Origin of the sequence: uncultured Parabacteroides sp., assembly GCF_905196875.1 — a bacterium.
Taxonomy (GTDB): Bacteria; Bacteroidota; Bacteroidia; order Bacteroidales; family Tannerellaceae; genus Parabacteroides.
Genome location: NZ_CAJJWO010000024.1, coordinates 1 through 57,671, shown reverse-complemented (window position 1 = coordinate 57,671; position 57,671 = coordinate 1). Strand labels below are relative to the sequence as shown.

Annotated in this window: 33 protein-coding genes (1 of these 33 running past the window's edge); 11 read left to right on the top strand and 22 right to left on the bottom strand. The window is 41.8% G+C overall.

The window, feature by feature from the left end; all coding sequences use genetic code 11:
* The 13 genes from QZ076_RS10290 to QZ076_RS10230 form a co-directional block, all read right to left on the bottom strand.
* Nucleotides 1–859 carry the 5' portion of an arylsulfatase gene (locus tag QZ076_RS10290; RefSeq protein WP_293713104.1) on the bottom strand. 617 nt of this gene lie to the left of the window's left edge, so the window shows 859 of its 1,476 coding nt (coding positions 1–859); the start codon lies at nucleotides 857–859; its stop codon lies beyond the left edge, outside the window.
* 59 nt (nucleotides 860–918) lie between these two features.
* Nucleotides 919–3,054, bottom strand: a complete 2,136-nt coding sequence (locus tag QZ076_RS10285; protein WP_293713081.1) for an alpha-N-acetylglucosaminidase — start codon at nucleotides 3,052–3,054, stop codon at nucleotides 919–921.
* A gap of 5 nt (nucleotides 3,055–3,059) precedes the next feature.
* Entirely contained in the window at nucleotides 3,060–4,439 is a 1,380-nt protein-coding gene (locus tag QZ076_RS10280) for a glycoside hydrolase family 27 protein (protein WP_293713079.1), read from the bottom strand.
* A gap of 92 nt (nucleotides 4,440–4,531) precedes the next feature.
* Complete coding sequence (locus tag QZ076_RS10275) at nucleotides 4,532–6,070, bottom strand: RagB/SusD family nutrient uptake outer membrane protein (protein WP_293713077.1); 1,539 nt, start codon at nucleotides 6,068–6,070, stop codon at nucleotides 4,532–4,534.
* 20 nt (nucleotides 6,071–6,090) lie between these two features.
* Nucleotides 6,091–9,354 carry a TonB-dependent receptor gene (locus tag QZ076_RS10270; RefSeq protein WP_293713075.1) on the bottom strand — a complete coding sequence of 1,088 codons (3,264 nt, stop codon included), beginning with the start codon at nucleotides 9,352–9,354 and terminating at the stop codon, nucleotides 6,091–6,093.
* A 223-nt stretch (nucleotides 9,355–9,577) separates the two neighbouring features.
* On the bottom strand, nucleotides 9,578–10,597 hold the full coding sequence (locus QZ076_RS10265; protein WP_293713073.1) for a FecR domain-containing protein: 1,020 nt from the start codon (nucleotides 10,595–10,597) through the stop codon (nucleotides 9,578–9,580).
* Nucleotides 10,598–10,701: 104 nt separating this feature from the next.
* Complete coding sequence (locus tag QZ076_RS10260) at nucleotides 10,702–12,303, bottom strand: SusD/RagB family nutrient-binding outer membrane lipoprotein (RefSeq protein ID WP_293713102.1); 1,602 nt, start codon at nucleotides 12,301–12,303, stop codon at nucleotides 10,702–10,704.
* Nucleotides 12,304–12,318: 15 nt separating this feature from the next.
* Complete coding sequence (locus tag QZ076_RS10255) at nucleotides 12,319–15,423, bottom strand: TonB-dependent receptor (RefSeq protein ID WP_293713071.1); 3,105 nt, start codon at nucleotides 15,421–15,423, stop codon at nucleotides 12,319–12,321.
* A 93-nt stretch (nucleotides 15,424–15,516) separates the two neighbouring features.
* On the bottom strand, nucleotides 15,517–16,587 hold the full coding sequence (locus QZ076_RS10250; RefSeq protein WP_293713100.1) for a glycoside hydrolase family 43 protein: 1,071 nt from the start codon (nucleotides 16,585–16,587) through the stop codon (nucleotides 15,517–15,519).
* Nucleotides 16,588–16,751: 164 nt separating this feature from the next.
* Nucleotides 16,752–18,773 carry a RagB/SusD family nutrient uptake outer membrane protein gene (locus tag QZ076_RS10245; RefSeq protein WP_293713069.1) on the bottom strand — a complete coding sequence of 674 codons (2,022 nt, stop codon included), beginning with the start codon at nucleotides 18,771–18,773 and terminating at the stop codon, nucleotides 16,752–16,754.
* A 13-nt stretch (nucleotides 18,774–18,786) separates the two neighbouring features.
* Nucleotides 18,787–22,035, bottom strand: coding sequence for a TonB-dependent receptor (locus QZ076_RS10240; RefSeq protein WP_293713067.1), 3,249 nt, complete (start codon nucleotides 22,033–22,035; stop codon nucleotides 18,787–18,789).
* A gap of 138 nt (nucleotides 22,036–22,173) precedes the next feature.
* On the bottom strand, nucleotides 22,174–26,334 hold the full coding sequence (locus QZ076_RS10235; RefSeq protein ID WP_293713065.1) for a two-component regulator propeller domain-containing protein: 4,161 nt from the start codon (nucleotides 26,332–26,334) through the stop codon (nucleotides 22,174–22,176).
* 151 nt (nucleotides 26,335–26,485) lie between these two features.
* Nucleotides 26,486–27,769: a DcaP family trimeric outer membrane transporter gene (locus tag QZ076_RS10230; RefSeq protein WP_293713064.1), complete on the bottom strand. Its 1,284-nt coding sequence runs from the start codon at nucleotides 27,767–27,769 to the stop codon at nucleotides 26,486–26,488.
* 126 nt (nucleotides 27,770–27,895) lie between these two features.
* On the opposite strand from QZ076_RS10230, the gene QZ076_RS10225 reads away from it, so the two are divergent.
* The 4 genes from QZ076_RS10225 to rluF are packed head-to-tail and all read left to right on the top strand — an operon-like array spanning nucleotide 27,896 to nucleotide 31,633.
* Nucleotides 27,896–28,567 carry a peptidylprolyl isomerase gene (locus QZ076_RS10225; RefSeq protein WP_293713062.1) on the top strand — a complete coding sequence of 224 codons (672 nt, stop codon included), beginning with the start codon at nucleotides 27,896–27,898 and terminating at the stop codon, nucleotides 28,565–28,567.
* A gap of 18 nt (nucleotides 28,568–28,585) precedes the next feature.
* Nucleotides 28,586–29,353 (top strand): peptidylprolyl isomerase, encoded by a 768-nt coding sequence (locus tag QZ076_RS10220; RefSeq protein WP_293713060.1) that lies wholly within the window; start codon nucleotides 28,586–28,588, stop codon nucleotides 29,351–29,353.
* Entirely contained in the window at nucleotides 29,350–30,732 is a 1,383-nt protein-coding gene (locus QZ076_RS10215; protein WP_293713058.1) for an MATE family efflux transporter, read from the top strand. Before QZ076_RS10220 ends, QZ076_RS10215 begins: the two co-directional genes overlap by 4 nt.
* Nucleotides 30,716–31,633 carry a 23S rRNA pseudouridine(2604) synthase RluF gene (rluF, locus tag QZ076_RS10210; protein ID WP_293713056.1) on the top strand — a complete coding sequence of 306 codons (918 nt, stop codon included), beginning with the start codon at nucleotides 30,716–30,718 and terminating at the stop codon, nucleotides 31,631–31,633. Before QZ076_RS10215 ends, rluF begins: the two co-directional genes overlap by 17 nt.
* 403 nt (nucleotides 31,634–32,036) lie before the next feature.
* On the opposite strand, the gene QZ076_RS10205 is transcribed toward rluF, so the two are convergent.
* Complete coding sequence (locus tag QZ076_RS10205) at nucleotides 32,037–34,118, bottom strand: S9 family peptidase (protein WP_293713098.1); 2,082 nt, start codon at nucleotides 34,116–34,118, stop codon at nucleotides 32,037–32,039.
* Nucleotides 34,119–34,230: 112 nt separating this feature from the next.
* Here QZ076_RS10205 and QZ076_RS10200 point away from each other — a divergent pair, with 112 nt between their 5' ends.
* Entirely contained in the window at nucleotides 34,231–34,722 is a 492-nt protein-coding gene (locus tag QZ076_RS10200) for an SPOR domain-containing protein (protein ID WP_075556798.1), read from the top strand.
* Nucleotides 34,723–34,793: 71 nt separating this feature from the next.
* Here the strand turns inward: QZ076_RS10200 and QZ076_RS10195 are convergent, their stop codons facing one another.
* Complete coding sequence (locus QZ076_RS10195; RefSeq protein WP_293713054.1) at nucleotides 34,794–35,474, bottom strand: DUF4396 domain-containing protein; 681 nt, start codon at nucleotides 35,472–35,474, stop codon at nucleotides 34,794–34,796.
* A 268-nt stretch (nucleotides 35,475–35,742) separates the two neighbouring features.
* Here QZ076_RS10195 and QZ076_RS10190 point away from each other — a divergent pair, with 268 nt between their 5' ends.
* The 4 genes from QZ076_RS10190 (at nucleotide 35,743) to QZ076_RS10175 (ending at nucleotide 40,450) form a co-directional block, all read left to right on the top strand.
* Nucleotides 35,743–36,210 carry a WbuC family cupin fold metalloprotein gene (locus QZ076_RS10190; RefSeq protein ID WP_293713052.1) on the top strand — a complete coding sequence of 156 codons (468 nt, stop codon included), beginning with the start codon at nucleotides 35,743–35,745 and terminating at the stop codon, nucleotides 36,208–36,210.
* 3 nt (nucleotides 36,211–36,213) lie between these two features.
* Nucleotides 36,214–36,726 (top strand): DUF4833 domain-containing protein, encoded by a 513-nt coding sequence (locus QZ076_RS10185; protein ID WP_293713050.1) that lies wholly within the window; start codon nucleotides 36,214–36,216, stop codon nucleotides 36,724–36,726.
* Between the two features lie 236 nt (nucleotides 36,727–36,962).
* On the top strand, nucleotides 36,963–37,718 hold the full coding sequence (locus QZ076_RS10180; RefSeq protein WP_293713049.1) for a DNA-binding domain-containing protein: 756 nt from the start codon (nucleotides 36,963–36,965) through the stop codon (nucleotides 37,716–37,718).
* A gap of 137 nt (nucleotides 37,719–37,855) precedes the next feature.
* Nucleotides 37,856–40,450, top strand: coding sequence for a DUF6383 domain-containing protein (locus QZ076_RS10175; protein WP_293713047.1), 2,595 nt, complete (start codon nucleotides 37,856–37,858; stop codon nucleotides 40,448–40,450).
* A 70-nt stretch (nucleotides 40,451–40,520) separates the two neighbouring features.
* On the opposite strand, the gene QZ076_RS10170 is transcribed toward QZ076_RS10175, so the two are convergent.
* The 7 genes from QZ076_RS10170 to QZ076_RS10140 all read right to left on the bottom strand — a co-directional run bounded on the left by QZ076_RS10170 (nucleotide 40,521) and on the right by QZ076_RS10140 (nucleotide 51,815).
* On the bottom strand, nucleotides 40,521–41,768 hold the full coding sequence (locus QZ076_RS10170; RefSeq protein WP_293713045.1) for a DUF1015 domain-containing protein: 1,248 nt from the start codon (nucleotides 41,766–41,768) through the stop codon (nucleotides 40,521–40,523).
* 12 nt (nucleotides 41,769–41,780) lie between these two features.
* Entirely contained in the window at nucleotides 41,781–42,704 is a 924-nt protein-coding gene (locus QZ076_RS10165) for an NAD(P)-dependent oxidoreductase (protein ID WP_293713043.1), read from the bottom strand.
* A 2-nt stretch (nucleotides 42,705–42,706) separates the two neighbouring features.
* Nucleotides 42,707–43,774 carry a 3-phosphoserine/phosphohydroxythreonine transaminase gene (serC, locus tag QZ076_RS10160; RefSeq protein ID WP_075556807.1) on the bottom strand — a complete coding sequence of 356 codons (1,068 nt, stop codon included), beginning with the start codon at nucleotides 43,772–43,774 and terminating at the stop codon, nucleotides 42,707–42,709.
* A 188-nt stretch (nucleotides 43,775–43,962) separates the two neighbouring features.
* Nucleotides 43,963–45,234: a replication-associated recombination protein A gene (locus QZ076_RS10155; protein ID WP_075556808.1), complete on the bottom strand. Its 1,272-nt coding sequence runs from the start codon at nucleotides 45,232–45,234 to the stop codon at nucleotides 43,963–43,965.
* Nucleotides 45,235–45,459: 225 nt separating this feature from the next.
* Nucleotides 45,460–46,623, bottom strand: a complete 1,164-nt coding sequence (locus tag QZ076_RS10150) for a site-specific integrase (RefSeq protein ID WP_293713039.1) — start codon at nucleotides 46,621–46,623, stop codon at nucleotides 45,460–45,462.
* A 759-nt stretch (nucleotides 46,624–47,382) separates the two neighbouring features.
* On the bottom strand, nucleotides 47,383–48,750 hold the full coding sequence (locus QZ076_RS10145; protein ID WP_293713037.1) for a RagB/SusD family nutrient uptake outer membrane protein: 1,368 nt from the start codon (nucleotides 48,748–48,750) through the stop codon (nucleotides 47,383–47,385).
* Between the two features lie 23 nt (nucleotides 48,751–48,773).
* Nucleotides 48,774–51,815 (bottom strand): TonB-dependent receptor, encoded by a 3,042-nt coding sequence (locus tag QZ076_RS10140; protein ID WP_293713035.1) that lies wholly within the window; start codon nucleotides 51,813–51,815, stop codon nucleotides 48,774–48,776.
* A 700-nt stretch (nucleotides 51,816–52,515) separates the two neighbouring features.
* On the opposite strand from QZ076_RS10140, the gene QZ076_RS10135 reads away from it, so the two are divergent.
* Entirely contained in the window at nucleotides 52,516–55,713 is a 3,198-nt protein-coding gene (locus tag QZ076_RS10135) for a SusC/RagA family TonB-linked outer membrane protein (protein ID WP_293713033.1), read from the top strand.
* A 19-nt stretch (nucleotides 55,714–55,732) separates the two neighbouring features.
* Nucleotides 55,733–57,301, top strand: coding sequence for a SusD/RagB family nutrient-binding outer membrane lipoprotein (locus QZ076_RS10130; RefSeq protein WP_293713030.1), 1,569 nt, complete (start codon nucleotides 55,733–55,735; stop codon nucleotides 57,299–57,301).
* The last annotated feature ends 370 nt before the right edge of the window (nucleotides 57,302–57,671 follow it).

Sequence of the window (57,671 nt, the reverse complement as noted above, 5' to 3'; positions counted from 1 at the left end):
TCATTGCAGCATAAGTTGCATGAGGATATCTGCACGGGAAATATCCTTTATCCCCCGTATAAGGAACTTCATCACCAAATTTATCCACATAATGTTTCACCCAGCGTTCAGGAGCTTGAAGCGGAACATGAGGTAGAGGAGTTGTCCACATCATAAAGAAAGGAACATCCTTATTTTCATTGATAAATGAAGTAATTTCTTTGAACATCAAATCCGGTGCATATTCTTTCTGACTATATTTTGTATAACTTTCTAAAGCCATTATATCAACTCCTGTACTCAGTTTTGTACCAGGTTCCAATAAAACATTTGATAAATACTCCCGGTTTTCATTTCTGTACAAAAACGGCGGAAAATAGGTATGTGCCTGACGTTGGCAATTATATCCATAGAAAAAATCGAACCCGACTTTATTCGGAGTACTTTCAGACCCGGGATAACCCAATCCCCATTTTCCAATGCAGGCAGTGGTATATCCAGCGGACTTCATCATAGAGGCCAGTGTTTGCGTTCCTGCAAGTAGTGGGCGTTGTCCCTCTAATGTAGAGTCAGCCAACATAGCCTCATGACTCCATACATCCCCTCTTTCCGGCATCTCATCATTCCCACGGATATAAGAATGCCCTGTATGTTTTCCGGTTAGTAATACACAACGTGAAGGAGCAGATACAGCTGTCCCTGAATAATGCTGTGTAAAACGCATCCCATTTTCGGCTAGTTTATCGATATTAGGAGTTTCAATTTGCTTCTGACCATAACATCCAAGTTCAGCATATCCCAGGTCATCGGCTAAAATATATATAATATTCGGCTGTTTCTGTTTTGTTTCCGGTTTGGTCTGACAAGAGAATAAGGTCATTATACCCAAAACAGACAAACCAGTATTCTTTATTAATACAAAATCTTTCATATTTACGTCTAATTAAAGTTTATACAATCTTCCACCAACTTATATAAGTCCGGCTTTGAAGAAGCAGGAATAACATGCGATTTAGTCCATGCTTCCTCCAGGGAATAATAATCCGGTTCCGGAACCTGCTTTCCATGAACAGTCTGTATCAACCAGTCGAAAAACATTTCCCAACGGGGATAATAATATTCTTTCAGTACCCCACTCCACTCACGATGTGCATAATCGATCAACTGACTCTTTTCATCAGACCAAGTTGTAATCAATGCACGCGCATTATATTCGAATAAGTCTTTATCGGCTGGATCTGTCATGCAATTTCTAGCCTGATTAATCCAGCTTGAAACAGACAATTCAGATCGGCAAGACAGTAACTGATCCTGCAACAGAATCAGATCCAGAAACTTTCGTGAATAATAAGTCACCGAATCCGCATCCTTATTTTTATAACACCGAATTATCTGATGATACAGAATGCGTCCTTTATTAGCAACGAGTTGCCTGGTAAAATCCACCAGATCGTATTCATAAGCATCATGTCCTTTATATTTGTCCTTCACACTGGCAAATAATTTCACACCTTCTTCGAACTCACTTTCCTCGTAATAGATTCGTGCACTCCCCCAAGCCGATACTGTACGAACTTTTAAAGAAGGACGAGCACAAAAATAACTTTCTGAAGGACGACGATGTCCTTTATAAGTACCGTAAGCCGTTTTATGGAATATATCCCAAGCTTTATTCAACACTTCATCAGGATTCCCATATCTGTAAGTAGCATAATCACGTAGCCAGTTTGTTAGATCCGGAACTGAATCTCTCCAACGCATTTCACAAGCAAGATCGAAAACTACCGGGTTTGTACCGATACCTTCAGGAACATTTCCGACACCTTTGAGCCAAGGAAATGTCATGGTATTAGTACGAGCTCGCACTGGTTCCGAAGCAATTGCATCCAAACGTCCATGTAGTCCGATATTACCGCCCCAGTTAGTGATATTTGCCCATACCCATGGAAATCCACCAAAAGCATTCCGTTCGCTCCAACGATCCCAATATTCAGCACACAGATCTATTATAATCGTATTCTTTTTCGATAAACCAGCCAATAACTCTTCTGTCGGATTTCCACCCCATGACTGAATAACCCAGACACTACCGGGAACAGCATTTTGCATAGCCTCCTGAACACATTCAGCAGCTTCCGTCACGTCTATATTCTCTGTTTTTCCTCCTTCGTGAAACAGATCACCTGCATAATAATGGACTGTTCCATATAGTTTTTCATACTCTTCATACCACACAGATGCCATTTCTTCAAATAAAGGATCAATTGGATTTAGTACCGGCGGACGATCAAAATTAATCCATTTTCCTTGTCCGATAATATCTGCTTCCGGATATTTAGTAGAAAGATTTCCCGGAACCATACCAAAAAATGCCTGAAAAACAGGTTCCATTCCGTATGCCTTCATCCGTGCCACAATCTTTTTCTGCAACTCTTCCTGCCTGTTGAACCAGCTATCGGGTAATGGGCCTCCCATCCCTTCCAGGTTTCCCATCAGAAACCAGCCCTGATAAGCCGGCCCCGGAATAAACTCTTTTATCTCTTTCTCCGAATAATTGAACCTTTTCAGCATATTACGCCACACACATTCAACTCCCACCATCGCCATTGGAGTAGTAATACCATTCATTGCCATCCGGTCTATTTCGCGTTCCCATTCTTCCCAACCCCAGAAAGCCATAGAGTAGCTGAAAGTACAATAATTCAGATAAAATCCCGTATGAAGGGGAGTTTGCATTCTGACCTTCTTCTTTAAAATTGGTAGTTTTTCCGGTATTTGAGTTTGATTACCACACCAAGAAAAAGAACTGTTACAGTAATACTTTAGATACCAGTTCAAACCGGAAGCCAAACTGACAGGGGAATTCCCTTGTATCTGTATTTGCTGTCCAACAGAACTTAATTCAAAATAATCTTCCTCTGTCGGTAATACTTCCGTTTTAAATACAAACTGGTTTTCATATCCGGGAAGAACCCTTTTTAGCAGATCCTGTAAGACATCAGTTGCTTTTACATTGCATACTGTTGCTACACAAAAAAGGCCGATAAATAAAACTCTTATTTTCAAATTCTTCATATCAATCAAATATCATATCTAATGAAAACAACTCCCCGTCCGGGTATAGTTATTTCTATCTCTTTATTTTCTATCACAACTTGTTTATTATTCCATATATCATACAACCGAGCATTTTCTGTAAGAGTCAATACACTAATATCAAATTTCATATACTCTTTTCCAAAATCGGTTCTATTAAATATTCCTATCCACCCTTTATTCGATTCAATATCCTTTACCTTCCATATTTCCACTCCATCTTTCTCAAAAATGAGTTTTCCCATTTTTCCATTCTGATTACATGCCAAAACAGATGGATTTGTCAATAAACTATAAGAATACTCATCCATTGTCAACAAATCACCTCCTATCATCAAAGGAGAAGCAGACAAGGCACGCATCGTGATAAATGTTTTCATTTGCTCCTTACTTAACTCACTTTCCCTGGTAAATCCTTTCCCCGCATATAAAGCACTTTTGCTTATATCTTCTTTGTTTAATGTAGCCGGAGACATTAATTGAAGTTTACCAAACGGTATCATATCCATATCCAGCCAAAATCCGGGAATTTCATAACCACTCCATTTTTTCCATGCGGTGAAACATTTATCAATATCAGATTGTGTATCCCATACATCACCGGTTACACGCAACATATTGGCCTGTTTATAAACATCAATATATTCTACCGGAGCACGATCGCCTGGAGACAAACTGATTACCATATCCCTGCCACACTGCTTAACAGCATGAACCAAAGCCTCTATCTCTTTCGGATAAGGAACAATATCGTCTACCTTTATGAAATCGACACCCCACGCAGCCAATTGGTCAATTAAGCTGTTATAAAAAGCCTGTGCACCGGGTTTCGACATATCCACACCATAATTATAATGACACCAGTTACAGATATTTACTGTGTCTGCAATATCCCGTGCATGATAATCCGTTCCTTTAATAGGTAAATTCAACTCTACCGCTTTCCGAGGTATACCTCGCATCAGATGAAGGCCAAACTTCAACCCTTTTGCATGACATTTATTTATCAATTCAAGAAAGCCATTCGGAAAATAACAGGTAGAAGGTTGTAACAATCCAAATTCATTAATATTTACATCTGAAGCATGTCGTTCTATAGAATAAATTGTTCCCGGTCGCAGTTTATATTCCCCGAACCAACCATTATCTATCACAAAATATTCATAGCCGAAAGGCAGATATTTATCAGCCAATACCTCCAAATTATCAAATGCAGCCTTTTCGTGGAGATAGACTCCATAGCTATCGAAACTATTCCATCCCAAAGGAGGTTTTACAGCCAACGGACTTCCTTGAGCAAAACCGCCACATACGTATAAAGGAAGTAAGGCTATTATAATCAATTGTTTAAATCTATTTTTCACAATTTTATATATTAGATTGGAGAGAAATAATATGGCACACAGATAGAAGTCATTATAAAACAAATCTGTGTGCCATATCTATCCGAAGATATTTAATACCCCGGATTATTAACTCCTAAATTAGGATTCTTTATAAACTCTTCATCAGGAACTTTAAATAAGACATGATGCGGTTTTATGTTTGTTGCAGCTCTGGGATTTTCATCTTTCAAAGCCTGAACTGCATTATAAAGATAGTCATACCCCCAATGGATCAGGTACCAGCGACGGACACCTTCACCACATAATTCCCATCTGTTCTCGTTGACAATCGCCTTCTTTATCTCTTCTTTGGATAAAGACGAGGCATAATTATGACTACTATCTCCAAATGCCCGTTCACGTAAAACATTTAATAATGCAATAGCTTCCGCCGGTTTGTTCAGTTCATTTGCGGCCTCAGCCTGAATCAGATAAAGCTCTGCTAAACGAATATGATGAATATCACGACTTCCATTATTAGCTTTTTCATCAAAAGCAATCCACTTCAACATATAATGCCCGGATCCGCCGCCGTCACCACCATCAAAGGTTATTCTTGTTCCGTCTGTCATCGTCAGTCCACTCCAATCCATTATATCCTTACGGGTATCACCATCTTCAAAGCTTGCCAAAAGATTTTTTGTCGTATTAAACATCCCCCATCCCTGAAACAACTCTCCTGAAGAAGAGACAATAGCTCCGTCTGGACGAATAGCCTTTTTCCCTTCTTTGAACAAAGCATCTACTTTTCCACTTTCATCACGTCCACGAGGATTTGTGAAAGAATGGATCTGACTACCTTTAACATCTGTCAAACCGGGGATAACAAATATCAATTCATCATTAAACTTATTCTTGAAGTCAAATATCTGATTAAAATCATTCAATAATTTATGAGGAGACGATTGGATAACTTCTTTCGATAAATCGTAAGCCTTCTGCCACTGGTTATCCAATAAACAAACTCGTGCCATTATAGATTTTGCACTCCAGGATGTTACACGGCCTTGATCTTTCACCTCTCTTTTTCCAGGTAACGTAATAGCAGCATACTCCAGATCTGCAATAATTTGTTTCAATACTTCAGATTTCGGAGTACGTGCAACGGTAGAGACTTCTTCCACATTCAACTCATCCAACCACATTGGAACATCCCCCCACATTAACACCAGGTTGTTATAGAAAAATGCTCTCAGGAAACGAGCTTCTGCTATAATATTATTTTTAAACTCTTCTTTCAATGCAGACTTTTCTGTACGGGCAATCACCATATTGGCCGAACCGATGGCCGCGTAATGATTTTTCCAGAAAGTAGAATATTCAACTGTCGGAGCATCCATTTGGTAGTATTGATAAACATCTACACGCGGACTTTGTCTCGTAATCATATTATCTACACCGATATCTGCAATGAAAATCTTTTCATAATCACCTATATATATATCGTGTAAATAACCATATACGCCATATAAAGCAGATGTTACCTCATCTTCCGTATTAAAGAAACCTTGTGGTGAAACAAAATCTTTCGGATCCTCATTCAACAGATTACTGCATGAGTTGAATGATAAAACCATCAGTACCAGTAAATTTATTATTATTCGTTTCATTTCAAATACGTATTAAATTATTAAAACTGTGCTTTTAAACCAATCAGGAATGTTCTACTCTGAGGATAAGCATTTTGATCAAATCCCCGGCGTGTAGCTTCCGTTTCCAAATCTCCCACATTCACATCCGGTGAATAACCGAAATATTTAGTCAATGTAAACACATTGGAAACCGTTCCATAGACCTGTAATGACTTTAACACATTTTGCTTTGACAATGGAATATCATATTGCACATTTATATTCTTCAAACGCAGATAAGAACCATCGTGTAAATATAAACTACATCCGCCGTTAAATTCTCCACCAGCATACGTATCAAAGATATTGGTAAAAGCACTACCAGCTTTAGGATAATATCCATTAGGGTTACTTTCGCTCCAACGATCCCGGTTTCTGCCATAAACATTCCCATTAAATCCAGTATCCATACCTCTTCCCGATAAGTCGTACACATCATTGCCATAACTGAAGTCAAAGAACAAACCGAATGTAAAACGTTTGAAAGTAAAATCATTACCAAAACCTCCATAAAATTTAGGTTCAGCATTTCCTATGATCTGTCCATCATGTATATTAATAATATCATCATCATTCAGATCCTCCAGTTTAGGATCACCTGGCTTATGTTTGGAATCTTCGGCAATCTCATTCTCTTTCCATGTTCCCAAATACTTTACACCAAAGAAAGTTCCCATCGGTTCACCGACGATTAATCGAGATCCCCTTCCATTTTCAATGAAGTCCTTTCCTCCAAGATCCAGTATCTTATTTCTGTTTGCTGAAATTGAGAGATTTGTAGACCATTTAAAGTCCTTCTTATCGATATTAACAGAATTCACTGAAATCTCAAATCCCTGATTTCTTACAGCACCGACATTTTCAAGTATAGATTCAAAACCTGTTTGGTATGGTAACTCCCTCTTAAGAAGCAAGTCGGTTGTCTTTTTATAATAATAATCGATCTCCAAGCCTAAACGCCCTTCCAAAAAACCGGCATCCAAACCTACATCCACTTGTTTTGTTTTCTCCCAACCCAGATTCTTATTTGCAGAACTTTCTGGGGCAAACGAAATAACTTCTTGTCCGCCTATCACAGTAGAACCACTTTTCAATTTATCAATCACTGAATACGGATCGATAGCCTGGCTACCGGAAGTACCGTAAGAAGCTCTTAATTTCAGGTTTGAAAACAAACTAAGAGATTTAATGAACTCTTCTTCCGATGCTCTCCATGCGAATGCAACAGAAGGGAAAAAGGCCCATTTATTACCTTCCGAAAGTCGGGAAGAACCATCCTGACGACCAGACACAGTCAACATATATCTACTCTTATACGTGTAATTTGCTCTAAACAGATAAGAGACCAATCCCCATTCCTTTTCGCCTGTCTGAATATCACGTGTTACGGGATCACCGGTTTCCATTGCATGATATAAACTTACATCATTTTTAAAACCACTTGCTGAACCTTCCAAGAATTCGTATTGATACTTCTGCCAAGTGAAACCACCTAATGCAGAAATAAAATGATCACCTAATGTAATATTGTAACTGATCGTATTTTCATTCTGATAAGTAATAGGAAACTCAGTACGAACCTTTGCGTAACCACCAGTTTTGTTAAAAACACGAGTTGGCAGATTTACCGATTCATACCGATTCTGTTTGCTATGACTTATATCGAAACCGAAAGAAGACTTTAATACCAGATTCTTAAAGAGCGTCAATTGTGCATAGACATTCCCCAACCCTCTAAATTTTCTTGTTTTATCCTGAATGTATTCACGCTGGGCAACCGGACTATTATAAACATTACCACTGATTTGATTAACATCGAAATAAGATCCATCTTCATTGTATATCGGTGCAGTAGGTAGTAAATCGTGTCCACCGACAAACGGATTATCCCGATTCGTCATAGAAGCAGTTAATGTAGCTCCCAACTGGAATGCTTTTCCTATTTTCTGATCGACATTGAAGCGTATTTGGTAACGCTCAAAACCAGACTCATACATAATACCTTCCTGGTTGAAATAGTTCATTGACAAATAATAATTACCATCCTTCATTGACTTGGATAAACTCAAATTATGGTCGGTGATCGGAGCAGACGAACGAAACATCTGGTCCTGCCAATTGGTATTATTCACTTGAGAAGGATCTTTAAACGGATGTGGACGACCATAATATTCAGCATATTCATTCTGAAAAACTGCAGCTTCCTGCCCATTCAGAAGATCCAGCTTTTTAACTGGTGTCTGTAATCCATAATATCCACTATAAGTCAACTTCAACCCTTCTGCTCCATCTCCTCTCTTGGTAGTAATTAAAATTACACCGTTTGCACCACGAGATCCATATATAGCTGTAGATGACGCATCTTTCAGTACTTCAATAGAAGCAATATCCGCCGGATTTATCGTACTTAAATCGCCTCCTCCAATAATACCATCGATAACATATAAAGGCTCATTACCTGCATTAATAGAATTACCACCACGAATGCGAATTGTTGTACTAGCACCAGGAGAACCGTTTGCTGATGTTATTTGCATACCACTGACACGTCCCTGCAAAGCTTGATCGATACGAGATACCGGCATGCTCTCAATTGCTGCTCCTTTCACAGTACCAACCGATCCAGTCAAATCGCTTTTACGAACCACACCGTAACCCACTACTACAATTTCGTCCAGCTTTTGTGTATCCTCAGATAAAGTGATATCAATCCTGCTTTCTGTTCCGATCGCTATCTCTTTACTTAAGTAACCGATATAGGATATAAGTAATGTTCCAGTACCCGGCACATCCAGAGAAAAATCTCCGTCCACTCCCGTTATGGTACCATTAGTTGTTCCCTTCACAACTACATTTGCCCCGATAATAGGTTCTCCGTTATTATCACGGATAATACCTGTGAGTTTCTTATTTTGCTGAATTGTCTGTGGTTCAAAAGAAACAATACGGCTCCGGCTCACTGAAATCGTATTATTTATCTTCTTAAAATACAATCCGGTTTGTTGTGATAATTCATTTAAAATAGCATCTATAGAACCATTCTTAATCTGTACATTGACATTTTTCAAGTCTTTCAGTACTGATTCGTCATAAAAGAAATTAAAACCAGTGATTTTACTCAGTTGTTCAAATACATCGCTCACAGAAGTTTGCTTCACGACATAAGTGATATTGTTTTCTTTAAGACTCTGCCCCCAAACGCCCTCCGCACAAAGCAACTGGGAAGATAAAGCAATAGCGCATACGGTTAACGAAGTTCGCATAACAGTCTTGTTTAATATTAGATTATAATTCATACATTTGTAATGTTTTAATGAATGATGTTTGTTAAGACAGGCAGAAAATCCTTACAACCCAGTGGCTCAATACTGTTTTAAAGGTTTCTGCTGAAAATTAATGAAGGCAGCGGTGTGACAGCACTGCTGCTTTTTTTAATACGTTGTTTCCTGATATTCTACATAGGCATTCTCATTAAATAGGTTCGACTTAAAGTTTATCATATATAATTATATTATCTCCTTCCTGACGGCTGTGGAGACCGGTAGTAAAGCAAATGGCTTCGATAACCGCTTCTATACTTTTATTATCGTGTGTCCCGGTAATCTTATAATCGCGATTCTTACATTGCAGGATCACTTTGCGGTTGTATGTGCGGTTGATAGTTTTTATTACCTCCCGGATCGGTTCTTTGTTGAAGTACAAAGAACCCTGTATCCATTTGATATAGTTGTTTTCCTGAATGGTTTCCTTACTGACATTACCATCTATCTTATTGACGGAAAGATGTTCGTTGGGAGATACGGACAACTGAAGATCCTGATCGTCTACATTAACACGAACCTTACCGGTCGATACGGTCAGTTTTATAAAATCATCTTCTTTGTATGATTTAAAATCGAAGGAAGTTCCCAGCACCCTGACCCGGGTTTCTCCACTCTTTATGATGAAGGGTTTATCCGGATTAGGAGCCACATCAAAAAAGCCTTCTCCTTCCATTTCCAGAACACGTTCTTCCTTATTGAAGTCGGCAGGGATGCGTAACCTGGTATCGGAGTTAAGGATAATTTTTGTGCCATCAGACAACACTATATTTTTCTTTTCTCCTTTATTGGAAACCTTTTCCGTGTAAGTAAGCTGCGGAGACGGACGGTCGAGTACTTTCACTAATCCGAATGTTACACTGAATGCCAGGATCAATATAGCAGCAATACGATAAAAACCGTTTAAACGGTTTTTATCTCTAACTATGGGGTTAGAGATTTTCCTATCCTTTCTTTTTACTCCAGATAAAAGTAAAGAAACCTCTTCATGCAATTCTTTTTCCTTTTCACCTTCCGGTCGGGACATGTTTTTATCGATGGTCTCCCACAAAGGCTTAACCACCAGATCAAGCTCAGCATGATTATCCGGCGACTTCAACCAGTGAAGCAATGCGTGCAATTCCTGCTCCGAACATTGGTTCTTTATGTATTTCTGCAGGAGTAATATGATGATTGTGTCTTGCATATATATCTTTATTAGACGACCGTTTTCCAGTCCGTTTATAAAGGATACACACAATACTTTCTTATCTGGGGGTAAGTGTTATATATTTAACACATATTAATATCTTAAAAGTTATATCTCTTATCCCACCATAACCTTGTTCCGGCATTATCCGGTCCGTCCAAAGCCGTTACCAACGAATTATACAGTACAACATCCGTGTCAATGATATCAGCAGGGAAATTTAAACGCCGGATCATAGTCTCCGTATCGATACAACCGTCTTTACTATTATTTATTTTGACAGGGAAAAGCCTCGGGTAACCGGTACGCCTCTGTTCAGCCCAGGCCTCACAACCTTCGGGAAAAAGAGCCAGCCATTTCTGTGTAATGATCTTTTCAAGTTTTATTTCATTTGAAGCTGATTCGAGCCATTCAGGAGAAACCAGACAACGGGCTTTGATATTATTGGAGCTATCGAAAGCATCCACATAATCTGCTCCTATACGATCGGATTGAAGATAATCTTCCACGCCATTTGCCCCCCATTGGACAAACGAAGCAGTAACACCCTGACGATAATTATATTCAACGCTTTCCGTAGTCCATCCCCTTAATGCGGCTTCAGCACGTAAGAACCAAACTTCGGCAGCAGTCATCAATATAGGCTCAGTTGACTGCTCCACATATATTTTCGAATGGGAAGCATAAAGTAAATGAGAGAAACAGGTACCCTGGCGTATCCCTTTATAGATATTATGAGGTTCAAAATCATTAACACCACCAGTACAAGGCTCGAAAAAGAACTCCCTCCGAGGATCTTCATATCCATTCAGAATAGATTCCATAGAGGCATTCATATATACTTCATTCCATACCCGGTTAATTTCTCCCAAAGGATTTTGATATCCATTTTTCGTTGAAACAACCAGTCGGTCTTTCGCCGTTTCAAAAACACCATAAGGATCATTGAACGCTTTCAGGAACTCACTACGTGCCTTTTCAGGATCTGCCATCGCTATACGTATTGCCAAACGCATTCGTAACGAGTTGGCAAACTTCAGCCAGGAGGTATAATTGCCATCCAGTAATATATCGAAAGCAGAAATATCCGGTATTTGTTTTTTTGTCTGAAGAAAGACATTTATCAGATCAGAGGCGGTATCCAGATCCTGAAAAAAGGCATAATAGGCCTCCTTCTGCGTATCGGCTAAATAGAGACCCTCTTCATTTCCAAACATGGTATATATAATCGGTCCGTAAACGTCGGATATCCGATGCATGATCTCCACTTTTAATATCTTGGTTATTGCATAAACTCCGGGATAATTAATCTGCGTAGAGTCTTCCAGTTTATCTATTTGCGGAAGGATATAGGCATATGTATATCCCCAGTTCGTACCGTTCCAACCTTCCTGCAGGTTATAGTCGGAATTGCTACTTCCTCCGTTATGGGGTTTATAATCATGCATATAACCACTGAACATATCTGCATTTAGGTTCTGCATAAGCTGATAAGGCCAGTTCTTCCCTTTACCGAAATCATAATTGAAATAAATACCCTGCTGAATGATACCTAACGGAATCCCCAGGTTATTGAAGTCGACTGCCATATCTTCATCCGTTATTCCGGACTGGTCCGTATTTATATCCTGGAAATGTTTGGTACAAGATAATAAAAGCGGAAAAAGGATAAAAAGCAACACTGCTATCTTACGGTGTGTCATCTGCATACTCCGATATTAAATATCACATTTTATATTGAATCCAAAGCTCCTGGTCGTCGGCAGACCATACACTTCTATTCCCTGGTTATCATTTCCGGTAGAAAGGATCAGATCCGGATCGAAAGGGGCTTTCTTATAAATAAAAAAGAGATTGCGAGCTGTAAAGGACAAGTTTACTTGTTTGATCGCTTTTGTTGCTTTCAACCATTTTTCAGGTAAAGTATATCCGAGCGAACATTCGCGCAAACGGATATTGGTCGCATCATACATATAATACTCGGTCACTCCCGTACGTCCTCCCACTACATTTTTATAAAAACTTTTCACATCCTCGATCCGATGTCCTTCGAGCAAGACAAAGCCGGCATTACGGGCATTACCTGTAACTTCGGTAACTCCAAACATATCCATATCAGCCTGTGTCTGCGATAGTACATCACCACCGAAACGACTATCAATCAAAAAAGAAAGAGACAGGTTTTTATAAGTAAACGTATTGCTCCAGTTCATCGTAAAAACAGGATTCGCATTACCTACTTTAATCAGGTCGCCTTCACCATCCACCTGTGGTAATCCTTTTTTATCACCTTCTGTTTCATACAAGATCTGCCCGCTATTATCGCGGCGGAATGCCTTTCCGTAAATATCTCCAAACGAACCGCCTTCCATCAACTTCATTGCATAGCTGGATGAGAAACCTCTCGGCCCATAAATAAAAACAGGCAACTCCTCATGCAACCGGATCACTTTATTTTTGTTGGTCGCATAGTTCAATATCGATTTCCATTCAAAATCCTTATTGACTACGGGTAAGGCAGAAATACTGATCTCCCAGCCCGTATTCTGAATATCTCCGGCATTGACATAACGATAAGCATACTTATCTCCGGATTTAGCAGGAAGCTTAAAGAATTGGTTACGGGTATTCGTTTTATAATAAGTACCGCTAAAACTGATCCGGTCATGTAGAAAACGCCACTCTGTCCCCAATTCAACAGATGTGGTCATTTCCGGTTTCATATTCTCAAACGGAGCGGCATCGGCATATTCTATCTCGCCACCGGCTCCCACATGCGAAACGGGATTTGTTATATACAAGGGGATATCATTCCCGACTTTGCTCCATACAGCCCGCAACTTAGCAAAAGAGATAAACTCCGGTAACTGAAACATCTTACTCATCATCCAGGCTCCACCGGCGGAAGGATAGAAAAAGCCTTTCTTCTCATTCGGAGTAAACGCCAATGTACTCGACCAATCGTTCCTGGCTGTCAGATCTACAAAAAAGATATCTCCGTATCCTACCTGAGCCGTAGCAAATACCGATTGCAGTTGGCGGTGAGCGTCTATCTGCTGATCGATATAAGCCGAACCATCCATAATAATATTCGCCACATTAAACACATTGGCATATTTCAAGGAGGCTGTCTTTGAGTCATAACGCAAAGAGTTCACCATCTTATCGTTAATGCTGCCTCCCACTACTCCATTCACGGAAAATCGTCCAAATTTCTTTTCAAAAGAAACTATAATATCTCCATACAATAAAGTTTCCTGATAATCGGCCTCAATATATCTTCCGTTCTTTCCGGACAAGGCCGGAGCCGTAGAAGCATAAAACTTCTGCCGTACCTTATCCGACAAATAATCGACGCTTCCACGTGCCTGAACCTTTAACCAATCTGTAACTGTCAATTCTGCATTCAGTGACATGATCGTACGGGTACGTACATCTTTGCTCTGGATACGATTAATAACCCAATAAGGATTCTGTTCGAAATCCTGTGTATCGGAATGCCAGTTCTGCTCATAAAGATTCCGAGAAGAATTCCAGACTTCAAAGCGATCTTTGTATTCTGAAATATCCATCCCTCTGGGAAAACGATAAAGTCCTACCAACGAATTCATATAAAAACCACCACTGGGATTCCGGTTCTTTGTAACTTGTCTGAACAATGAAGCACTACCATCCAGTTTCAACCGATTATCAAACAAAAAAGCGGTTTCTCTGAATGAAATATTATGTTTCGATAGATGGTTATGTTCGATAATTCCTTTCCCCGTTGTATTTGCATACGAAAAATAGGTCTGATATTTCTTATTACCTGCACTAACAGAAAAGGAAGAGATGGAAGTAAGGCCTGTTTTAAAGAAATCATTCACGTTGTCATATACCGGTAGATCCGACTTTTCTCCCCAGCTTTCCACACCATCGGATGGCCCGTACTCATTCTGGAACTCCGGCAAACAAAAAGCTTTATCAAACATCAGACTGGTAGAAAATGAAATCTTACGGACATCCGGATTCCCTTTTTTGGTAGTTATAAGAATAACGCCATTAGCGGCCTGGCTACCATATAAAGCAGCAGCCGGAGAGCCTTTTAAAATACTGATACTTTCTACATCTTCGGGATTCAAATTGGAGATGCCGTCTCCTCCATCACGGTTTCCGGCATCGGCAGTACCACCGATGGCAGTATAAGCCTGTTCATTGGTCGAATTCAGGATAGGGACTCCGTCTATTACATATAGAGGTTGATTATTACCGGCCACCGAACGAATGCCACGCATCAGGACTTTCGATGAACCTCCCAATCCCGAAGAGGTCTTGTTTATCTGTACACCTGCGATTTTCCCGGCAAGGGTATTGATCATGTTCGGGTCTTTCACTCGGTTCAGTTCCTCTCCTTTTACCTGATCGACAGAATAAGTTAACGAAGCTTCTTTTCTCTTTATACCTAAAGCGGTTACAACGACATTTTCCAGATACATTATATCTTCTTCCAACACAACCTCTATATAGTGTTGCTGTCCAACAGGTATCGATCTTGTTTTATAGCCGATGAAAGAAAAAGACAACACAGACTCTTCTCCCCCAACAGACAGTGAGTAGTTTCCTTCCGCATCGGTTACGACACCGTTCGTCGTACCTTCCTCCACAACGTTCGTACCCGGTAATGGTTTACCTTCGGCATCTACAACCCGCCCTGTGATCTTTCTTTCCAAAGGAAATACTCCGACCGTACCGGTTATCGGTAATGTCGGAGTATTCTCTCCTCTTGCACATACTGATAATAACAATAGTAAGAGCACTACTATCCGTTTCCGTAGAAAATACATATTGCTTATTTAATTATCGCTCAACAACGACAAAGATATACAAAAAAGCAACACTACAAAGTAAAGCTTTGATTTTTAAACGTTCTAACTTATTCAATCTGCAAAATAATCCAGGTTCCATCTATCCATCCACTTCAACACCGGCAAGCCGTTCTCAAACTGGATCGGAAGCCAGATGTAACGGGCATCGGACGGATACTTCGGTGTCCAGCGATCGGCCATAAAGATGAAAGCGTCTTTTTTACCGGCTACGGGGAAGATAAAAGTGCTCTGCGAATGGAAAGTGAGGGCCGCATCGTCTCCACGGCAAGGGTTTGGATGTTGCGTCCACGGGCCCCAGATGGAAGAAGCGGAGAACATACGGGCTTCATTCGGATCCCAACCCGTGCAGCCGGAAGTGATCATAAAGTAGGTTCCATCTTTCTTCAAGATGGCCGGAGCCTCGTTATGGCCGCCGGGGAATATACGGACATATCGTCCGGTATGGCTCTGGTAATCATCGGTCAGTTCGGCGATCTGCAAGGTCAGGTTCTCTTCCGAAGAGTAAATATGATAGGCTTTTCCGTCGTCATCCACATAGATGGTCATGTCGCGCGACATCTGGCCGCCTTCCATGTCGCGGCGGACAAACAGACCTTCATCCACTGCCTTTTTCCATTCGGGTGTCCACCATTCGGAGAAATCATCAGCCTTGACATTCTGAGTACGATATTCTTCCGGCATATTCTCCGGCCAGAATCCGGCACAGGGACGATAGGAATGGACGAAACGGTAAGGACCTGTCACCTGATCGCTCACAGCCACACCGACGCGAGCGGCAGCATACCCTTTCCCTTTCAGTTCCAGATGAAACCACATTACATATTTATCAGTCTTTTTATTAAAGACGACCTTCGGACGTTCCAATATACAACCTCTTTCAATATCACTATAAGACTCTTCCGGCATAACAGGCATGGCAATCCCTTCATTCTTCCAGTGAACCAGGTCGCGGGAAGAATAGCAGGTTACACCATCCAGCGCCACACTGGTCGTATCGCTTTTAAACTCGCCGAACCAATAATAGGTTCCGTCGGCATACAACATACCGCCGCCGTGCGCATTTACATGAATGTTTTTATCATCCGGCCATCTTTCACCGGGTACAATCTCCTGAGACTTCATACCAGTATATGACACCAGAAGTAGAACCAAACTTAATATTCTTATCATTGCTATTCTTTTTTATTAGACTAACCGACTGACTACTGAAAGCTGCCGGACTTATTTTTGTTTCACCCTAGTGAAACACTTGCAACTTACCTAAGGAGATAAACCAAACCTCCCAACTATTCCGTAGCTCCCTGGTTAGCACTTGAAGGCCAACCCGGATTCTGATAGATAGGAGATACCGAGATATCGCCACCATTGGCAGAAATCATCAGGTGCTGGATACAGATGGGTTGCAAATAATGTGCCATCGCCCAACGGTATCCGTCTTTAGCAACCGAGCGTCCTGATATCTCGTAAGGGCGAAGGTATTCACTCAACGCCGGATCGGACACGTTAGCACTCGGATTATCCAAACCATATACCAAACGAGTAGAACCGTCTTCATTCTTATACCATTCGTTCATGCCGCCCCACAGACGGAAACCTTCAATATGGTATGGAGTCTTGATCATCTGATCCATGGCACGCCAGCGGCACAGATCCATGAAACGCAAGCCTTCAGCCATTAGTTCGCAACGACGTTCGCGACGAATATTATACAAAGTCGGATCGATCAAATTTCCGGCAGAATAAGCACCCCAATCATTTTTAGCCTCTTCACTCATGCGGGTTGCAGCAATCGTTTTATTATAATCGGTATCCATTTTGGCACGGGCACGAATGGCACGCCAGTAATTCTGGGCTGTTGCATCCAGCGATCCGTTCTTCTCATAGCAGGCCTCCATATAATTCAGATATGCTTCCACACCACGGAAAGTAATCGATCCGGTATAGCTGGCGCCGTTGGCACACTGGTTCTGGTAATATGAGTTACCTTTCCGCAAAGCATAACCTGTCGTATAAGTCTTTTCCAAAGAAGATTCCAGGATAGCAGGATTGGGTTCAACCAATACAGCATGCGTTCCTTCGGTCGATTCGAACAGTACATTCTTTTGTCCCGGTTCCTTCAGGAAGATATTCAGACGGGAGTCGCGTCCAATGCGTACATCGGAAATTGTTTTATCTCCTTTATAACCGGAAGAGGCGTAGATAGGCATACCGTCACTCATCAGGAAGCCATCCACCATACCACGCGTTATCCCTACTCCATAGTCACCATTCTGCGCACCTACCACCACACAGTGGGTTTGTCCCAGTCCTTTACTGTATGGACGCCACAAAAGCACCTCACTGTAACCGGACAGATCTACATCTCCGAACATATCCATATAAGGGTTTACAGGATCAGCAGCATCTTGTTGCACCAGACCGGTATTCTCCACCAGTGGAGTTGCATCGGCCACCTGCTTGGCTGCATCCATGGCTTGTGTAAGGAAATATTCTATTTCACCTTCGATACTACCGGAAGGGAACTGGTAATTTGCATTATACGCTTTATCCTTTCCCGGCCATCCCTGCCCGTTAGGCACAAAGGCGGTACCTTTAAAGTACTTCAACCAGGTCCCTTCGAACAAGGCTACACGCGACTTCAGGAGCAAAGCCGCTTCTTTTGAGATACGGGTCTTGTTCTTATCTGGAGTCGTCGCCATCAACATAATAGCCGAGTCGAGATCAGAGATAATGAAACGGGCCACTTCATTACGAGGGGAACGTTGGCTGGCTTCGATCAGCGGTTCCATCTGATCGGGTAATGTATGGCGGATGATAGGAAAATCGCCGAACATTTGATACCGCTTGAAGTATTCATGGGCACGAAGAAAATAGATCTCGCCAACATAATGGTTGATATTATCCGTACTTCCGGTGATCTTCCCTTCAGCCAGTTTAGGCAGTACGTTATCCAGAAAATAATTACAGCTGTAGATACGTTCGAAGAACCAGTTACGTTTTTTCTTATCGCTGTCTTCCGTCTGGGCTGTTTTCCATTGTCCGGGAACGAACTTATTATCATACGTTTTAGTCGCCTGATTGTCTGTATGCTGATCGGTACCGAAAGTTCCGTAACTCCAGTTATCATGCGAAGGCAGAATGTCGGTATATAAGCCGTTGGCATACGTTGCCAACTGAGATTCTTCGTTCAGGTATTTATCCGGCGTGATTTGAGACAAAGGAGACTGTTCCAGATAATCATTGCAGGAAACCAGCACGCCTAACAAAGCAATACCTGCAAACTGTTTGATTTTATTTATGTGTTTCATCGTAAATTAGCTATTAAAGAGTAACATTTATACCGAATGAGATTGTTTTAGAAAGCGGGTAAGCATTACCGTTACCTTTCTTTGTATTATCATCGATCTTACCACCGTTCACAGTTTCCGGATCGAACATATTGGCCATGCCCGTACCTGTCCAGAGGTTTTCACCGGAAACAAAGATACGCAGTTTGGATACATAGAACCTGTTGGTCAGATTAGCCGGTAACGTATAACCTAACTGAATATTTTTCAGACGGATATAAGAAGCATTCTGCAAATAACGGCTCTGCGTCTTCTGGTTCTTGTCGGTATTGAAGATAGGACGCGGATAATAGGCATTCAGATTGGCTGCCAGGTCGTTAGAGGCTTCCGCGCGGAAATAATCGGCATGTTCTTTAAAGCCGGCCGACCACCACATATTGCTCGTTACGCCCCAGAAGTATTCACTGCCTTGCCAGAAGTCGCGTTTCATCACGCCCTGGAAGAAGGCACGGAAGTCGAAACCTTTATAGTCTGCACCCAGGTCGATACCGAACTGGTAGCGCGGGGTGTTGTTTCCTAACAGCTTATAATCGCCATGATCGTCGATCGTATTGGCACCGTTGTCGATCTTACCGTCACCATTAAGGTCTTTGTACATGATGTCGCCGGCTTCCCAACTTGTACCCAGCGCATCCTGTCCGCCGTTCGGCAGGGAGGCCAGATGGCTGTCCATTTCATTCTGCGATTGAGCGATACCGATTGTTTCGTATCCCCATATCTCGCCCAGCTTCTGCCCCGTACGATATTTATCGAGTGTCCCGGTCGGGTTCGGATAACGGGTGATCTCCGTTTGCGAGTCGGACAGGATAAACTTGGCACTATATCCCAGGCCATTCTTCAGGCGGTCGTTCCAGCCGATTTCCAGATCGAAACCGTAAGTCTTCAAGTCGGTATTGTTTGTCTTCGGAACATCTGCGCCCAAAGAAGCAGGCAGTTCGGGAGCCGGGCCGATCATATCCAGAGTCAGACGATTATAATAATCGAACGATCCGGTCAGACGGTTATTCAATAAACCGAAGTCGACACCGACGTTCCAGTTACGAACGCGTTCCCATCCTAAAGTAGAACTGATCAGTCCCGGTACGTAAGCGGCATTCGGTTTGAGTCCGTTCTGCAACCATTTACCGTCGCTGGCTTTTACTTCCAGTATCTGATAAGAAGGATACCAACTGGTCGTATTCTGGTTACCCAGTTCACCATACGAACCACGAACTTTCAATGTCCCCACATACTCTGCCAACGGTTCCCAGAAAGCTTCACGGGCAATATTCCATCCCAACGAGAAAGAAGGAAACAGGTTCCAGCGCTGATCCTCGCGGAAACGGGAGGTACCGTCATAACGCAGATTTACTTCTGCAAGGTATTTTCCCTGGTAGTCGTAGTTGATACGGCCGAAGAAACCGGCTGTAGTCCAACGCTGACGAGCACCGTTTACGGAAGGGGTTACCACACCGCCATTATAATCGAGTCCCGAAGTAAGATCGACCTCCGGCAGACCGGAGATAATGATGCCGTCGCGTTGTAAACCAAACTTGGTTTGTCGCATCATTTCCGATTGAAAACCGACCATTGCCTTGAAGTTATGACCCGATTCGAGATTATAGCTGTATTCCGTATAGGCATTCAGGTTCATATAGTTTTCTTTGTAATAATCTTCATGCACATTCGATCCTGTGCCGTAGATTACCGGATTGCCATCCACATCGTGATTGAATGTCTGCTGCGAGTCCCAATGACGGTTGGCTGACATGATACGATAGTTGAAATCGATATGGGTAACCCAGTTCTTCACCGGTTCCAGTATCAAAGAAGCCTGTTGATAGATATTATCGGTCTGCGTATAATCGCGTCCGCCTGTTGCCAGTCCTAAAGCGGGAGAAGGAGAAGAATACAGGTAACCGTTCGGATCGTAAAGCGGCAATACCGGCCAGCCCTGACGTCCCAGATCAGAATATAAACCGTCCGTCATAGCAGAAGGACGTCCGTAATCTTCGCGGGTGAAACGGGTACTGTAATTCAATTTAGCCCAATCGGTCAGCGTGGCATTGATCTTTCCTGTGGCAGTATAGCGATCGTAGGTATCCTGGTTGAATACCATCAGACCATTCTGATCCAGATAGTTGAACGAAGCATAGTAACTCACCTTATCCGAACCTCCGTTGATACTGAAGTTATGTTCCTGCGAGAAAGCCCAGTCGCGAAACAAAGCATCGTACCAGTCCACATTATCATTTCCTTCGGCATACCCGTCGGCCCAATACTGGGGGTTATTCGGGTTCGCAATAACAGAATTAGTAATTTTACCTTGCTGGTAATCTTTGATACGTTGTAAACGTTCCGGGGTAAAAAATAGTCCGTTACCGGCATTCACATTCGCATCATTAAAATAAGTGGCGAAGGTATAAGAGTCCATCATATTAGGAGTCTTTACCGGATCGCTCCAACGAAAACTGTTGTTATAATTGATAACCGGTTTGCCGCTGCGGCCACTTTTGGTAGTAATAAGGATTACTCCGAAAGGAGCGCGTGATCCGTAGATAGAAGAAGCGGCGGCATCCTTCAGAATGGAGATATTTTCTATGTCCTGCGGATTAATGGAATTAATATCGCCTTCCATCCCGTCGATAAGAACCAGCGGACTACCGCTCGATCCTTCACCGATCGTAGCAGTACCACGTATATTAATATCGGCTTTTGTTTCCATACTACCGCCGGCCGATGAGATCTGCAAACCGGGAACCAACCCCTGTAATGCCTGAGTCGCACTCATTACCGGACGTGCTTCCAGCGCTTCACTATCTACTGTTCCAACAGAACCGGTCAGGTTCACTTTCTTCTGGGTACCAAAACCAACGACCACCACTTCATCCAACGCCTGGCTGTCTTCCACCAGTCTGATATTAAAAGCTGTTTGATTTCTTACAGGCATCTCCTGGGCAAGATATCCGATATAGGATATTTGCAGGATAGCATCCGACGGGACTTCCAGGTTGAACTGTCCGTCGATGTCTGTCATTGTTCCGACTGTAGTTCCTTTCACAATAACATTTGCTCCGATAACCGGTTCGCCGCTTGTATCCTTAACGACTCCGGAAATCTTTTTACTCTGCTGCGGACTGGCCGCATTACTAAGCCGGGGTGTTTCTATCCCGGCCGCATTTCCGTATAATACGGGGCATGCGCTTAGCAGCGCGGCTGCCAACACAAAACTGTGTGCTTTCATGCAATACTAATTTAATGGTTTAACATTACGGTTAATTTTCTTTCCGCAAATGTGACCATTAAAATAAAAAGTGTACTCCACACATGATTCCAAAAAGTCTATAAACAGAGTTAGTATCTATTTATAGACCTCTTTTATCTATAATTCTCCTTCTTCGGCTATGTCTGGATGATACCGCTCCATATATTCGGAAGGAAGCATCCCGAATTCTTTCCTAAAACAGGCGCTAAAGTACTTCGGATCGTTAAACCCGACAGCATATGCCAGCTCGGAAATGCGTACCCGCTTCTTTTCTTCGATAATCTGACAGGCTGCTTTCAGACGGATATTACGGATAAAAGCAGAAGTATTTAAACCTGTCAGCGATTTAAGTTTCTTATAAAGCGTAGACTTGCTGGTTGCCATTTCTTCCATAAACTGTTGCTGGTCGAACTCCGAGTTATCCAGGTGTTTCTGTACGCAACTGATCGCCCGCTGCAGGAAGTCCTCATCCAAGCTGGTGTAATTCAGTTCCTGCGCTTCGAAGACCAGCTGTTTCTTAAAGTCGCGGGCGGTTCGTTCCTTGCCACGCAGCAAATTCTTGATACGGGCATGGAGCAGCGAGAGGTTGAAAGGTTTGCTAAGGAAACCATCGGCACCCGATTCATAGGCTTCGATACGGTCTTCTTCTTTATTCTTGGCAGTCAGCAGGATGATCGGGATATGGCAGATATCAAAATTACTCTTTACATAACGGCATAATTCAACTCCGTTCATCTCGGGCATCATAACATCGGAGACGATCAGGTCGATGTCTTTCGATTCGATTATCAGAACCGCCTCTTTCCCATTACGTGCCGTATAAACCGGATACTCACGTCCCAAAAGTTTAACCATCAAAGCCAGCAAATCTTCATTATCTTCCACTAGCAATAACGAATAATCGCTTTTTTCTACAGGAGCGTCCGAAGTGTTCCCGTCTTCCGGCTGCAATGACAACTCTTCGGGAACAGTAGTCATTTCAGTCTCATCCACCTGCTCATCTTTATAGGCAGAACGGGATATGGGCAAGGTAATGATAAAAGTAGCCCCCTGCCCTTCTTCGCTTTCCACCCGAATAGTTCCTTCATGAAGAGTGACCAGGTCTTTCACCAGCGACAACCCGATACCGGTACCAATGGTATTAAACCTTCGGTAGTCGCCTTCGTAAAAACGTTTGAACAAATTCTTCATACCCTCTTTGGAAATCCCCTTACCGTTATCTTTCACAGAAAGCGTTACCAGGTTTTCTTCGGCATCCAACGACAGTTTTACTTCAATCGTCCCTCCTTCCGGATTATACTTGGAGGCATTTGAAAGCAGATTGTATACTATTTTATCCAGTTTATCCGGATCAAAATACCCGATAATCGTATCCGGCTGGCAAGTACAGCTGAAATGCATCTTCTTTTTCTTCATCAAAGGAAGGAAAGCTTCCACTTCTTTTCGTACAAAAGCCGACAGGTCGCCTTCCGATACTTTCAGTTTCAGATTACCGCTCTCGGCTTTCCTGAATTCAAGGATTTGCTGCAATAGACGTATCAGCCGGTTGATATTTTCGGACATTACCTTATAAAAATCATCCAACTGAGGAGCCTGCATTTTCATCTCGTCCAGTGAAGCGGACAAGATGGTAAGCGGTGTCAGGAATTCATGAGTTACATTTGTAAAAAACTGCAACTTGGCCTGATTGATTTCCTTCGTTTTCACCAGTTCCATTTTCTGCAATTCCTGTGCCTGTTTTTCGCGAATGCGTTGTCTGATGACACGATAAGTGAAATAAAGGAGCACTGAAAGCAATATAATATATAAGGTATAGGCCCAGGCTGTTTTCCAGGGTGGCGGCAATATACGAATCTGCAATACCCGCTCCTGCTCATTCCATAGTCCGTTTTCATTGGAGCCTTTCAGATGAAACGTATATGATCCGCTCTTCAGGTTATTATAATTGGCTACACGGCTGGAAGCGCCGGTATATTGCCAGTCAGTATCATATCCGTCGAGTTTATAGGCATATTTGTTTTGGGACGGATTTGCATAACTCAGGGAAGAGAATTCGATACTGAAATGATTCCGGTTGTAAGCCAGTACCAGTTCATCCGTAAAATCGGACGAGTTAGCCGTTATTTCCTTTCTCACTTCCGGAGGGAGTTTATCGATTGGCATATTAAACACCGAAATATCTGTAATGACCACCGAAGGAACCACCTCATTCTCTTTCACCTTTTGAGGATAGAAACTTACATACCCTTTATGTCCCCCGAAAAACAATTTACCATCAGACGCTTTAGCGACAGCATCACGTATAATTGAATTATCCGGCAATCCGTCCGTTACTGTGTAAGTCCGGGAAGAGGCCGTTGAAAGATCAGCCGAAACGGTCAGACGGACAAGTCCCGTCCGGGTTCCCATCCAAAGCGAACCATTCTCATCCTCCTGTATATTACTGATTACGTCGGTTTGCAAATTAAACCGTTTGTTGACTGACAGAAAAGAATCACTCTCTTTATCATACAGGTTCAAACCTCCACCATCGGAACCGGCCCATAGATTACCATGGGTATCTTCATACAAACACTGAATAGACTCATAGGACAACTTCTTATTCTGCATACTATACAACCTGAATATCAGACTATCCGGTCTTGTCACATCACCGGTAATACGGATAATGCCATGATTACTGCCGAACCAGATACTTCCATCCGACGTCTCTTCGATCGCATTATATGTATCCCGCAGCGAAGTATCATCCGGCTCAGTCCGGTAATCGCTTAGCGAAACACCCGTTCCATCCGCCCTGTAAACAGCCAACCCTCCTCGACAACCGATCCAGACATTCTTATGTCGGTCTTCACACAAGCTGAAAACAAAACCATCCGGCAGCCATGGAGCATTTCCTTCATTCAGAAACTTTATCTTTTGTCCGACAGCATCTTTATCGTAGATGGTAATGCCTCCGCTCCAGGTTCCAAACCAGATCTCCCGCTCTTCCTTCCGTTCGATAATATGGTTGATCGTATATAAATAAGGAGACGATTGTTTAAAATCCGGATGGTCCGTATAAAAGACAGGCTGTCCGGCATCTTTCTTCTGAATCACCAGGCCATAACTGCCGATACCCATCCATAGCGTCTGTTCACTATCCACGAACATACTACGGACAGAATTACTGAATAGCCGTTGTTTAACCGACTCCAGATCATTTTTCTTAAAAGGAGAGTGCCGCATGTTGACAGAATACACTCCACCACCCATCATCCCCAGCCACATAATGCCGGAACGATCGCGAATAATTGCATCCAGCTCGTTGTAAGGAAGTTGGTACGACTGACTTTCGGGCAAATAATTCACAAACGAATCTTCATCCGAATCCAGATCAAGGATACTTAACCCGCTACGGGTTCCTATCCAAAGCGTGTTGCTGTTGGTTTCTTCCTCTATACTGTAAATAATATTGTCCGATATACTTTGCTTATTGCCGGGGGTGGATACATAATGTTTCCAGGTTACAGTTTCGGGACTTTCGGGATTACTCAGCCGATACAATCCTCTGTCCCAGGTCCCTACCCATATTGTCCGGTAACTGTCTTCGAACAGTACATGAGCAGAATTACGATCGTCCATCTGCGGATATTTCACAAAAGTATCCTTATCCTTCTCATATCTATAAAGACCTACAGCCCAGGTTCCTACCCAAAGCCTTCCTATACTATCTTCCAATATAGACTTAATGCCAACAAGCGGGAGCCCGCTTGTTGCTTTATCGTATACGATAAAGCAATCTCTTTCAGGAATGTAGCGAAATAATCCTCCATCCATTCCAACCCATACATTATTATCTTTCGTAACATATAAAACCGAAACAACGCCATTCTGCAACCGGCTGTCCTCTATCCGGCGGATTTCTCCGGTCCTCATGTCCAGGACATTCAGGCCATTGTTCGTTCCTATCCAAAGATTATTATTATAGTCTTCTGCTATGCATTTGATCTGATTGTCAGTCAGTATACCCGGAGTAAACACATTATCCTTGTAAATATGAACACTATAACCATCGTAACGGCATAAACCCGAATTGGTTGCAATCCAGATATACCCTGTATGATCCTGTATAATTTGCGTAATCTCTTCCGATGGTAAATCTTCAAAAGACGACAATCTGTTGAAACGGAGATTCTTTACAGAACCATTGCCTGCCAGCAAATTATCCGGTATTCCCAATAATAACAACAGTATTTGCAATATGTTAAATACACAAAAAAGACAGGTGTTTTTCATGCTTGTTTCCTTAATTTGTTTATGCAAAAGTAAGAAAACCTTTCCAAATAACCATTAAGTATCAGTTTTACACAAAGAAAAAAAAGGGATCATTACAGAAAGTTGTAATGATCCCCGTGTCCTATCATTTTAATTCATTGAGTGAAATAGATCAGAAGCTATACTGAACCGCCACATTCAGCCGGTTCGCATGACGTGTCTCGTCGTTAAAGTCTGTGCGCCATCCTCTCAGGTATTCGGCTCCAACCTGTAAGTCGGGAGTTATATTCCAGAACAGGTTAGCCACCAGATACTGACCATAACGATATTGTTCCGACGGAGTTGCAGGGTAATCGTTATCGCTATACAAGCGGGATTGGCTGTAAGTACTTGAAACAAACACTTTCGGTGTGATATTATACTGCAAACCGGCATACCATCCCATCATCGGAAGTACCTGCATATGGCCGGCTTTGGTCGGATCGGGAACAATATCCACGTTCAGGTTACTCAAATCGTTCATGTACTGGCTGATACCTTTACCGTAGACACCTTGTCCGTACACCTGCACTTTACTACAAACATTGAATGTTGTAGAAAGTAGGACACCCCAGCCAGTTTCCGATTCGGCTTTATCGGCCACCAGGTTATCATACGTCATGCTTCTTACGATAGCAGCGGCACGCAGATGGCTTTTAGAGTTCCATCCATATTGCAGATAAGCAGGGAAGTTAGGCATACGCTGGGAACCGATACTTAAATTATCATTGGTAATTCCGTCTACTACCGGCATTTCCACACCGACACCGGCTTTCCATCCTTTTCCGAAAGCACGTTCATAACGAAACTGCGTAGCATGATAGATCGCCATCCCGTTCGGCCCGGCAAAGTCGATTGTGGGAGGAATAGCGGCGAGATCCATAAACGAACCGTAATCGTAACCGAGTGTAAAGCCCAGCAAGGAAGCATAGGCATTACGCAACTCGAAACCTTTACCGTCGCCACGGAAGTTACCGGCCGTATAAACGACGAAGTCGCCCAGATACTTGGTATGCCCGACTAACTTCAGGAATACCGTACTGGTAGTAGCATCCATCTGAAACTGGTTTCTGACATGTGAAGCGCCTTTGTTGGGAATCAGCGCCGGATAGAAATCAATATCTTTGGAGATACCGCCAAAGTCATATTCGGCAGTCGCCTTTACATATCCACCGATACCCAGAGCGAAACGGCCTTTCCGGTCGGTCAACAGAAAACGGGGAATGCCCGGTTCGTGGAAGCGCGGATTTTTTGTTTCATTCAAGATCCGGATGATCTCATCTCCCGCTTTGTCGCGCGAAACAAAGATGATAGAATTAGGCTCCTCATCCTGAATGATCACTTTCTGAGCCTGAGTATGGGTAGAGAATAATCCTAACCCGAGCAGGAGAGCTGCTCCTTTAACAAATGCTTTCATAAATGTGTTTTGTTTAGACGTTTTACCAGTAAGGAACAAGCACCGCATGAAAAGGTTGTGTTAAAAGGTTGCGTTAACGACTAAAAGTAACTATTTTTGTTGCCTTAATAACAAAATAAAACGAAGATGAAAAAGCTGTTTGCTATATGTTTATTAGTTGCCGGATTATTGACATCCGTTCATTCGCAAGCGCAGGATGTTGAGACACTCGTTCAGATCGATACCGATATGGGAAAGATCAAAGTGAAGTTATTTAACGATACCCCACAACACCGGGATAATTTTATTAAAAATGTGAAAGAAAAACGTTATGACGGCCTGTTGTTCCACCGTGTAATCAAACAGTTTATGATACAAGGCGGCGACATCAATTCGAAAGATGCACCTGTCGAACAGCATCTAGGCGACGGCGATCCGGGTTATACTATTCCGGCAGAGATCGTTTATCCGAAATATTTCCACAAACGCGGCATGCTATGTGCAGCCCGTACCAGCGACGACGAAAATCCGGAACGCGCCTCATCAGGTACACAGTTCTATATTGTAACCGGAAAGTTCTATACCGAAATGGAACTGGATAAGATGGAGAAAAGCGATAATAAAATCTTTACCCCCGAAGAACGCCAGGCCTATATGCTTGAAGGCGGGGCACCTCATCTGGACAACAAATATACCGTCTTCGGTGAAGTTGTTAAAGGAATGAAAGTTGTAGATAAAATCCAGTTTGTCGAAACAAATGAGGACGACAGGCCGTTAAAGAATATAAAGATCAAGACAATGACTATTGTCGATAAATAATCATTAAACAAAATAAGAATGGAAACGCAAGCAAAAGAGACACAGGTGCTGATGAAAACCAGCCTGGGTAACATTAAACTGAAACTATACAACGAAACACCGAAACATCGCGATAACTTTATCAAACTGGTTGAGGACGGAACTTACAACGGCCTGCTTTTCCACCGTGTGATCAAGGATTTCATGGTGCAAGGTGGTGATGTAACATCAAAAGATGCTCCTATGAATAAACAGCTAGGTGCCGGCGACCTGGGATATACCGTACCGGCCGAATTTGCTTATCCGAAATATTTCCATAAGAAGGGGGCTCTCTCCGCCGCCCGTACTAGTGACGAGGTTAATCCGGAGAAAGAATCTTCTGCCTCCCAGTTCTATATCGTCACCGGAAAGGTTTACAAAGACGCCGAACTGGACCAAATGGAGAAACAAAAAGAAGGCCGTCTGAAACAAGCGATCTTTGCACGCCTGCAAAAAGAAAACAGTGCCAAGATCAAAGCGGCTTACCAAAGTGGTGACAAAGCCGAACTGGCTGTTATCCGCGATACGCTGATCGGCAAGACAGAAATGGAAGCAGAAAAGCGTAAGGATGAAGCCAAACTGACTCCAGAACAGCGTGAAGCTTACAAAACAATCGGAGGTGTTCCTTTCCTTGATTCTGAATATACAGTTTATGGCGAAGTAGTAGAAGGATTGGAGATTGTGGACGCCATCCAAAATGTCAAGACTAACCGACAGGACCGTCCGTTAGAAAATGTGGTTATTGAATCGGTTGAGATACTTGAATGATACAATTCTCTGCTTATAAAGAACATTACAAAGATACAATCCGCCTGGGTGTCCCGATCATGTTGGGACAGCTGGGCATTATTATTGTCGGGTTTGCCGACAACATCATGGTGGGGCATCACAGCACCAATGAACTGGCTGCCGCCTCTTTCGTCAATAACTTCTTTAACCTGGCTTTTATCTTCGGAATGGGTTTCTCCTATGGCCTCACTCCTATTATCGGTGGACTTTTTGCCGGTAAAGAGCTCAAAAAAGCCGGCGAAACACTGAAGAACAGTTTATTTATCAACTTCATTGTCGGTATATTACTCAGCCTTTGCATGCTTCTATTGCTCTTCAATATTGAGATATTGGATCAGCCGGAAGAACTGATGCCTTATATCGTTCCTTACTATATTCTTCAGTTATTTTCCGTCGTATTTGCCATGCTGTTCAACTCCTTCAAACAATTCAGCGATGGAGCGACCGACACGGTTACTCCTATGTGGATCATGCTGGGAGCCAATGTATTGAATATTATCGGAAACTATTTTCTTATCTATGGTAAATGCGGTGTGCCGGAAATGGGACTGACCGGAGCCGGAATATCTACGCTCGCCAGCCGTATCCTGACATTCATCGTTTTCTTTATCCTTTTCCTGCGGCATAATAAATACAAAGAATACCTGAAAGGTTTTAAGGATGGTGTCATCAACCGGGTGAATCTAAGCAATCTGATCCGGATGGGATTTCCTGTCGGCCTGTTAATGGGGGTAGAAACAGGTTCATTCAGCTTAAGTGTAATCATGATGGGATGGATAGGCAGTACGGCATTGGCAGCCCATCAGGTGCTTGGAGTTATTACCACATTGGGATTCATGGTCTATTACGGTATAGCCGCCGCCGTTACTATACGGGTAAGTGCTTTCAAAGGCCGGGGAGACTGGTTGGATATACGCCGGGCTTCCTTCGCCGGACTGCACCTGATTATGGGAGTAGCCGTTATATTTGTCCTGTTTATCCTTGCTTTCCATAAGAATATGGGATATCTGTTCACACCTGAGCATGACGTGGTGGCAATGGTAGCTCTTTTATCCTGGTCGGTCATCCTGTATCAGTTCGGAGACGGGTTGCAAATACTATTCGCAAACGCTTTACGCGGCATAGCCGATGTAAAATATATGGCTTACATGGCGTTCTTCTGTCATTTCGGGCTGGCTTTACCTATCGGATACATTTGCGGATTTGTTTTCGATTGGGGAGCGATCGGTATCTGGTGCGGTTTTCCGGTCAGCCTGACGACGTTAGGTATATTGCTTTGGAGGAGATTCGATAAATTATATTATCTTTGCACCTTCACTAAATCAGATTCCAGTTTTCACAATGCAAATACGAATTAATAAATACATTAGCGAAAGCGGATTCTGTTCGCGACGGGAAGCCGACAAATATATTGAGCAAGGCGCTGTTACCCTTGACGGGAAAAGGGTAGAAATGGGAGCCCAGGTCTCTCCCGGACAGGTGGTGAGAGTATTCGGCGAGATCATCAGCGGTAAAGCTGAATCGATTATCATCGTTTACAACAAACCGGTAGGGATTGTCAGCACAACCGATCCGGCCGAACGCGACAACGTAATAAATGCTATCGGACATCCCGAACGCATCTTCCCTATCGGCCGCCTGGACAAAGACTCTCAGGGGTTGTTATTGCTTACCAATGAAGGGGATATAGTCAACAAGATACTCCGTGTCAACAACAATCATGATAAAGAATATTTCGTAACGGTAGATAAACCGGTTACGGTTGATTTTATCAAGCGTATGCAGGGAGGTATTCCCATTTTAGGAGTCGTCACCCGTAAATGCGAGATTACCCAGAAGGGAACAAACTCGTTTAATATCGTTTTACGTCAGGGACTCAACCGGCAGATTCGTCGTATGTGCGAGTATTTAGGCTACAATGTCACAAAACTACAACGTACCCGCATCATGCACATTCACCTGAACGACCTGAAAATCGGACAATACCGCAACCTCAACCCCGAAGAGACCGAAACATTGTACAAGAAGATTGCCAACTCAGTGAAAACAGAAGAGGCCTCAGCTAAAAAAGGTAAGCCTGCAAGAAAAAGCAGTACTACTCCTAAAAACAGTACGGTTACCAAAAGTCAACAGGCCAAGTCTTCCCCCGCTAAAAAGGAACGGCCAGCATCGGGTAGCAACTTCAAATCAGCTAAGCCAGCAGCCGGCAGAAAAACGTCTTACAACTCTAAAAGCAAGACGCAAAGACGCTCCTGGTAAGCATGTGAGATTGATTTCAGCAAAAAACATTCATCCGATACCGGCAATAAGTATCATTTAACCAACATCCTGTCACCCACTATCATCAAACCGGTTAGGAACTAAACCTTTAGTAAACAAAGACATAAGAACTAATAATAAGCAATCCAAAAAGGAGAAAGAAGAAAAAAAGGTGAATGGTTTATGCAAACCATTCACCTTTTCAAACAACTGTTCACCCATATCTCACACATTCAATATACTGTTTTACAACTAATAAATCCTTAAAGGATGAATGGTTTTTAATGCCATTTCACTATGTAAATAGGAACAAGTTGTAAAGTTAACTCTATTATTATTATCAGCTTTGAATGTTGCAAAGATTGTTAGCTCGAGTTATCCTCTAGAGATGAATCCCTGTTTATTAATTCTTCTTCAACCACTGATTCAGCCATTCGAAGAAAGTACGTTGCCACAACACGCCGTTCTGCGGTTTCAAAACCCAATGGTTTTCATCCGGGTAGATCAACAGTTCGGCAGGAACACCGCGAAGTACGGCTGCATTGAAAGCAGCCATTCCCTGGCCGGCAAGGATACGGTAATCCTTTTCCCCGTGAATACACAGGATGGGAGTATCCCATTTGTCTACAAACAGGTGCGGAGAGTTAGCGAATGTACGTTGAGCTACCGGATTGTTCTTTTCCCAGTAAGCACCGCCCATATCCCAGTTGGCGAACCACATTTCTTCTGTTTCCAGATATTGCATTTCCATATTGAAAATACCGTCATGAGCAATAAAGGCTTTGAAGCGTTTATCGTGATGGCCGGCTAACCAATACACGGAGAAACCTCCGAAACTGGCACCGACACAACCCAGACGATCTTTATCGACATACGGCTCTTTTGCCATCTCGTCTATTGCCGTGAAATAATCTTTCATACACTGACCACCGTAATCGCCGCTGATAGCTTCGTTCCACTCTTTACCGAAGCCCGGCAAACCACGACGGTTGGGAGCCACAATGATATAATCGTTGGCAGCCATGATCTGGAAGTTCCAACGGTAAGACCAGAACTGGCTGACCGGACTTTGCGGGCCGCCCTGGCAGAACAATAAAGTAGGATATTTTTTATTCGGGTCGAAGTTGACAGGATAGATCACCCAAGTAAGCATTTCCTTGCCATCGGTAGTTTTCATCCAACGTTCTTCCACCTTCCCCATTGTGAGCTGATCGTAAATATACTGGTTTTCAGTAGTCAACTGAGCAACAGCATGATCTCCTGCCAGATCGATAGCATAGATTTCATCACCCATACTCATAGAATGGCGTTTGGCCAATAATTTGTTATCGCCACACAAAGTCACACCCTCGTAGTCATACATTCCACTTGTCAACGGAGTGAGTGTATTACCGGTTGTCAGATCTATTTGATATACCTGGCTCTCCCCATGCCATACGCCTGTAAAATACAACTTCTGAGCATCTTTGCTCCAGCAGAATCCGTCAACACTGGAATCGAAGTCTTTACTTACAAAGGTCTTCTCACCTGTTTCAAGATTCATTACCATCAGACGGTTCTGGTCAGATTCATAACCGTCATGTTCCATACTCAACCAGGCAATACTTTTACCGTCAGGAGAGTATTGCGGATTAGTATCGTATCCCATCATACCTTCACTGATATTTACCGTCTGCTTCGTATTCAGATCATATACATAAATATCCGAGTTAGTAGAAAGACTGTATTCTTTTCCTGTTTTCTTACGGCTTGTATAAGCGACTTTGTCAGAAGTAGTGTTCCATGCCAGTTGTTCGATACCGCCAAAAGGCTTCAACGGAGATTCGAAAAGTTCACCTTCCATCACATCGACAGGATTGCTTATTTTGCTTCCATCGAAGTCGGCAACGAAAGGATGCGGAGCGGTTGTCACCCATTCGTCCCAATGCTTATACATCAGATCTGTAACAATTATACCAGTAGCCTTATCCAGATCCGGGTACTTGTCGGCAGTACTCGGAACAGTCTTTACCTGCGAAATAAAAAGAACTTTCTTTTCGTCTGGAGAGAAGGCAAACCCTTCGATATCGCCATCATAGTTGGATAGTTGCTTGCGATCGGTTCCATCCGGATTCATTTCCCAGAGTTGGCTGCTGCCACTTTCACCCGAAAGGAAAGCGATCTTTGTTCCTCCTTTAATCCAGGTTGCTTCATTTTCTGAGAAAGGAGTGTGAGTGATCTGTTTGTTGTCAGATCCGTCGGCGTTCATTACAAAAACTTCCCGGTTACTAGTGTTCAACGGAACACTGTAATAGGCAACCGTATAAACGACTTTTTGTCCGTCCGGAGATACGTTCATCCCTCCGATACGACCCATAGCCCAAAGAGCCTCTGGTGTCATTCGTCCGTCGGTAATCTTGATTTCCGAGCGTCCGATAACGGGTCTTGTGTCCTCTGCTTTTTTAGCATCTTGGTTACAAGCACCTAGTAATACGGATGTTGCCATAACCATTGTTGCAATAGATTTATTCATGTACATTATAATATATTATATTCTGTGTGCGAAATTAGTAAATATAATTTATATCTTTGCACAAGTAATTTAAGAACTGAACAGTATGAACAAGATTTGGTTATTTGGAGCCGCTATAAGTATGGTATTAGCATTCGGCTCATGTAAACCTAAACAGAGTGCTTATAAGGCTGCTTACGAACAAGCCAAAGAAAAAGAATCTACAGCTCCTGTTGAGGTAGTAGAACAAGAAGAAGAGGTGGTAGAGGAAGTCGCTCCGGTTTCCAAACCCAGAACTTCAACTGCAACAACACGTGCGGAAAGAATCAATGCTGCACAAGGTGAAGATGCAAGCCGTCTGAAACGTTACAGCGTAGTAATCGGTAGCTTCAAAAACAAAACAAATGCTTACGCCCTGAAAGAACGTATGCAGAATGATGGCTACAACGCTGTGTTAGGTGAAAACGAACAAGGTATGTTGCGCGTAATCGTTGCCAGCTTCAATGATAAAGCCGATGCAGCCGACAGCCGCGACGCTATTAAATCTAAATATGCTCCTAACTTCCAGGATGCATGGTTACTGGAACGACAGTACTAAAAAAATTCATTATTAAATACACGAAAAGGGATTGACTGATGGGTCAATCCCTTTTTTATGAAACAACTAATTTACATGGCCGGTTTGATACCTTTCTTTACCAAAAAATAATTCATCGGATAAGCACATATAAAGCCTGCACACATAGCCAATTGCATAATAAACCAGAAACTATACGATGTACGTGGAAAAGGGTCCGGGAAGATTACAAAGAAAAACAAATAAGAAAGTGCATACATTCCGATTTGCCAACAGGTAAGAGACAGGAAATCTATTTTCAATGCTCTAAGAAAAATTTTTCCGCACGGTTCCTTTCGCGACATGGGACGGATAGCGGTATATTGGAAAAATGCACCGATCAGTAATGCCAATATATAATCTAATGTCCACAACCAACCAATACCATTCAGTCCCATTGTATCCAGTGCTCCTGCACCAAACGATTCACCGATCATATCTGCTAATGTACAACCGGTTCCACAATGAAAAGTGGATAAAGCAATCTTCTGCCAGAATGGGGAGGTTCCCATATTCATATTCATCCCTGCCCCGTCAGAATCATTCAAGCGTTTCCCTTCAAACGAAAAGAAAGCCCATAATGCCAGAAGTCCAGCCCATAAAGCAGTGAGAGGCCAGACTATATTCATTACTTTCATTGACTGAGGATAATTTCCCAGATTCAAAACGATTGTTATGGCGGAGATCAAAGCCAGTAACAAAGATACAATCGATACAATAGAAAGAATTTCCATACTAACTGATTTTAATTATACTTTTCAGGTATAACGAACAGCAATAGCATGAAAATTGTTGCTCCTATTTATAAAGAAAAAGGTTCGGAAACACCGGACCTTTTCACCAACTTAAACTAAAAAACTAAAATCAACCATCTTTTTGCCTTAAAGCTAAGAGACCCCATGTATTAGTTGATTTTTGGGTTCCGCACAAATGTAAGGATTATCAGTAGAACAACCAGGATTTATTTTGTACATTCGTAGCTTAAAATAAAACTTATTCAACATGAAAATAATTAACGAACAATTACTTGACGAAACAACAGCCCGGGCCAAACAATCCCCCCGTCTGCGTATGAATTACAATTTTCATGAAGAACTGGACGATCCAGTCAACCGCCTGCTTAACGCAATGGAACCGAGAACCTATATCCGCCCGCACCGCCACCTGAACCCGAACAAGGATGAAATATTCCTGCTCCTTCGCGGTAAAGCAATGCTCTTTCTCTTCGATGAAGAAGGATATATCACCGAAAAACTATTGCTCGACCCGAAAGTCGGCTCCTACGGTGCAGAGATCAAACCCGGTATCTGGCACTGCCTGCTTGTCCTGGAATCCGGCACAGTGGTTTATGAGATAAAATCAGGACCTTTCGCCCCTCTGCATCCGGAGAATATGGCACCATGGAGCCCAGAACCAGACGACGAAAAAGGCATCGACGAGTATTTAACCTATCTTACTTCCCTATTATAAACGATGAAAACAATTTATTTAATCCTGTTTCTTTCCCTTATCACGATAGTCCATGCCTCCAACCCGGACGACAGCACCTATCCTACTGCCGAGCGACTTTTCCATATCGCCCGGAGCCTTAACAAAAATCTGGTATGCTACGATGTGAATCTGGAAAACGGCAAGCTGAATACGAAGTCCCCTCTCAACATCTACTGGGTAAACCGGGAAGAACGAGTAGGAGAAACCAACAGCTTAAGCTATTTCCAGCGTAAAATGGCCTACGGCTACAAACTGATATCGGAAGGCAACGACTCCAGCGAAGTGACCCTGACCGCCTACCCTAGCAAGAAACTGACAATCTGCAAAAGAGACTCCAAATATATCTGCATGACAACGATTGACAACCAACCGGCCATACTAGAATCTCTCTATGTAAAAGGCAAACCTAATAATCCGTTAGGCGTTGAATATGTCGAATTGCAGGGAACAGCAATCGAGACAGGAGCAAAAGTAACGGAGAGAGTGAAGAAATAAAACAAAAGAATATTCACATTATTTAAGGGGGAGAATGACTAGACTAAATTAGTTCTTATAGAACTTGGTTTATAATGGCATCAAAGATAATGATAACAATCGGATTTACAAGGGGTGAAGTGTGATTTAATAAAAAAACTAAAACTATACTACAATCAGTTTTATATTACTTTTTGCTTAATTTTCAACGCCTAGAATTGCCATAGTTCTATAAGAACTAATATCAATTCAAGTCTATGCAAAACGTACTAAAAGGCTGGCTCATCGACAATACGGTGACCACAGACGATCTGAACGACAAGATCTTACAACTCGAATCGGCAGGTAAAGTAGGCCCTGACGACATCATCGATGAAATGTTGAAAGAGGATACCGGACTACGTATTGAAACATTGCAACATTCCGTTTCACTCTACAACCGCGTTGTCGCCCGACTTATCCTGAGCGGCTACAGCGTGAACACCGGAATCTTCCGCGCCGTAGCCCAATTCCTCGGCATTGTGGAAGGCGGCGTATGGAACAAGGAGAAAAACTCTATTTATGTATCTGTCACACAAGACAAATTTCTACGCGAAGAGATCGCTAAAACAGCTGTCAGCATTCTGGGAACGAAATCGAACGTGATGTACATTCTCGAAACGGAAGACCGCAAGACCGGACTCAAAGACGGTACGGCTACATCCGGACGCAACCTTATCGTACGCGGTGCTATGATAAAAGTTGTAGGCGACGATGCGGCAGTAGGAGTATCGCTGACCAACAACGAAGGGGTCGTTACCAAACTCGACGACGACATGATTGCTTCCAACAAACCATCGGAGCTGATGCTGCTGGTTCCTCCCGGACTTGCCGATGGCGAATATACACTAACAGTCACTACACAATATTCTACCGGTACCACATTAAAAGCTCCCCGTAGTACCTCCATCACTCTCTGGGTAGGCGGTAAATCGGGCGGTGGTGGCGAAGACGATCGCCCTGTTATAGAATAAGCAACAATTTAACCCCAAGGATCGACACCTTATTCCGACCGCGATGGAGTGTCGATCCCGACCGGGATAAGGTGTCGATCGCGGGCGGAATGGCCTGTCGATCGAATAATAATAACAACACTAATATTAATATGTATATGAAACAATTTCTACAAAAAAGTATGGTAACCAGATTACTTACCATTCTGATTGCCTTTTTTATGATCACTTCGATAGATGTGATAGCACAAACAACACACAGCGTTAGTTCTACTGACGGATGGAACACAGCAGTTTCTTCTTTACAAGAGAATGATATTATTCAACTTACTGCGGATGTTACGATGGGAAATATTCCTGCTAAAGCATGTACTATCACAAGCGACGATGGAACAAAGACACTCACGTACAGCAGTGATTTAGAAATGACTGCTCCTCTTACATTCAAAAGTATAAAGTTAAATATGTCGTGCATTTATGCAAATGGATATGCGCTTGTATTTGATGAGGATGTTGATTGTGTTGGTACATATGGCGAAAATATCACAGGACTGAGAAATATCTGGGGTGGAAGTAAAACCGGATCAGTAGCCAGTACCTCTGTTGTCCTCAAAAGCGGAACTTTCGGTTGGGTATATGCAGGAGGTAATCAAGGTGCTGTTGACGGAGAAGCCAAAGTGGAACTATCGGGTAGCGTAAAAATGAATGGAACTGTCTTTGGAGGAGGAGATGCCGCCTCTGCGACTTGCGGTAGTACACATGTTGAGATTTCCGGAGGGACATACGGTTTTATTAATGGTGGGGGCTATGAAGGAAACGTCACCGGAGAATGTTATCTTAAAATTTCAGGAGATCCAACCATTGTAGGAAATGTTTTCGGAGGTAGCAACCAACCGGGAACAACCGTAGGAAGTACACGTGTAGAAATATCCGGAGGAACATTTAAAGATCCTGATCTGAATACAGTATATGGTACTATCCTTGCCGGGGGCTATGGTTGTACGGTAACAGGCAATACCTATTTGAAAGCTACCGGCGGTACGATCGGGACTCTGTACGGTGGTTGCTCGACAGGCACAGTGAATGGTGCTACCTATGTGGAAGTAGACGGAGCAACGATGGATGGTGGAACTGTCGATGGGAATCCTAATTCTGCAACTGTTTATGGCGGAGGACGAGGTGTTGTATCGCAGGATGATTGCGGAAATGTCGGTTCAACTAAGGTCGTGATAAAAAATATAGGAGGAAACCGCGAAGATTTAATTGTATTCGGCGGTGGATTATTCGGCAGTGTTACTACAAATACAGATGTAACTATTGAAGAAGGAAAGTTCCAACAGGTTTGGGGAAGTAGCTATGTTTCAAGTGGTAATGATTCTGAATATATAGGAAAAGTAGGCGGCAATGTCAATGTGCTGGTAAAAGGTGGAGAAATAGGAACATTGGGGGCTGCCAGAGATCAGGCCCCCGGACAACCAGTATATGTAACCGGAACAATGAACCTGACAATCGAAGGCGGAAAAATAACCGATGAGATTATGGCTGGTAATCACAAAAATGGCGAAGGTTACAAACCATGTACACTGACTATCCGTAATCAGGGAAATGCAAATGCGCCTTATGCTTTGCCTACTACTATAGCCATAACAGATATGGTACTCGATAACTCGACGGTAACCTATTTGCCTGTCCAGGAAATTCCTGGAAGTGGGCTGAGATTGAACAGTATTATTGTCGATAAGGATCATCCTATGACAATCAGCGGTAATGGCAAACTAGTCGGCGACAGAATCATTCTGGATAATTTTCAGACAGGAACTTCTTTGCCCGTTGACGTACCGCTGGTAACAGGCGATGAACAGTTGAAAGACGCTTCTTTTGTAGCTTATGAAGGTCTGGGTGACGGTACATCGACAGGAATATCCACGCTCCCTATCTATAAAGTAGGCGATACCTACCGGAAAACGGAAAAGACAGAAACAGGAGGAGATATCGTAAAAGCAAAAGTCGTAACTATCACCCAGCCTTCACACGGAAAACTGACTGTTAAATGGGTAGAAAACAACCGTGAGAATATATTGGATGATGGAGATCAGGTTCCAGCTGGTACAGAGCTTACATTATTATTGACACCGAATAGCGGCTATCAAGGCGGAAAGATTTACGTAGATGGCCAGCCATTAACCGGATCGACCTATACGGTAACTGATGATGTCACTTTCTCTGCCGACGATATTACGCAGACACCTGCCCCGGAGCCGGAGCCTGAACCGACAGTTTATCATACCGTCACACTCCCTGCCATTGAAGGAGCAATAACCGATCCCATAGCTGGCGATTATGATGTGGAAGCCTGGAGTAGTTTTCGTTTCTACCTGACATTGGATAAAGAATATGACCAATCAGAACCGGTGATCACTACCAACCGTGGCGAAACGATTCAGCCCCGTATAAGCGATGGCGCTTATATCATAAAATATGTTCGTCAACCGATTGTAATAAAGATCGACGGTGTGGTGAAAAACCCCGATCCGGTTGCCAACGAGACGATCAGTACTGACAGTATCAAGATTTATGCCACCAACGGCTATCTACACATACAGACCCCTCAACCGGAACAGATTCACATCTTCACCCCCGACGGGCGCCTGCTGAAAACTTTCCGGACTTCCGGCAATGAAGAACGGATAGCATTGCCGAAGGGTATCTACCTGATACGGGTAACAAATCAGTGTGTGAAAGTTGTTTTATAATAAAAGACAAACCTATAAAAAAGCCTCAGACCAAAGATCTGAGGCTTTTCTATTTATGAATAAATCGTTCTTATACCAATTTGTGAATAACCAGTCCCGAACGCAATTTCGGTTCGAACCAAGTTGTTTTGGGAGGCATGATATTACCGGTATCGGCTATATCCATCAACTGCTTCATGGTGACAGGATACAGGGCCAGAGCCACTTTCATTTCGCCACTGTCTACACGGCGCTTCAATTCGCCCAGACCACGGATACCGCCAACGAAGTCGATCCGCTTATCTGAACGGAGGTCTTTAATACCCAACACTTCATCCAGGATCAGGTTGGAAGAGATCGTCACGTCCAGTACACCGATCGGATCGTTGTCGTTGTATGTGCCCGGTTTTGCTGTCAGGGAATACCACTTACCGCCCAGGTAGAGGGAGAAGTTGTGCAGGCCTGCCGGTTGATAGATGTCCGCGCCTTTTTCTTCTACGGTAAAGTTAGCAGCTACTTTGGAGAGGAACTCTTCTTCCGTCAGTCCGTTCAGGTCTTTGACAACACGGTTATAGTCGATAATAGTCAACTGATTAGCCGGGAAACAAACAGCCATGAAGAAGTTATATTCTTCATCTCCGCGATGGTTCGGGTTCTGTTTGGCCTTCTCCGCTCCTACCAAAGCTGCCGCCGCCGAACGGTGATGACCGTCTGCTATGTATAAGGAAGGCATTGCCTCAAACAATTCGGTGATGCGGGCGATATCTTTCGCTTCGTCGATAATCCAGAAGGTATGACCGAAGCCGTCCAGCTCTGCCACGAAATCATATTCAGGCGCGTTGGCCGTATATTTTTTTACGATAGTATCCAGTTCGGGATTGTCGGGATAAGCGAAAAACACCGGTTCGATATTGGCATTGTTCACACGAACATGCTTCATACGGTCTTCTTCTTTATCACGACGGGTCAATTCATGTTTCTTGATGTTACCTTTCAGATAATCATCTACATAAGCACATACAACCAGACCATACTGTGTACGTCCGTTCATCGTCTGTGCATATACATAATATTGTTCCTTCTGATCCTGAACCAACCAGCCTTTCTCCTGAAACAACCGGAAGTTTTCAGCAGCCTTTTCATAAACAGCCGGATCATGTTCGTCTGTTCCTACCGGAAAATCTATTTCCGGCTTAATAATATGATATAATGACTTTTCGTTTCCTTTTGCTTCTTCACGTGCTTCTTCTGAATTCAATACATCATAAGGGCGTGAAGCGACTTCTTTTATTAAATCTTTCGGCGGACGGATGCCTTTAAAAGGTTTTATCTTTGCCATAATGTTGCGGATTTATTTATTAACTCTGAACTTCTCGTTACCATTCTGAATGAAATCCACGATTTGTTTTGCAGCAGCAATACCGGCATTGATATTTGCTTCGGCGGTCTGTGCACCCATCTTTTTAGGAGTAGCAAAGTAACGATCCGGATATTTGGCAGCCAGGTCTGCATCGATAGCAGGCTTGATATCTGTTATATACTTAAAGTCAGGACGTTCCTCCATCATCTTGGTCAAACCTGCTTCGTCAATCACTTCTTTACGGGCTGTATTGATAACAATAGCCCCTTTAGGCATAGAGTTCATCAATTTAAAATTGATAGAACCTTTTGTTTCAGCCGTTGCCGGGATATGAAGAGAAACGATCTGACAGTTTTTGAACAAGTCGGCAGTAGAAGCAACCGCTTTGACACCATCTTTTTCAATTACCTCTACCGGACAGAATGCATCATAAGCATATACATCCATACCAAATCCTTTGGCAATGCGGGCTACATTGCGTCCGACATTACCATAGGCCAGGATACCGAGCTTTTTACCCATCAGTTCTGTACCGGAAGTCCCGTTATAGAAATTTCTTACAGCATAAACCAGCATACCGAAAACAAGTTCAGCCACAGCATTGGAATTCTGTCCCGGAGTATTCATTACACATACATTATGAGCCGTAGCAGCAGCCAGGTCTACATTGTCGTAACCGGCACCGGCACGAACAACAATCTTCAGTTCTTTAGCAGCATCCAACACAGGAGCATCGATAATATCACTGCGGATAATAACTGCATTCGCATCTTTTACAGCATCCAGTAATTGGGCTTTGCCCGTATACTTTTCCAGAAGAGCCAGTTCGTAACCTGCAGCTTCCACCACTTCACGGATACCTTTCACTGCTATCGCAGCGAAAGGTTTATCTGTAGCAACTAATACCTTTGTCATGATTAATGCTGTTTTTCAAATTCTTTCATTGTAGCAACCAAAGCTTCCACGCTGGCTTTAGGCATCGCGTTATAAAGAGAAGCACGGAATCCGCCTACCGAACGGTGTCCTTTAATACCTACCATACCGGCGGCTGAGGCGAATTTACTGAATTCATCTTCCAGTTCTTTATATTCGTCGTTCATTACGAAACAAACGTTCATAATAGAACGGTCTTCTACAGCAGCAGTACCTTTAAATAATTTATTACGGTCAATTTCATCATAAAGGATAGCTGCTTTTTCAAGGTTCATCTTTTCGATAGCAGCCACACCGCCCAGTTCCTTATACCATTTCAATGTTTGCAGAGCAGCAAAAATAGGGAATACAGGAGGCGTATTGAACATAGAATCTTTCTTGATGTGCGTATTGTAATTCAACATTGTAGGGATGGCACGATCTACATGACCTAAAGCATCCGTACGTACAATAGCCAATGTTACACCTGCAGGAGCCAGGTTCTTCTGCGCACCAGCATAAATAATATCATATTTGGATATATCGATCGGACGGGAGAAAATGTCAGAAGACATATCAGATACCAAACGAACCTTCATATCCGGATCGTAACGCATTTCCGTACCATAGATCGTATTATTGGATGTAAAATGGAAATAATCCGAATCTTCAGCAACCTGATAACCTTTCGGGATAAAAGTATAGTTTGCATCTTTTGAAGAAGCAACAACGTCTACTTCTCCGAACAACTTAGCTTCTTTAATCGCATTAGAGGCCCATGTTCCCGTATCCAGATAAGAAGCTTTCTTATTCAGCAAGTTGAAAGGAACCATACAAAACTGCATGCTGGCACCACCGCCCAGAAATACAACCTCGTAACCGGCCGGAACATCCAAGAGTTCTTTAATCAATGCTCTGGCTTCGTCGTTTACTGCAACAAATTCTTTACCTCTATGAGATACTTCAAGAATCGATAACCCTGTACCTGCGAAATTTTCAACAGCTGCTGCTGCATTTTTAATCGTGTATTCGCTCAGAATAGAAGGTCCTGCAGAAAAATTGTGCTTCTTCATATCAATTTCTTTTTAATGTTATATATTATTTAAGTAACGTGTTTTTTTAAAACAGGCGGCTAATGTACGAATTTAATTGAAACAGAGAAATCAAAAGTCATAAATTATTAGCAAAAAGCCACATTTACTTCTTTAATAACATCTTTTATTCAGCCGTTTCTCCTTTTTCAATTATCTATTGTCAATTATCAGAACCGATCTCCCCAGAGTTTCTTCATCTGCTCGACCAGTTTCTGTTCTGCCGGATTATTCTGCCCTTTCCAGAAGCGTTGATTAAGCACTTCTTTGGGTAAATACTCCTGTTTAACAAAGTTGTCTTTATAATCATGTGCATATTTATATTCCTTTCCGTAATCCAGTTCTTTCATCAAAGCTGTCGGTGCATTCCGCAGATGAAGCGGGACAGGCAAGTTACCGGTACGTTCCACCAATGCGAGCGCATCGTTTATAGCCATATAAGCCGAATTACTTTTAGGACTACTAGCCAGATAAACAGTCGTCTCCGCCAAGATGATCCGTCCTTCAGGCCAACCGATTTTCTTCAATGCATCAAAACATGCATTTGCTAATAACAGGGCATTCGGATTAGCCAGGCCAATATCTTCGGCTGCTGAAATCACAAGCCGACGGGCGATAAACTCCGGATCCTCCCCTCCTGCCACCATGCGGGCCAGCCAATAAATAGCACCGTCAGGATCACTTCCCCGAATCGATTTGATAAAAGCTGAAATTATATCATAATGCATTTCACCGCCTTTATCATAAGCAGCCGGATTCTCCTGCAAACGCTCTACAACCCTTTCGTCGGTTATTTCTATTTTATCCGTCTCTTCGGCAGAGACAACCAACTCCAGGATATTCAGAAGCTTTCTGGCATCACCACCGGAATAGCGCAACATGGCATCCGTTTCTTTCAACTGGATATCTTTCTCCTTCAGTATAATGTCTTCTTTGACTGCTTTATTCAATAATGTAAGCAAATCGCTTTTATCCAGCGACTTCAGAACATATACTTGACATCTGGATAATAACGGACGAATAACTTCAAAAGAAGGATTCTCCGTCGTTGCTCCAATCAACGTTACAACTCCCGTTTCTACAGCATTCAACAAAGAATCCTGCTGGGATTTACTGAAACGATGTATTTCATCAATAAATAAAATCGGAGATACAGTATTGAAAAAGCGATTTCCTTTTGCTTTTTCAATTACATCACGTACATCCTTCACCCCCGAACTGATAGCACTCAAAGTATAGAAAGGAGCTTCCAGTTTATTGGAAATGATTTGTGCCAATGTCGTCTTCCCCACTCCCGGAGGTCCCCAAAGAATAAATGAGGGTATACGTCCTGCATCAATCATTTTCCTTAATACAGCTCCTTGTCCGACAAGGTGTTTTTGTCCGATATAATCATCCAACGTCTTTGGACGTAATCTTTCTGCTAAAGGTTGACTCATCATGCAGACAAAAGTCGGATATTTTATTTACTTTTCAAAGCATAAATACCGTAAAAATATCAAGGAATTCTAATGTTTGAAAGCAGTATTTTATAACAAAAAGCAAGACACACCACATACACACCAGGAAAACCAGAGGTATAGTGTATCATTTTGTCAGCACACATTAGAGAACACAGAAAAATTCATAGTACATTTCCTACGTTCCCTAATGCCATTTTCGTATAATTATTTAATGCCTGTCAGACTGGAAAGATCACGCACAACCGTCATATCCATAATATTACTATATATTTCTGTTGTTCGTACGCTTTTATGCCCCAGAAGTTTCTGCACAGTTGTAATATTTGCTCCATTATATAACAATAATGTAGCATTTGTATGTCTGGCTGTGTGGAATGAAACCTTCTTGTCTATATGAGCCATCTTACAAATCCGGCGAAGTTGCTTATTCACATTCGAATTTGAAGAGGCTGGCATATCAAACAAGGTCCACGGATTATTCTTATACCGCTCATAGATCGGTAGCGACTTTCCATCAAACAACAAAAACAAAGGTAAACGTACATTTACATCAGTCTTAATAGAAGAGTAGATCAACCATATTTTATCTTCTATACAAAGAAAATTTTCTCTTGTTATATTCACTATATCCGAAAAACGAAGTCCGGTATAACAACTAAACAGAAACATATCCAAAGTCCGCTGAAGCGTACGACGTCCTTTTAGGTTAAGCCCCTCCAATTGCTCCAGCTCTTCCGGAGTAAGATGAGATCTTTTACTTTCCATATATTTGATCTTGTATTTACGGAAAGGATACCGGTGTAAATCGAACAAATCTTTATTGATAGCCAGATTGATATAACGCTTCAGATGCTTCATATGTTTAGCGATCGTATTCCGGTGATACTTATGTACCAACAGAAAATGCTCAAAATCGCAAAGAAAATTATAACTTAAGTCGTTAAAACTAACTTCCGTCTGGTAAGATGAAAGAACCTGCAATGTTGAAAAATGATTTTTCATTGTTGACGGTTTCAGATTACTCTGTTTAATCTCATTTAGCATAAACAGAGAAAAAGAAGTCTGACCAGCCTCAGGTTTCTCTTTCAGATCATTCAAAGAAAATTCCTTGCCACTATGGACTATTTCAAGCTCCAGTTGTTCTAATTCCGCAACAAAATTAGACAGATACTGATTCAGAGACTCCATATTTGGATGATTCTTTACAGCTTTTCTCTTTGCGTCCCACTGATAAGGCTTAATATAAACCTTTGTTGAAAAATACTTCTTCTGCTTGTTCAAATAGGCCTCTACCTGAATCAAAGCTTTCCCTTCTGAGTTTAACAGTTTCTTACGGTTAAACACCAAGTTGTAAATTACTTTTTCCATGATATATATTTTATTTTCTGAATGAAACACGAAGGAACGATAATAAGTTCTTTCTTTCGTATAAGACAAACTAAAAGTTTGTTATCACATATTTACCGGAGTTCCGACAAAATTAGACATAATACTCCGACCTACCTTAAAAAACAACCGATTCTGATGCTACTGTTCTTCTTTTCGGTTACAAAGATAAAAGAGACTTACCAATCATAAAAAACAAAAAACAAGAAGAGACTACCCAAAAAGGAAACTAAAATTCACAAAAAACGTAATTGGTTCAGAAAGTGAAACATAGAAAAGTTATTTTTTTTGTGATAGAAAGAAAAAAATATAGAAAGTACCATTTAGCGCACCAATCATCTGGCGTATAATAATAATAAGAGCCATCACTATAGCCTTATGAATTCATTAACTGGAAAATAAGAAGGCTTTTTCCAACACGGCGTTGTCCGGTCAGAACCTTTATCATCTGCGTATTTACAAATAGCTTGATTCGATCGAGGTACAACTCTCTTTTATAAAATTCCGGAGTTCTCATTTTATTACTTATAAGTAAAACTTCTTACAAAGATGTCAGTTTTATTCCTTATAAGAAATAGAAATAACAGAATATATGTACTTAATAGTATTAAACTTTATCTCTGTGGTAGTATTAGATTGGAGTAATAATGTTTATAAAGGAAGAAATGACCTTTTTGATTTAAGAAAAGCTGATAAAATCAAGCCCTGGAAAAAGTTTTCTCAGGGCTTGACATTATATAATTAATAATTCGGATTCTGTTGCAATTTACCACCAGAGACATTTATCTCTGTCATCGGCATAGGCAAAATAGTACGATAATCGTCTGCCTTTATTTCTCCAGCAAATTTATTTTTTACGGACTTACCATTTCTCCAATAATCCCAAGATGTATGTCCTTCCGCAAATAATTCAAGACGTCTTTCCATTAGGATATCATCTATTGTAACAGATGCCACATCGACATAATCTGTGATACGGTTTTTACGAAGAATATTTATATACTGAGCAGCAGCTCCCGCATCTCCATTCTTCAACGCGCATTCTGCAGCAATCAGATAAATCTCAGACAATCGGATCACTTTAGGATTGTTGACATAGATTTGTCCGTCACGTCCCTTATACTTCTGAGGATAGAAGCCTTTATAACCATTATCTGTCTCTTCTGCTACAAGTTGAGTTCTGATATCATTCGGACGAGCATCCAATTCTGCTTTGAAGCTTTCAGTAAATGCACATTCTCCATACCCTTTGGCATGAGTATAGTAACCAAGAGAGTTACGTTGAGCATTATAAATAGAAGTTGTCAGTATTTCAAACATAGCTTCATTTGTTCCTTCTTTATCCCATGCAGAAACATATTCCTCTATTGAATACAGCTTATAAGGAGAAGAAGCAATGATCTCTTTACAATCATTCAACGCTTCAGCATATTTTCCTAAATACAGATAAGCACGTGCACGAATACCCAGAGCAGACCAATAGTTTATATGCCCCTGATTCTTGTCCTTTGTCAAAAGAGGAAGCGCTGTGTTTAAATCATTAACAATAAGGTCGTAAGTAGCCTGTAATGTAGCTCTTTCGCCGATATAATCGGTTTCAAACACTTTGTCAGACAAGACAATACCTAAACCATTCATATCCCCTGCGGTAGGTAATTTGGCAAACATACGTGCCAGGTCAAAATGATATAAAGCACGCATTGCATACAATTCTCCCTGAAGGTTTGCAATGTCACCTTCCAGATTTTCAGATGCAGCCAGAACGCTGTTAATTCTTGCCAGAGATACATAGAATACTTTATAAAAGCTAAAAACTAACGAATGGTTTTTATCCAGTTGATACCGATACATCGGTCCTGCATGATTCACATCGGAAATTGATTGAAAATCGCTTCCACGCAAATCTGCGAACAAAGAAAAATCACCACCATAAGATCCAACTTCCGTAGCCTGATCCGCATAAACACCATTTACGGCATTCTGTAAATCATCTACTGAAGTAATAGCTTCATCTACCGGTAAGCTTGTTCCCGGAGTTTTTTCCAGGACATCGTTACAAGCTGCGGTCAACAGCATAAATGCTAAACTAACCAAATATATTTTTTTCATATTCATTATCTGTTTTACTTAGATTATAAAGTGATATTTACACCAAAGACAAAACTCTTGGTTGGAGGTGTATCCACCTGACGATAACCATTCAGTGGGACATCAGGATCAACACGATCACATTTAGACCAGATCATAAACGGATTGTTTGCACGGAAATAAACTCTCAGGTTATTGAAAATATTTTTCCAAACCGGAAGATTATAACCCAATGTTATCTCGCGCATACGGATATTGTCAGAAGATACGATTGTTCTGCTTGAAAAACGATCCGTACGATAAGGATTTGCATAAATAGGTTTCGGATAGTCCACTACATCACCCGGATTTTTCCAATAGTTTCCGGCAACATCGTTTTCTATATTAAATGAACCTAAACGGAATCCGTCATGATGGAAGAAATATCCTGGATAATCGAACATATCGCCACCAAACTGATAAGTGATCAGGAAAGATAAATCAAAATCACGATATTTGAACGTATTGGTCAAACCTCCGATTACATCAGGAATAGCTTTACCAACTACACCTTTACCTGCTTCCGAATAATAATTGACAACACCCTGACTGTGATCTTCAGGATCTTTCCAGAATTCGCCTAAGCCAGTTTCAGGGTTAACCCCTTTCCACTCCGGCAAATAGAATGTATACATCGATTCGCCTTCACGGTGCAGATACATTTCACCATCTCCGTATTGAATATCTTTTCCTTCCGGAAGTTTATTGATCTTAACCTGCTGATAAGTCAGGTTGAAGTTTGTATCCCATGAGAAATCATGTTTTTTGATGTTTTGGGAATTGACTTCTATTTCAAGCCCTGTGTTTTTCAACTCACCTAAATTCTGCCAGTTGTTTTCAAAACCGGTAACAATAGATGCCGGTACTTCAAACAAAAGGTCTGTTGTCTTTTTATTATAATATTCAACAGTCAGATTTACACGTTGATACATATTCCAATCCAAGCCGATATTGAAGTTCTGAGATTTTTCCCAACCCAATTTACTATTACCAGCCTGACTCCAATAAATAGCAGAGGAAGGACCATATCCGGAACTGAATGAATACAAAGCCAGATTTGCATAATAATCACTAGGCAAGTTACCATTCGTACCATAAGAAAGACGTAACTTCAAATCGGAAAACAAATCGTTATCTTTCAGGAAATCTTTATTTATTCTCCAAGCACCTGATACTGACCAGAAATTAGCCCAACGATTATCTGCACCCAAACGAGAAGAACCATCACGACGGAAGCTGGCCGACAGATAATATTTGTTGTCGTAATTATAGTTTGCTGTTGCCAGATAAGAAACCAAACCTGATTCATATACATTACTGTAAGCATTGTCTGGCTGACCATTACCCAACTCCGGTAATTTATCTGTCGAATACTGTTTAGCAGTAGCAATTATATTGGTCAACTGCTGATTTTCAACTTCAAAACCGCCCAATACATCAAATGAATGTACATCATTCCACAGATTGGCATATCTCAATGTAGAAGAACTGGTCAAGTTTCGGTTTTCATAATTATAGCGGGAACCTAACCCTTTTACCGATTCTCCATCCACACTTGTCGGACTCCAATACTCAAAGTGTTTCGTATCAATGAAATCATAACCAAAAATGCTTTTGAAAGAAACCTTATCAGAAAATTTCACCTGCACATCTGCATTAGTTAAACTACGCATCGTCTTAGACTTGATCCACTGTTCTTCACCAAGCATTAAATGAGGATTAGAGGCTGCTCCCCAACATGCATTCTCATTATATGATCCGTTAGGATTTTTCACCGGTGCGGTAGGATCAGCAGAAAATATCAGGCTAAGAGGAGAAGATGTACCGATTCCCTGATCCTGACTACCCTGGTCACGACCACCGGTTTGTTTTGAATAAGCGATAGACTGTTTTACACCAAAACTCAACCAGTTATTTACCTGATGGTCCAGATTTAAACGACCACTTAAACGGTCAAAATCCGTGCCAATTACAATACCTTCTGACTTGTTGTAACCAAATCCTACATAAAATTGTGTTTTATCAGCACCACCACTGATAGCCACCTGATGATCCTGGGTCAAAGCTGTACGATAAACCTCATCTCTCCAGTTAGTATTTGTTTTACCGGAAGGATCGTTGAAGAAAGAAGCCATATCGCCTTCTGAATCGATAAGAGCATAAGCTTCTTCACGATTGCCAGCATCACCATTCAATATGTAATAGTTTGCAATAGCTTCTTTTCCATATTCGAGTATCTGGCTGGCATTCATTGGAACAAACTGTTTTACAGCCATGTTCGACCATCCTACTTCACCGGTATAAGAAACTTTCGTTTTACCTTTTTTACCTGATTTAGTAGTAATGATAATTACGCCATTAGCGGCACGAGATCCATACAGAGAAGCAGCAGCAGCATCTTTTAATACTGTCATGTTCTCGATATCTTCCGGATTCAGTGAGCTAAGGATGCTGGAAGTCTTACCATAATAACTCATATCGCTGTCATTTTTAACAGGAACACCGTCGATTACGTACAGCGGAGACTTCGAAGCACTGATAGACCCTACACCACGAATATTGATTTCGCCAGGAGAACCCGGGTCACCAGTAGTAGTAGTAACACGTACACCTGTCAATTTACCAGCTAATGCTTTGTCTAACGATTCTTTAGATCCCGATACGATTTCTTCCGAACTAACGGCTTTCGCAGAACCTGTAAAAGAGGCCTTTTTAGCAATACCATAAGCAACAACCATTACTTCATCCAGAGCTTGACTAGAGGTATTCAACAACACTCTAATCTGAGGCTTAACAGAGACCTCTTGGCTTTCCATACCTACATAAGAAATTACCAGAGTCTTTGCAGAACTTGGTACATCCAATGAGAACGCACCATTAAAATCAGTCACTGTACCGACCATTGTACCTTTTACAACAATCGATGCACCAATAATTGGCTCATTATCATCCGCCGAAATAACAGAACCTGTTATCTTCGTCGTCTGAGCAGTCGCCACCCCAATGCCTAGTACCAGGCAGAATAAAAGATAAGTCAACTTTTTCATAGACACACTTTTTTATTTAACTTATAAATAACTAATTTGCACTATATTGTGAATATTTTGCCGAAACCTATTATAAAACACACCAGAGAGACCGCAAATGTAATAATAAATTTATTATAACAACAAATAACTAACAGTTTTTTACAAAAAACAAACTGTTAATTAACAGAATAGCCCGTAAAATGAACAGTTTCGGATAACTCAAGTATTAGGATAAATTAAAATCGGATCAATTGAGGATTTAAAATTTTCTATTTTTAACCCGATCTGATTCACACTTTTTGAATGGTCTTTCCCCCTCTGAAAAACATAGGGTCTTACCAGGGTAGAAAATGCTCCGCTATTTTTTGTGATTTTGAGACGTAAAACGAATACTTAATGAATTTCAAAACGCGATAGAATTTCGTGAAAAATATCCGGAGAATAAAATTGAAACATGAAAAAGGACTCTAATTTAGTCGTAATATCTTACTCTATAAATTATATATGAAATAGATACAAATAATACCCAAATAGGAATTTTATCATATTCGCTTTTTTCCAATTCCTTGAAACTAAAACCGTCGGTATTCAAATTACTAAGTTCTGCAAAGACTAAATCACGTCTTAATTAATTCCAAAATAAAGATTTAATCATTTGAATATATTGCACTTATCTACGTGTTGCAAATTCTATTCGTTTAATAAATAATGTGTGTTTATGATGAAAAAGTTCACTTTTATTCTGCTGTACCTTTTAGTGGGTATATGCACAGTGGTTGCTCAAAGCACAAAAGTAGCAGGAACTGTTACTTCTGCTGACGATGGGCTACCGGTTATCGGGGCATCAATCGTTGTTAAAGGAACAATGGTTGGTACAGTAACAGATTATGACGGTAATTTCTCCCTGGAAGTTCCTGCAAATAGTAAAACATTGATTATTTCTTATGTCGGTATGCTGACGCAGGAAGTACCAGTTGGACCGAATATCAATGCTATACTCAAATCAGATACCCAAAACATTGATGAAATAGTTGTCACTGCTATGGGTATCTCTAAAGAGAAGAAAGCATTAGGATATGCAGTACAGGATGTAAAAGGAGATCAGTTGACGCAAGCTGCCAATACAAATCTGGCAGGCGCGCTGCAAGGAAAGGTATCAGGTATCGATATCGCCCCTTCTTCCGGTATGCCGGGAGCTTCTTCTAAAATCACAATTCGCGGTTCACGCTCTTTTACTGGTGATAATACTCCTCTCTATGTAATCGACGGTATGCCGGTTGCATCTACAGCGGATGTGGATACCGATGTGATGAATAATGGTAGTGTCAGTGGTGCTGACTTTGCAAATCGCGCAGTGGATATAGACCCGAATGATATCGAAAGTATCAACATACTGAAAGGTCAGGCTGCATCCGCTTTGTACGGTATGCGTGCATCCAATGGTGTAATTGTTATTACGACCAAAAGTGGAAAAGGTGCAAGAAAGGGGAAACCGTCTATAACTTTCAATACAAATCTTTCTTTTGATGTCGTATCTACATTACCAGAGTTGCAGCAGGAGTTTGCACAGGGTACTAATGGTAGTTTTAATCCTTATTCCGGATTTAGCTGGGGACCTAAAATATCAGAACTGGCTAACGATCCGACTTACGGTGGTAATGTAAACAATAGCTACACGGCAGGCGGTTTGCATCAGGGGCAGTATTATGTTCCCCAGCGTGCAGCAGCCGGATTAGACCCATGGGCTACTCCGCAAGCTTATAACAATGCAAAAGATTTCTATAACACAGGCGTTACCTGGAGTAATTCAGTAAATGTTGCACAGTCTTTTGACAAAGGTAATTACTCTTTTTCTTTGGGTAATACTACTTCAAGCGGTATTGTTCCTTCAACGGGAATGGATCGCTACAATGTAAAAATGTCGGCTGAAGCCCAGTTGCATGAGAACTGGACAACTGGTTTTAACGGGAACTTCGTAACATCAAAAATCCGCAAACAATCCGGGGCCAATGATGGGGTTACGGCTACGGTCTATACCGCACCTATCAGTTACAACATGGCTGGGATTCCTGCTCATATAGAAGGAGATCCATATACCCAAAATACTTTCCGTGAAAACTGGATCGACGATGCGAACTGGGCTTGTGCAAACAATAAGTTCACGGAACGCTCTCAACGTTTCTTCGGGAATGCTTTTTTGAAGTATTCTACGAAATTCAATACGGAAAATCATAAGTTGGATATTAAATATCAACTGGGGGACGATGCCTATACCACCAATTATTCTGATGTTTTCGGTTATGGTAGTACCTCATACGGAACTGGTATGATTGCTGAATATCATTATACGATCAATGAATTAAACTCTCTCTTAACAGCCGCTTATACATGGAATATCAATGACGAACTTGTATTCGATGCATTGATCGGTAACGAGTTGGTTGAGAAAAGAGTGAAATATACTTATGCAGATGGTATGAACTTTAACTTTCCGGGATGGAATCATTTGAATAATGCCTCTGTTTACAGCAGTGAAGACAAATATACACGTAAACGTACGGTTGGTAATTTTGCCAGTATGTCATTAGCATGGAGAAACATGCTATATCTGAATGTTACGGGACGTAATGATATTGTTTCATCCATGCCGCGCGATAACCGTTCATTCTTTTATCCGTCGGTATCAGCCGGTTGGGTATTTACAGAACTTGATCCACTGAAAAATAATATCCTGACATTTGGTAAGTTACGTGCTTCATATGCTGAAGTAGGTATGGCAGGAAACTATATTCCTACTTATTATTATACTCCCGGCTACGGTGGTGGATTCTTTAACGGGACACCGATCGCTTACCCGATGGGCGGTGTAATGTCTTATATCCCTTATTACATTGTATATGACCCGAATCTGAAACCTCAGAATACCAAATCGTACGAATTAGGTGCAGATTTGACATTCCTGAACGGCTTGGTTTCATTAAACTATACATATTCACGCCAAAATGTAAAAGACCAAATCTTTGAAGTGCCTTTGGCAGGTTCGACAGGTTCAAGCAGCATGATGATGAATGGTGGTAAAATGCACACGAACGTACATGAGTTTACGCTTGGCTTCTCACCAGTAGACACGAGAAACTTTAAACTAGACTTCGCTTTCAATTTCTCGAAAATAGATAACTATGTTGACGAACTGGCTCCGGGTGTGGAAAGTATCTATCTGGGAGGTTTCGTAACTCCTCAGGTACGTGCAGGTATTGGTGATAAATTCCCTGTAATTTACGGTACTTCGTATCTGCGTAACGAAGCAGGACAGATTGTAGTTGACGAGAAAGGTATGCCGCAGGTGGGCGATTCACGTGTGATAGGATCTGTATCTCCGGATTTCCATTTAGGCTTTAATACGAATATAGAACTTTATAAGTTCCGTTTATCCGCTGTATTAGACTGGAAACAGGGAGGACAGATCTATTGCGGTACAGCTGGAGAACAGCATTTCTATGGCGTTACAAAATTATCGGCAGATGCGCGTAAAAACGATTTCATGTTCGACCAGGATGCAGTAAAAGTTACCGGAAAAGATGCAAACGGCAATCCTACTTATGCACCTAATGACATTGTAATCAGCAAAGAGGATGCACAGAGTTATTATGCAACCCGCAGAGGTATCAATGAATCATATGTATATGACAATTCATTCATCAAATTGCGTGAGATAGCGTTGAGTTATCCGGTTTTTGAAAGAAGCTGGCTGAATGTGAACGTAAATGTATTTGCCCGTAACATTATTGTGTGGTCGGAATTGGACGGGTTTGATCCGGAGGCTACACAGGGTAATAACAACATGACAGGGGCTTTCGAACGTTTCTCTTTACCGGGAACGGCAAGTTATGGTTTTGGTGTGAATGTGAAATTCTAATTAGTTAAGGTATAGAAATATGAGAACAATATTAAATACAATGAAAGGTGTCTTTGCCCTATCTCTTTTCTCGGCTTGCCTTGTCGGGTGCTCGGAAGATAAAATGGATGACATAAACAAAGATACGAACCATACGAACAGTGTGGATGCCAAATTTATTTTGACGGATGTAATTACATCCACTGCTTTTTCAAATGTCAGCGGTGATTTTAACACATATGGTTCTGCTTATGTAGAATACGAAACTGGTGTCGATAACCAGTTGTATAATGCAGAGATACGTTTGAATGAACCGACTGCCGCTTCTACTTTCAACAATGTTTGGGCCGGAGTATATACCACATTGAAAAATGCACGTATCGCTATAGGGCAATGTGAAGAAGGTATGCGTGACGAAGGGAATGATATAACTAAGGGAATCGCCTTGGTTTTAGCGGCTTATAATGGTGCTCTCCTGGCTGATATGTTCGGAGATGCTCCTTTTAGTGAGGCTGCACTTATCGACGAAAACGGTGCACCGGTTTATATGAATCCTAAAATCGATAAACAGGAAGATATTTACAAAACCGTTATGCAGGAATTGGACGATGCAATCGCTAGCCTGCAGGGATCAGACAGATCTCCGATATCTTCTTACGACTTGATCTATAAAGGGAATGCAGCTAATTGGATGAAGCTGGCTTATGGATTAAAAGCTCGTTATACAATGCGCCTAATGAATCGTTCCGGCGATGTAAACGGAGATATGACGAAAGTGTTGGAATATGTATCTAAATCGTTTGCTTCTGCTGCGGAACAAGCTGAATTTGCGATTTATGACAATAACAATATCAACCCGTATTATGGATTCAATAACGACCGTGCCGGTCTTGTTTCCAGTCAAAGCATGGGAGAAAAACTGATCGAACGCCAGGATCCCCGCTTGCAACGTGGTTTATTGACACCTTCATCAGTTGGTAAAGTCAGGAGCAATATTACGGGTGCAAACGACTTGAATTATGTTCCTGCTCCAAACGGTTCGCCGGAGCAAAATATGCAGAAATACAGCGTATCTACATTTTATTATGCAAGTACGGCTCCTTCTATTTTGATGAGCTATCACGAACTTAAATTCCTTGAGGCCGAAGCATTATGCCGATTAAATCGTGCGTCTGAAGCCGAAGCTGTTTTAAAAGAAGCTGTTGTTGCGGGTATTGCCAATGCAGAAAGAAGCATTGAATCTGCTATTGAAACACTGGGAGAGGGCATCAATGTGACAGCCGAGGCCATCACGGAAGATGCGGCTAAAGCCTATTTTGATAGTAAAGTCACCCCCTTGTTTACTGCTAATCCTTTGAAAGAAACCATGATACAAAAGTATCTGGCATTGTGGGGTGCTTCGGGTGAAGCTACAGAAACGTTCAGTGATATCCGTCGCTTGATGGCCTTGAATGAAAACTTCATTGCGTTGAAAAATCCGGGAAAGTATCCTTTACGTTGTCCGTACGGGAATAGCGATACGACCACTAACCCAGAGGTGAAAGCTGCTTATGGAGATGGTAATTATGTTTACACTGAACCCGTTTGGTGGGCAGGCGGAAGCCGTTGAAAATAAAAAATAACACATTTCAGAACAGGGTGTATCGTCAATTACGATACATCCTGTTTTTTTATTGTTTCACTTTACTTTTATTCCTTTGTTTATGAACTACTTATTGCTTTATTTATTATATTGGAAGCTGGTAAAATCTGCGGCTGATAATTATCGGCCGTATGGTTGATAATTGTGAGCCAAACGGTTGACAATTATCAGTCGCTTGGTTCATAGTTATCAACCACTGATTAGTCGCGATACTCAGGGCAAACGCATTAGAAAATGCAAAGACAATCAAGAAGTCTCAAAAAATCAAAGATAAGCCTTCATAAAGGAGAATAAAAAGTTCGTTATTATTAGAAAAAGTTCGAAATTCGTGTCTTAA

Excerpts from the sequence above, each read along its gene's own strand:
- QZ076_RS10245 (WP_293713069.1), bottom strand. The coding sequence starts at position 18,773 with ATGAAACACATAAATAAAATCAAACAGTTTGCAGGTATTGCTTTGTTA.
- QZ076_RS10130 (WP_293713030.1), top strand. The coding sequence starts at position 55,733 with ATGAGAACAATATTAAATACAATGAAAGGTGTCTTTGCCCTATCTCTT.
- QZ076_RS10150 (WP_293713039.1), bottom strand. The coding sequence starts at position 46,623 with ATGGAAAAAGTAATTTACAACTTGGTGTTTAACCGTAAGAAACTGTTA.
- QZ076_RS10140 (WP_293713035.1), bottom strand. The coding sequence starts at position 51,815 with ATGAAAAAGTTGACTTATCTTTTATTCTGCCTGGTACTAGGCATTGGG.
- QZ076_RS10195 (WP_293713054.1), bottom strand. The coding sequence starts at position 35,474 with ATGGAAATTCTTTCTATTGTATCGATTGTATCTTTGTTACTGGCTTTG.
- QZ076_RS10225 (WP_293713062.1), top strand. The coding sequence starts at position 27,896 with ATGAAAAAGCTGTTTGCTATATGTTTATTAGTTGCCGGATTATTGACA.
- QZ076_RS10145 (WP_293713037.1), bottom strand. The coding sequence starts at position 48,750 with ATGAAAAAAATATATTTGGTTAGTTTAGCATTTATGCTGTTGACCGCA.
- QZ076_RS10265 (WP_293713073.1), bottom strand. The coding sequence starts at position 10,597 with ATGCAAGACACAATCATCATATTACTCCTGCAGAAATACATAAAGAAC.
- QZ076_RS10240 (WP_293713067.1), bottom strand. The coding sequence starts at position 22,035 with ATGAAAGCACACAGTTTTGTGTTGGCAGCCGCGCTGCTAAGCGCATGC.
- QZ076_RS10220 (WP_293713060.1), top strand. The coding sequence starts at position 28,586 with ATGGAAACGCAAGCAAAAGAGACACAGGTGCTGATGAAAACCAGCCTG.
- QZ076_RS10170 (WP_293713045.1), bottom strand. The coding sequence starts at position 41,768 with ATGGCAAAGATAAAACCTTTTAAAGGCATCCGTCCGCCGAAAGATTTA.
- QZ076_RS10235 (WP_293713065.1), bottom strand. The coding sequence starts at position 26,334 with ATGAAAAACACCTGTCTTTTTTGTGTATTTAACATATTGCAAATACTG.
- QZ076_RS10270 (WP_293713075.1), bottom strand. The coding sequence starts at position 9,354 with ATGCGAACTTCGTTAACCGTATGCGCTATTGCTTTATCTTCCCAGTTG.
- QZ076_RS10135 (WP_293713033.1), top strand. The coding sequence starts at position 52,516 with ATGATGAAAAAGTTCACTTTTATTCTGCTGTACCTTTTAGTGGGTATA.
- QZ076_RS10255 (WP_293713071.1), bottom strand. The coding sequence starts at position 15,423 with ATGTATTTTCTACGGAAACGGATAGTAGTGCTCTTACTATTGTTATTA.
- QZ076_RS10230 (WP_293713064.1), bottom strand. The coding sequence starts at position 27,769 with ATGAAAGCATTTGTTAAAGGAGCAGCTCTCCTGCTCGGGTTAGGATTA.
- QZ076_RS10165 (WP_293713043.1), bottom strand. The coding sequence starts at position 42,704 with ATGACAAAGGTATTAGTTGCTACAGATAAACCTTTCGCTGCGATAGCA.
- QZ076_RS10260 (WP_293713102.1), bottom strand. The coding sequence starts at position 12,303 with ATGACACACCGTAAGATAGCAGTGTTGCTTTTTATCCTTTTTCCGCTT.
- rluF (WP_293713056.1), top strand. The coding sequence starts at position 30,716 with ATGCAAATACGAATTAATAAATACATTAGCGAAAGCGGATTCTGTTCG.
- QZ076_RS10285 (WP_293713081.1), bottom strand. The coding sequence starts at position 3,054 with ATGAAGAATTTGAAAATAAGAGTTTTATTTATCGGCCTTTTTTGTGTA.
- QZ076_RS10155 (WP_075556808.1), bottom strand. The coding sequence starts at position 45,234 with ATGATGAGTCAACCTTTAGCAGAAAGATTACGTCCAAAGACGTTGGAT.
- QZ076_RS10250 (WP_293713100.1), bottom strand. The coding sequence starts at position 16,587 with ATGAAGTCTCAGGAGATTGTACCCGGTGAAAGATGGCCGGATGATAAA.
- QZ076_RS10205 (WP_293713098.1), bottom strand. The coding sequence starts at position 34,118 with ATGGCAACATCCGTATTACTAGGTGCTTGTAACCAAGATGCTAAAAAA.
- QZ076_RS10175 (WP_293713047.1), top strand. The coding sequence starts at position 37,856 with ATGAAACAATTTCTACAAAAAAGTATGGTAACCAGATTACTTACCATT.
- QZ076_RS10215 (WP_293713058.1), top strand. The coding sequence starts at position 29,350 with ATGATACAATTCTCTGCTTATAAAGAACATTACAAAGATACAATCCGC.
- serC (WP_075556807.1), bottom strand. The coding sequence starts at position 43,774 with ATGAAGAAGCACAATTTTTCTGCAGGACCTTCTATTCTGAGCGAATAC.
- QZ076_RS10200 (WP_075556798.1), top strand. The coding sequence starts at position 34,231 with ATGAACAAGATTTGGTTATTTGGAGCCGCTATAAGTATGGTATTAGCA.
- QZ076_RS10180 (WP_293713049.1), top strand. The coding sequence starts at position 36,963 with ATGCAAAACGTACTAAAAGGCTGGCTCATCGACAATACGGTGACCACA.
- QZ076_RS10185 (WP_293713050.1), top strand. The coding sequence starts at position 36,214 with ATGAAAACAATTTATTTAATCCTGTTTCTTTCCCTTATCACGATAGTC.
- QZ076_RS10190 (WP_293713052.1), top strand. The coding sequence starts at position 35,743 with ATGAAAATAATTAACGAACAATTACTTGACGAAACAACAGCCCGGGCC.
- QZ076_RS10275 (WP_293713077.1), bottom strand. The coding sequence starts at position 6,070 with ATGAAACGAATAATAATAAATTTACTGGTACTGATGGTTTTATCATTC.